Genomic DNA, 55,420 nt, shown 5'->3' with positions numbered 1-55,420 from the left:
GTAGGCCAGCGCCAGCCACGAGCCCCTGCCCCGGCCCTTCCCGGCGGCAGTGGTGGGGACGGTCATGGCGCGACCCTATAGTCCGAGTTGGGGCTTTGTTGCCCACCAGTCCCGTGTCGTGTGGTTTTGCTCCCGGTGCTCGGTTTGCCCGGCTGTCCGGGTCAGACGACGAGGCGGTCCAGCAGTGCCTGCAGGGTCCCGGCCGGGTCGGTCGTGAGGCCGCCGTGGACGGGGCCGGGCTGCACGACGGTGCTGCGCGGTGCGCTCAGCCAGCCGAACCGGCGCCCCAGGCCGCCGAGCGACGGCAGGCCGCCGCCGGTCTCGCCGCGGCAGACCCGGCACACGGTGTCGAGGGACGCCCCGACGGCGCCGAGGTCGAGGCCCGGAGCGAAGGCCCGGAGGCGGTCCTCGTCCAGGCGCCACGCGGCCTCGAGGTAGTCGGCGGACTGGCTGTAGACGACGACGCCGACGTTGACGAACTCCTCGCGCTGGACCTCGGGGACGCAGCGCAGGACGACGTACTGGTAGCCGACGGGGGTCATGCCACACCTCCCGGGAGCCAGGCCGCGGGGTTCGCCACGCGGGCGAGCAGGTGCTCGCGGTATGCCGTGCGGACGGCGTGGGCGTCGTCCAGCCCGGGCGCCGGTTCCAGCCACTCGTCGGGGACGGCCGCCGTCACGTCGCGCAGCAGCGCGTCGGTGACCTGCGGGGCGAGCCGCTCGTGGGCCGCCCCCACGTCGGACGCGACGTCCCGCAGGACGTGCTGGTCGGCGTCGTAGGCCTGGGTGGCGAAGCGGGCGGGGTCGGCGCCGCGACTCGGCCAGCCGTGGTGGAAGTACAGGGCGGCACCGTGGTCGATCAGCCACGGCTCGCGGTGCCACACCAGCAGGTTCGGGTTGCTCCAGGTGCGGTCGACGTTCGCCGTGAGGGCGTCGAGCCACAGGATGTCCGCGGCGGTGTCCGCTGCCGGCGGCCGCGACCCGTCGTAGCCGAAGGAGCCGGGGAGGAAGTCGACCCCGAGGTTGTGCCCGAGGCTCGCCGTGAGAAGGTCCTGGACCTCCTCGTCGGCCTCGTACTTGGCGATCGGGGCCTGCAGGTCCACGACGGCCAAGCGCGGCACCCGCATACCGAGCGCCCGCGCCAGCTCACCGACGAGGACCTCGGCGACGAGGACCTTGAGCCCCTGACCCGCGCCGCGGAACTTCAGGACGTAGGTGCCGAGGTCGTCCGCCTCGACGATCCCGGGCAGCGAGCCACCCTCCCGCAGGGGGGTGACGTACCGCGTCGCGGTGATGAGCTCGAGCACGGCGCCAGCCTAGGGTGCGTGGCGCCGTGCCCGATGTGGCAGGTCGGCTCAGCTGTCGCCGACGGTGACGGCCTCCGCCTCGAGCGGGCTGTCTACAGGCTCGGCACCGTGGCCGGGCTGCGCGTCGACGACCCTGAGGTAGGGCAGGGCGGTCAGCAGCACGAGGACCGCGAGGACCACGGCCCCGGCGCCGATCCAGAACGGGACGTTGGCCGCCCGCTCGCCGATCTTTCCGGCGAGCCAGGGGGCGACGGCGCCGCCGCCGAACCGCACGAAGCTGTAGGCCGCGGACGCGACGCCGCGCTCGACCGGCGACACCTTCATGACCGTCTCGGTGATGAGCGTGTTGTTCACGCCGAGGAACGCGCCGGCGAGGATGACGCCGACGACCAGCACGGGCTTGTGCTCGGTCCCGAGGGCCATGCCGGCCAGCACGAGGGCGAAGCCGAGCAGCGCGCCGACCACGCCGGGCACGGTGCCGAAGCGGCGCTGCAGCCGGGGGGCGACGAAGACCGAGGTGAAGGCGAGCAGCACGCCCCAGCCGAAGAAGATGAGGCCGACCTGGTGGGCGCCCATCGCCAGCGGGAACGGCGTCCACGCCAGCAGGGTGAAGAAGCCGAAGTTGTAGAGCAGTGCGGTGATGCCGACGGTCAGGAGGCCACGGTGGCCGAGGGCGCGCAGCGGGGCGCTGATGCTGCTGCGCTTCGCCGGGGCCGGCGTCGGCGGGAGCGTCGCGAGGATGGCGACCAGGGCGATGAGCATGAGGCCGGAGACGCCCCAGAAGGGCCAGCGCCACGAGTGGCCGCCCAGCCAGCCGCCGAGGAGGGGTCCGGTCGCGATGCCGACGCCGAGCGCGGCCTCGTAGAGGATGATCGCCTGGCCCACGGAGCCGCGAGCCGCGTTGACGATGGTGGCGAGGGCCGTCGCGATGAACAGGGCGTTGCCCAGGCCCCAGACGGCGCGGAAGGCCACGATGCCGTTGACGCTGTCCTGCGCCCCGGCGAGGCCGGCGCCGACGATGATGATGAGCAGCCCGATGAGGAGCGTGCGCTTGGCACCCGCGCGGCTGGAGACCCAGCCGGTGCCGAGCATGGCGACGCCCATGACGGCCATGTAGCTCGTGAAGAGCAGCGAGACCTGGGACGCGCTCGCGCCGAGGTCGTCGGCGATGGGCTTGAGGATGGGGTCGACGAGGCCGATGCCCATGAACGCGATGACGCAGGCGAAGGCCACGGACCAGACTGTCTTGGGTTGACGCCACATGACGGGGTCAGGCTTCCTCTCGGGTGGGGGCGGGGGAGTGGTGCGGGGTGGCCGCGCGGGCCAGCAGGTCCTCGAGCACGACGACGGCGTCGCGCAGGCGGGCGAGCTCGACCTCGTCGAGCGCGCCGAGGGTCGGGGCGAGGACTGCGGCCCGGGCCCGGCGCACCTCGGCCAGTGCCTCGTGGCCGGCCGGCGTGATCGAGACCAGCGTGGCGCGCGCGTCGGAGGGGTCCGGGTCGCGCCGCGCCCAGCCCTGCGCCTCGAGGCGGTGGACCCCGGCGGTGGTGGTGGGCTGGCTGCTGTGGTCGATCTCGGCCAGCTCGCTGACCCGGCACGGACCCCACTCGTCGAGCAGGGACAGCAGCCGGGCCTGGGCGACCGGGATCTCGAACGAGGCGTACCGCGACGCCCACCGCGTCAACCGCGCTGCGGCACGCAGCACGTCGTTGCCGGGGTCGTCTTGGTTGCTCACGCCAACCACTTTACATAGGGAACCTATGCAATGTCGAATCACCTGTGGGAGTGGCCGTCGGGCACGGCGGGTCCAGCCGTGGGTACGGGAGGGCTCAGCCGCGCAGGGCACGGACCGTGTCGACGGTGTCGGCCTCCTCGGCCGTCTTGTCGTCGCGGTACCGCAGGACCCGGGCGAACCGCAGCGCCATGCCGCCGGGGTAGCGCGAGGAGGTCTGGATGCCGTCGAACGCGATCTCGACGACCTGCTCGGGCCGCACCGGCACGACCCAGCCGTCGGTGCCGTCGGTGGCCAGCTCGGTGAAGCGCTCCGTCTGCCACTGCAGCATCTCGTCGGTCATGCCCTTGAACGTCTTGCCGAGCATGACGAAGCCGCCGGTCTCCGGGTCGCGGGCGCCGAGGTGGATGTTGGAGAGCCAGCCCTTGCGCCGGCCGCTGCCCCACTCGACCGCCAGCACGACGAGGTCGAGCGTGTGCCGCGGCTTGACCTTGACCCAGCCGGCGCCGCGCCGGCCGGCGGCGTAGGGGGCGTCGGGCGACTTGAGCACGACACCCTCGTGGCCCTCGGAGACGAGGCGGGTGAAGAACTCCCGAGCCTCCTCGTCGGACGCCGCCAGCACCCGCGGCACCAGCGTCCCGGGCGGCACGAGGCCGGCCAGCCGTTCGAGCCGCTGGGTGGCCGGAAGGTCGAGCAGGTCCTCCCCGTCGACGTGGAGCAGGTCGAAGAAGTACGACGACACCGGGACCTGCGCCCTCAGCGTCTCCACGCTCGTGCTGCTCATCGTGCGCGACGCCGTCTCCTGGAACGGTCGCGGACGGCCCCGCTCGTCCAGGGCGATGGCCTCACCGTCGACGACGACGCGCGCGGCGGGCAGGGCCCGCACCACCTCGACCACCTCGGGCAGCCGGTCGGTGATGTCGTCGAGCGAGCGGGTGAACAGCCGCACGTCGTCGCCGTCCTTGTGCGCCTGCAGCCGTATGCCGTCGAGCTTGCCGTCGACGAACGCGCACCCGTCCGCACCGGCGACCTGCTCCCACCCCGCGTCGACGTCGGGGGCCGACGCCGCCAGCATCGGCCGCACCGGGCGCCCGACTTCCAGGCCGATCTCCTCGAGCGCCGGCACGCCGCCGGACAGCGCCGCGACGGCGACCGGCGCGGCATACCCGGCGAGCATGGTGGCGCGGCGCACGGCGGCCTCGGGCACCTCGGCGGCCGAGGCGATGGCCTGGAGCATGACGCCGTCGAGGGCGCCCTGACGGACCTGACCGGTGATGAGCGCGCGGAGGTACTCCTGCTCGGCGGCGGTGAGGCGGCCGAACAGCTCGGCCACGGCAGCTCGGCGCCGGGCCGCGGAGCCGCTGCCCGACACGGACGCCAGGCTGCTGAGGGCGGCGTCGACCTCGCCGACCGTCGCCGTCGCCTCGGCCGCGGGCTCGGGCAGGTCGGTCAGGCCGCGCCAGCTGACGCCCACCCGTCGCTGCGGCAGGACACCGGAGAGGTAGGCGGCGACGGTGCCGGCCTCCTGCGGGCCGGCCGCGCGCAGCGCGTCCGCGACCGCAGCGGTCTTGGCCAGCCGCGACCGGGTGGCGGCAGCGGCGGCGGAGGCGGCGACGACGTCGGCGAGCAGCACGGACCGAGGCTAACCGCGGTCACCGACACCCGCCGGGCAGCGCGGGTGGGTGCTGCTCAGGGCAGTCAGGCCTTGCCGAGGATCGTCTCCAGCTCGACGGACTCGAGGCCGTGGGCGTCCCCGACCGGGCCGTTCGTGACCGCGCCGTCGTGGGTGTTCAGGCCGAGCGCCAGCGGGTGGTTGTCGCGCAGGGCGTCGCGCCAGCCCCGGTTCGCCAGCTCCACGGCATACGGGAGGGTCACGTTGGTGAGGGCGTAGGTGCTGGTGTGCGGCACGGCGCCGGGCATGTTGGCCACGCAGTAGAAGACCGAGCTGTGCACCTCGTACGTCGGGTCGTCGTGCGTCGTGGGGCGCGAGTCCTCGAAGCAGCCGCCCTGGTCGATCGAGATGTCGACGAGGACCGAGCCCGGCTTCATCCGGGAGACCTGCTCGTTGGTGACGAGCTTCGGTGCCTTGGCGCCCGGCACGAGCACGGCGCCGATGACCAGGTCGGCGTCGCTGATGGCGCGCTCGATCTCGTACGTGTTGGAGGCGACCGTCTGGCAGTGGCCCTGGTAGACGAAGTCGGCGTGGCGCAGCTTGGCGATGTCGCGGTCGAGCAGCAGCACCTCGGCCTGCATGCCGAGCGCGATGGCGGCGGCGTTCATGCCGGAGACGCCGGCGCCGATGACGACGACCTTGGCGGCGTAGACGCCGCTGACGCCGCCCATGAGGACGCCACGGCCGCCCTGGGCCCGCATGAGGGTGTGCGCGCCGACCTGCGGTGCGAGGCGGCCCGCGACCTCGGACATCGGCGCCAGCAGGGGGAGGGTGCGGTCGGGCAGCTCGACGGTCTCGTAGGCGATGCCGGTGACCTTGCGGCGCAGCAGCTCCTCGGTGAGCGGCTTGTCGGCGGCGAGGTGGAGGTAGGTGAAGAGCGTCTGCCCCTCGCGCATCCGCGCGTACTCCTGCTCGATCGGCTCCTTCACCTTGAGGACGAGGTCGCCGGTCTCCCAGACCTTGTCCGCGGTGTCGAGGATCGTGGCGCCGGCGGCGACGTAGTCCTCGTCGAGGATCGAGGAGCCGACCCCGGCCTCCTGCTCGACGTACACCTCGTGCCCGTGCCGCACGAGCTCATGGACCCCCGAGGGCGTGATGGCCACGCGGAACTCGTTGTTCTTGACCTCGCGGGGAATGCCGACCTTCATCGAGCTGCCTCCTGGATCGCGGTGGACCTCGAACAATGCAGGACGCGGGACGATCTGCCAACCACCGAAGGGAGGACGGGAGGACGACCGGGGCCGGGGGCCGGCCGGTCGGGAGTGCCCGCCGTCAGGAGGTGATGGTGCCCGAGTGCAGCAGGGCGCCCACGAGGGCGGTCCGCCACGGCAGCGGGGGACGGTCAGGGGTGCGGCACGACGCGCTGCCACAGTCGCAGACCCAGATCCATCCCCGAGCGCCGCGCAGGACCCGAGGGTGGTGGCCCTGGCCGCGGTGCAGAGTTCGTGTGCTCACGGACATCGACGCTAGGACGGTGGAGCACCGACGTTCCGCGGACGCGCCGCAGGTCGGCCGACCTCGGGCCGGAAATGGTCCGAACGGGTGACCATGGGGTGAAGTCGGGCGGTGTCAGGGTGCCGTCGGGCGCCTCAGCTGCGGCCCGACCCCGTCGACCTCGTATGCCGCGTCGCGGCTGCCGACCTTGCGCGCGGTCGCGAGGTGGCCGCCGAGGTAGGCACCGACGGTCGCGACCGACGTGGCCGCGAGGCCGGTGGCCACACCCGCCTTCTGGCGCCCACTGCGGCGCAGTCCCCACGACACGGCATACAGGGCGGTCGCGGCGGCGTTGGCGGTCGCGTGGACGGCGCCCACCCGCCGCTCCGGGTCGCTCGTCTCGCGCCACTCGGCCAGGCCGGTCACGGCCGTCGGCAGGGCGCTGAGCACGCCCCAGCCCACGAGGGCGCGACTCGCGTCGTCGGAACGGCCACGGCGCAGCAGGTCGAGGCTGGCGGAGGAGGTCCAGAACCCGATCGCCAGGTCGGTGAGCACGGGGTGGACGGCGTGCCCCGAGCCCCGGCCGAGCAGCAGGCCGCGCTGCGGCTCGCGGCCCAGCGGACCGGAGAGCGAGCCGAGGAGGCCCGCGATGGGGTCGGCACCGTCCCACGACTCGAGCCGCTGCAGGGCGCGAACGAGGGGAGGGGCGGTGCCGACGGTCGTGGGGGTGGCGTCCGGCAGGGGTGCTCGCATCGTCATGCCGGGGCCGTACCCACCGCAGCGGTGGGCGACACCCCGCTCAGCCCACAGGCCTGCCCAGACCGGGTCCGACGACGGTGCTGAGCGACCGGCCCCAGGTCCGTGCCCGGTCGAGCTCGCTGTCGACCAGAGGGCCCTGGGTACCCGTCACCCAGAACGAGACGGGGCGCGTCGCCACGCTGCCGTGCTGGCGCCGGACCAGGGCCGCCGCACGCCGTGCTGCCGAGCCGGGGACCCGCGGACGGTTGACCCGCGTGTCGAAGAAGGCGAAGGGCGGGGTGTGCCGCTCGTCCGCGAGCGACTCCAGCCACTCGCGTATGCCGCGGTTGCTGACGAGCTCCCCGTCGCCGAGCTGGCGCTGGGCGTCGGCCCGGGTCGAGGGCCGGCTCAGCCCGAACGCGTGCGTCGGGCCACCCACCACGAGCAGGTCCACGCCGATGAGGTCGGGCGGCACGGCGTCGACGGGGTACTGCTCGACCCAGGCCCAGTCCCGCAGCCCCTCGGCCACCGCGCCGGCCACCGCCCTGGTGTTGCCGAACATCGACTCGTACACGACCCACACCGTGACCATCACTGCCTCCCGAGAGCTGTGCCTGCCCTGACCATGCTGGGCGGCACGGCGGCACCGGCCGAGGGCACAAGGTCCCCCGGGACGCCGACGCCGGCAGGGACCAACGACCCGGGCGCCGGTGGCGCGCCGCAGGGATCGTGGGGGCATGCGCAGCGGGAGCACCGTCGACGAGGCTGTTCCGGCGCCGGTCGTCGTGGGCTACGACGGCTCGGCCGCCAGCCGACGGGCCGTGCGGTGGGCGGCGCACGAGGCGGCGGCTCGGGGGACCGGGCTGCGCGTGGTCGTCGCCGCCGACGACCCGGGTGTGCCCGGCGTGCGCCGGACCGCCACCCGGCTGGCACCCCTGCGGCTCGGGGACGGCCACGAGGCGATGTCCGAGGCCGTGGCGCTCGCGGAGTCCTGCCAGCCCGGCGTGACCCGCGGTGGCGTGGTCCGCCGTGGCCAGCCCGGCGGCGTGCTCGTGGACCAGTCGCACACGGCCCAGCTCGTCGTGGTCGGGTGCCGCGGACGCATCGCGCTGCCCGCCTCGGAGTCCTCCACGTCCCTCATCACGGCCTCGCGGGCCGCGTGTCCGGTCGTGGTCGTGCGGGGCCGTGTCGACACGCCGCGGCTGGACCCCGTCGTGGTGGGGGTCAGGGTAGGCGACCCCGTGCCGTCCACCGTGTCCTGCGCGGTGGACGTGGCCCGTCGCGCGGGTTCCCCGCTGGTGCTCGCCTGCGGCTGGTCGGCCGACGCGGGCAGCCTGAGCCGGGTGCCCCGACCCGTCCCGGACCGCTCGGGCGCCCTGGCCACGGTCGTCCGCGACGTCCAGGACCACGCCGGCCGGTCGGTCGAGCGCGCGGCCGAGCTGGCCCACAGACTCGCACCGGGGCTGTCGGTGCGGACCGAGGTCCTCGACACCCGGGCCGAGCGCGCGCTCGAGGGCCTGTCGTGGGGAGCGAGCGTGCTCGTGGTCGGCCGCGGTGGCACGGGCCCGTTCCCGGGCCTGCCCCTCGGGCGGGTGACCCGGTCGGCGCTGGAGCACGCGGGCTGCCCGGTGGTGGTCGTGCCCCCGGACGTTCCAGTGGAGGACGTCCGCGCCTGATCTGCTGCGCGCTGGGCCGTGGGGTGCTGCGCTCGGCGCCAGCCGCGCTCGGGAATCAGCTCCCGGGCTGCCCGTCGTCGGACCCGTGCTCGTCGTCCCTGCCGGTGGAGGGGACCACGAGCAGCGGGCAGGGTGCCAGGTGGAGCAGCCGCGTGCCCACCGAGCCCAGCAGCAGGCCGGTGAAGCCGCCGCGTCCGCGGCTCCCGACCACGAGCAGCTGGGCCTCGCGGGCCTCGTCGCACAGGACCGGTACGGCCTGGCCGCGTACGAGCCGCGGGCGCACCTCGACATCGGGGTAGCGCTCGCGCCACCCGCCGAGCATCTCCGACAGGACGACGTGCTGGGCATCGGCCAGCTCGCCCCAGTCACCGGCCCACTCCGGCTCCGTGGCCAGGGGGTCCGGAGGCTCCCACCACCAGGCGTGGACCGCGACGAGGGGGACCCCCCGCTCCGACGCCTCGGTGAACGCCGCCTCCAGGGCCGGCTCCGCGTGCGGGTCGGGGTCGACCCCGACGACCACGAGCCCCCGCGAGGGCGGTGGAGTGTCCCGCGGGACGACGAGCACCGGGCAGCGTGCGTGGGCGGCCACCTGGTGGGTCGTCGCCCCCAGCACGGCCGCCGTGAGGGGGCGGAGCCGACCGGCACCCAGGACCACGCGATAGGCGTCGAGGCTCGCAGCGACGAGGGCGGATGCCGCGCCGTCGACGACCGTCTCCGCGGTGACCTCCCGGGGGACCTGCTCCTGGAGGCCCGCGCGGACCTCCTCGAGACGACGGGCCTGGGGCTCGAGCCGGTCCGGCGACCACGGCACGACACCGGGGCCGGTCGCGTTGACCAGGTGGAGCCGCCTGCCGGTGCGCCGGGCCAGCTCCGCCGCCGCGTCCAGGACCTCAGCCGGCGGGTGGTCGGCGTCGACCCCGACGACGACGCTTCCCGGTGGCACCGTGGGGGTGCTCGACATGGGCGGCCTCCTTCGTCGGGTCCAGCGTGGCCGAGCCGGTACGGGGACCCGCAGGGGCCAAGGTCCCGGCGGATGGGCACCCGCGCGCGAGGGGGTGGCACCCGGCATACCCGAGCGCGTGCCCACCCCGGTGGGCGGGACGGAACTCGTGTGCGCCCCATCGGAGGTGACCGGTCGGAAACACACGGGACCAAGGTCCCTACGGGCGACCGGGAGGATTCCGGCGCAATGGTCGTGCGCTCCCGGTCACGAGGGCGTTACCGACGGAGGATCCGGTGCCGGACCGCGGGGAGCCGCGGTCACCGCCCTGGCCGGGGCGGGGCACCGGGGGTGCCGTCGGTGTCGGGAGTCGCGATTCCCGGCAGACGGGGTCCCGGTCGGCCAGCCAGCCGGCCGGGGTCCCGCCCCACCACGGGCTGCAGGGCTCACCGTGCGGAACCCCCCGTCCGGTCTTCGTGTCACCGGTCCTCCTGGAGGCGTAGTGCTCCCCACCCGGCAACCCCTTCCGACCCTTCCCGTCCCCGCCGCAGCGGGGGGCGTGGGCCTCGAGCTCAGGTCCCCGCAAGGGGTGGTGATCCACCTGCTGCGGCACGTCATGGAGCCGTCCTGGGCACCCGGCCCCGCTGCGGCGGTGCTGCTCCGGGACGTCGACGACGACCGCGTCCTTCGGCGCGCTCGTGCCCTGCTGCGGATCGCCACGCGCGAGCGCATCGTCCCGTCCCACGCACGGGCGTTCGCCACGGTCACCATGGCCCTGCACCAGCTGGAGGACCGGGCATGAACCCCACGCGCACCACCCCGCCCCACGCCTCGGCCGTCACGACGAAAGGGTCGCGCCGGCCGGGGCACCCGGCGCCCGTCCCGCCTCCCGGCCCGGGCACTGCCACGGCCGCGGGGCAGGGGACCGGCAGGGGAGCGGACCCGGTCGACCGCCTGGAGGGGATCCGGGTCCGCCTCGCCGCACTGGCGCCGCTGCTGCAGGACGAGCCCGCTCGCCGCCTCGCAGCGGTCCTCCGCGAGGTGGAGTCCCTGGTCGAGCAGCTGCGCCGTCCCCCGACGGGGGAGTCGCAGGCCGCTGGGTCCCCGAGCCGCGCTGTCGCGGACCGGGGTGCCGCGGACCGGGGTGCCGCGGGCCAGGCGGCCCCGGCACCGGGTCGCCCGCACCAGGCGCCGACCGCCCCGACGACCCGGCACCGGCCGCCGGCTCTGCCGTGCGGGCCGGACTACGTGCTCCTACCGGTCCACAAGGCTTCCTGAGCCCAAAGGCTTCTTCCTGAGCCCAGAGGCTTCCTGAGCCCGGTGGACCAGGCTCCCCCTGAGGGGAGCCGCCCGCGACAACAGCCCGGACCTCGACGCGCCCTAGACCTCGGCGTGCGGTCCGGCCCCGGGCGACGCCCCCTGGGCGCCCGCCTCCTGCCCGCCCGGTGCCTCGTCCGCGGCGCGCACGTCCCGACCTCCGTGACGGGCGGCGCGGAGGACTGCCAGCACCTCGTCGTCGCTGACCTGGGGGAACTGCTCGTACCACTCGCCCACCGAGCGCAGGTGCCTCGGTCGCAGCACGCAGCGCACCGAGTCGCACACCTGGCGCAGGGCGGCCGCGGAGTCAGCCGCGCAGACCGGCACGGCCAGGACCACTCGGCCGGCCCCACGGGCGCGGGCGGCCAGGCACGCCGCGCGCGCCGTCGCTCCCGTCGCGACCCCGTCGTCGACGACCACGGCGGTCCGGCCGGCGAGGGGGACCGGCTCCCGCCCCGCCCGGAAGCGGGTCGCGCGACGCGCCACCTCCTGCTCCTCGGCCGCCTCGGCAGCCGCCAGCTCGTCCGGCGTCACCCGGCAGGCGCGGACCGTGCGCTCGTCGACCACCACGACACCGCCCTCCCCGACGGCGCCCATCGCGAGCTCCGGCTGGAGGGGCGCCCCGAGCTTGTGGGCGACCACCACGTCGAGCGGGGCCCCGAGCGTCCTCGCGACCTCGAGCGCCACCGGGACGCCGCCACGCGGCAGGCCGAGGACCACGACGTCGGCACGGCGCAGGTCCGTCACGAGTGCCGCGAGTCGCCGGCCCGCGTCGGCGCGGTCGCGGAAGAGGTCGACCGACGTGTGGAACGGGTTCATGCGGTCAGGCTCCGTCCGGCCCCCTGTTCGTGGCAGGGACGTTCGACCCTGCGCGTCCGGACCCACGAGGCGTACGAACGGGGATGACTCCATCCACGATCCCAGAGGTGACACCGTGCAGGTGACCCAGTCCCTGACCCCGCAGGACGTGCGCGTGACGATCAGCGGCGTCGACGAGCCGGACCTCGCCGAGCTGCTGCGGACCAAGGTCGCGCGCATCTGCAGGCACACCCACGTCCCGGTCACCTCCGCCTGGGTGCGGTTGTCCCGTCACGGGGACCCGGCTGTGAGCCGGCCGATCGTTGCCCAGGCCAACCTCGACCTCGACGGCCGGATGGTGCGGGCCCAGGTCGAGGCGGTGAGCGCGCACGAGGCGGTCGACCTGCTCGACGCACGCCTGCGCGGCCTGGTCCAGCGCGCGGCCAGGCACTGGGAGGCGCGACGGGGTCACGAGCCCTCCTACGCGGCCCACGAGTGGCAGCACGACTCCGAGCCGACGCGCCGCCACACCTGGTACCCGCGCGCCGAGGCCGAGCGCGAGGTCGTGCGGCACAAGACGTTCAGCATCGCCCGGCGGACCGTGGACGAGGCCGTGGCCGAGCTGGAGCTGCTCGACTACGACTTCCACCTCTTCGAGGAGGCCTGCACCGGCATCGACTGCGTGGTCTACCGCGGCGGTCCGACGGGGCTGCGCCTCGCCTATGCCCGCCGGCCTCCACACGGAGTCGCCGTCGCCGCGCACCTCGGGGTCACGGTGAGCCCCAACCCGGCTCCACGCCTGACCACCGCCCAGGCGGTGGAGCGGCTGAACCTCAGCGGTATGCCGTTCTGCTTCTTCCGTGACGCGACCACCGGTCGGCGCGGTTGCGTCCTCTACCACCGTTACGACGGCCACTACGGCCTCATCACGCCGGCGGCCCAGTCCGTCAGCCCGGCCTGAGCGGGGGTGGGCCGGGTGACCTTCGACGACGGGACGGGCGGACGGCCGGCCTCCTCGGCGGAGCCGCCTTCTGCGTCCCACCGGCAGGGCACGTCACGGGGCGCGGACGACGGTTGCCGCCCGGCCAGGCACGTGGTGGCGCAGTGGCACACGCTGTGGTCGCCGTCCGGCGGCCTCGTGCGCCGCAGTGACCGGCTCGAGGCAGGAGCCCTCCTCGGGTCGCTCCTGCTCGTGGTCCTGCTGGTCCCGCTCCTCGTCGGGCTCGGGCTCGCCGTCGGGCGAAACCTCGCCGCCGACGCCGCCCGCCAGCGCGCCACCGGCCACTCGGTGACCGCCGTCCTCCTGCAGGACTCGCCGCCGGTCGCCGTCGACGCCTCCGGGGAGCTCGTGGCGGCGTCGGCGCGCACACCCGCCAGGTGGCACCTGGCCAGTGGGGTGACGCGTGACGGCCTCGTGCCGGCGGACCACGGCCTGCGTGCCGGTGCCCGGGTCCGGATCTGGCTCGACGCGGCCGGCTGGCCGGCGCCGCTGCCGTTGTCACCCTTGCGGGCCGCAGCGACCGGGACCCTCGTGGGCGTGAGCAGCTGGCTGGCGGCACTCGCGGTCCTGACCCTGGGGCTCGCGACACTCCACCAGGGCCTGGAGCACCTCCGCGGCCGCGCCTGGGCACGCGAGTGGGCCGCCGTCGACGCAGGCTCCGACAGGCGGTGACAGCCGCCTCGTGCAGCCACCACGCGGCCCTGGGCCACGGCATACGCGAAGAAGGACCAGACGAAAAGCGTGTCTGGTCCTTCTTCGCGTGGTGTCCGGAGGGGGAGCCGTCGCCCGCTCGTCCCTCACGGGCTCCTCCCAAGTCCGCGGCGGTGCATACGCGAAGAAGGACCAGACGAGAAGCGTGTCTGGTCCTTCTTCGCGTGGTGTCCGGAGGGGGACTTGAACCCCCACGCCCGATAAAGGGCACTAGCACCTCAAGCTAGCGCGTCTGCCATTCCGCCACCCGGACAGGGTGTGAACAGGCCCTCTGGGGGAGCGCCTGCCGCGGTCCGGAACGATAGCACCCAGCCCGACCCGTCTCCCAATCCGCCCCTAGGGTGGGGACATGAGCGACTCGACCCCGCAGGACGTCCGCCCGCAGGACGAGGTCGTCCGGATCTGCCAGGAGCTGATCCGGATCGACTCCACCAACTACGGGGACGGCAGCGGGCCGGGGGAGCGGGAGGCGGCCGACTACGTCGTCGGCCTGCTCCGCGAGGTCGGCCTCGAGCCCGAGGTCGTCGAGTCCGACCCCGGACGCACCAGCGTGGTCGTCCGCCTCGAGGGCGAGGACCGCGAGCGCCCGGGCCTGTGCATCCACGGCCACCTCGACGTCGTCCCGGCCAACGCAGCCGACTGGCAGGTGGACCCGTTCTCGGGCGAGCTGCGCGACGGCTGCGTCTGGGGACGCGGCGCCGTCGACATGAAGGACATGGACGCCATGATCCTGGCCGTGGTCCGCGACCTCGCCCGCCGTGGCGCCAAGCCGCCGCGGGACCTCGTCGTCGCCTTCTTCGCCGACGAGGAGGCCGGTGGGGTCAAGGGCAGCCACCACGTCGTCGACACCCGCCCGGATCTGTTCGAAGGTGTGTCCGAGGCCGTCAGCGAGGTCGGCGGCTACAGCGTCACGGTCCCCGCCAAGGACGGCGGCGACACCCGCGCATACCTCGTCCAGACCGCCGAGAAGGGGATCCTCTGGCTGCGGCTGGTGGCCACCGGCCGGGCCGGGCACGGCTCCGTCCCCAACCCGGAGAACGCCGTGGTCCGGCTCGCCGAGGCCATCGCCCGGATCGCCGCCCACAAGTGGCCCCGCGAGTACGTCGCGTCCGTGCGCGAGCTGCTCGACGGCCTCAGCGCCATCACCGGGACCGCGTGGTCGGACGAGGACCTCGACGAGCTGCTCGAGCACCTCGGCGGCGCGCAGGGCTTCGTGCGGGGGACGTTGCAGGACACCGCGAACTTCACGATGACCGAGGCCGGGTACAAGCACAACGTGATCCCGCAGAGCGCCAGCGCCTCGCTCGACTGCCGCTTCCTCCCCGGCCACGACGACGACCTGCTCGAGACGGTGCGGCAGCTCGCGGGCCAGCACGTCGAGGTCCAGGTCGTCCATCGCGACATCGCCCTGGACTCCCCGTTCGAGGGGCCCCTGGTCGACGCCATGAAGGCCGCGCTGCTGGCAGAGGACCCGGGCGCGGAGATCCTGCCGTACTGCCTCTCGGGCGGCACCGACAACAAGGCCCTGAGCACGCTGGGCATCACCGGCTACGGCTTCGCCCCGCTCCAGCTGCCCGCGGACCTCGACTTCGCGCCGATGTTCCACGGCATCGACGAGCGGGTCCCGGTGTCGGCGCTGGAGTTCGGCACGCGGGTGCTTCAGCGGTTCGTCGCCACCTGCTGAGGCGCTGCACCCGCTCGACGGGGGGGGGGCGTGTGCCGGGAGAGCTGCACCCGGCGAAAGTCGCGGTTACCGGCACGTAGCCAAACGCGGGGTGCCCTCGTTGTCACGGCGTCACCACCTGCGCCGAAAGCGAGCCCCGACGATGCGACTCCACCGCACCACCCTCCTGCGCACCTGCGCCGCGCTCCTCGTCGCAGGCGGCGGGCTGGCCGCGGTCGCGGCTCCCAGCCAGGCCGCCACCGGGACCGACCCGCTCACACCCGTGACGCAGCCGCTGACCGGTGCCGTCGCGCCGCTGCCGACGCTCCCCGTCCCGCTGCCCTCCGCCCCGTCCCTGCCGGCGCTCCCGCTCCCGACCGGGACGAGCACCACCGCATCCGGCAGCAGCACCCCGGCCGCCACGCAGACTGGTGCTGGATCCTCCGGGAACACCGCGTCCTCGGGTGGCGGAACGACCACGACCCGCTCGGGCACCGCCTCGAACCAGTCGCGCTCGGCCTCCGCCTCGACCCAGCCGGGCGCCTCCGCCGCAGCGGACACCCCGGCCGCCTCCCTGTGCGTCTTCGCCTCCAGCGGGTCCACGCCCGCCTTCGAGGTCTCGGCCAAGGCCGTCGGCGCCGACCTGTCCTCCCCCCTCGTGGAGCGCTTTCCGCAGGCGTTCGCGCCCTGCCCCGCAGGCGCGGTGCCGGCCGGTGACCACGTCGCCGCCGTGGATGCGACGGTGAACGGGCTCCTGGGCGCCTGCGTGCGCGTGACCCGTCAGGTCGTCCCCGTCCAGACCACCCTCGTGGTCCTCGACCACGACGTCATCCGCGAGCTCACCGCCGCCGGCCTGCCGCTGCAGCAGCTCGTGGTTCCGTGCCCGGCCGGCGCTGCCTCGCACGCCCCCGGCGCCCACTCCGGCGGGTCGCACGGGTCCTCCTCGCTCACGCAGGCGGACCAGGTGTCGGCGCTGTCGGCGCTCGGCCGGCTCGCCTTCACCGGCAGCGACGTCCTGCCCACGCTGGCCACCGGCATGGGGCTGCTCGTGCTCGGCGCACTGCTGGTGCGGGCCAGCAGGCTCGTCCCGGTGCGCGGCCGCCACTGACCGCGTCAGAGGGGCCGCGGGACCCGGATGATCTTGCGCCGCAGCCACGTCCGCTGGGTGCCACCGAGGTAGATCCGGGTGCGGTGCAGCTCCCAGTGGCCGTACTCCGCGTGCTCCGCGAGGGTGCGGCGGATCTCGGACCGGGAATCCTTGCGCGTGAAGCTCAGCACGCGGTACTCGTACTCGACCATCGCCCTCCATTCTGACCCAGAACCCGATACGGTCGACACATGACCGCTGACCCGCGTGGCGCGCTGACCGCCCTCGTCACCGCGTTCGAGCGGCACCTCGAGGCCTCCGCCGCCAAGCGCGGCGAGGAGGACCCGACGGTCATCGCGGCGTACGACGACCTCGCCGACGCGTTCGCGGCCTACGACGACGCCCTCCTGCAGGCGTACGGCGAGATGACGCCCCTCGACATCTACGACGGTGACGAGGACGACGAGGACGACGAGGAGCTCGACGACCACTCGGACGAGGACGGCGACGGCGTCTACTCCGGCTTCGACGACGAGGACTACGAGGACGTCGACGAGGACGAGGACGACGCCCGCCCCTGACCGACTCGGGTCAGGCGGACACCTCGTCCAGCGCCGCCACGAGCTCCTCGGGCAGCACGAGGTCCTCGGAGGCCAGCGATGTCCGGAGCTGTGCCGTGGTCCGCGCGCCGACGACCGGCGCGACGACTCCCGGACGGTCGCGCACCCAGGCCAGCGCGACCTCGGCGGGGGAGACGTCGAGACCCTTCGCGGCGATCGCCAGGGCCTCGACGACCTGCACGCTGTGGTCGTCGAGGTAGCGGGCCGTGAACCGCGGGAAGTCCCGCGACGCCGCCCGGGAGTCGGCCGGTATGCCGTTGCGGTACTTGCCGGTGAGGACGCCTCGACCGAGCGGTGACCACGGGAGCAGGCCGAAGCCGAGCGCCTGCGCCGCGGCCAGCAGGTCCGGCTCGGCCGACCGGTTGACGAGCGAGTACTCGACCTCGTTGGCCACCAGCGGCACCCGGGCCTGCTCGAGCAGCGAGAGTGCTCGCGTGGTCTGCCAGCCGCTGTAGTTGGACACCCCGACATAACGGGCGCGCCCCGTGCCCACCGCCCACTCCAGGGCCGACAGCGTCTCGGTCAGCGGCACCTCGTCCGACCAGGTGTGCACCAGCCAGAGGTCGACGTGGTCGGTGCCGAGCCGCTCCAGCGAGGTGTCGAGCTGGCTGAGCAGGCTGTGGCGCGAGGTGTCCACGACCCGGTGGCCGGAGCGGCGGGAGATGCCCGACTTGGTGCAGATCAGCAGGTCCTCACGGGACACCTCGTCCTCGAGCAGCCGGCCGATGATCTCCTCCGACGCCCCGTCGGCATACCCGTGCGCGGTGTCGACGAGGTCGCCGCCGGCGTCGAGGAAGGTGCGCAGCTGCTCGCGCGCGCCCTCCTCGTCGGTGGTCCGCCCCCACGTCATCGTCCCGAGGGCGAGGCGGGAGACCGACAGCCCGGAGCTGCCCATTCGTCTGTGGCGCATGTCTCGGTACCGTACTTGGCCGCGGCGGCGGAGCCGGGACGGCCCGCCGCTAGCCTCGCCCCATGGAACTCGGCGTGAACCTCGGCTACTTCGGCATGGGCGTCGACGGCGACAACGTCGCGGTCGCCAAGGAGGCGGACCGGCTCGGGTACTCGGTCGCGTGGGCGGCCGAGGCGTACGGCTCCGACGTCCCCACCGTCCTGGCGTGGATCGGCGCGCAGACCGAGCGCATCGGGCTCGGCGCAGCGGTGATGCAGATCCCCGGCCGGACCCCCGCGATGACCGCGATGACGGCCGCGACCCTCGACACCCTGTCCGGCGGCCGCTTCCGCCTCGGCCTCGGCGTCAGCGGCCCGCAGGTCAGCGAGGGCTGGCACGGCGTGCGCTTCGACGCGCCGCTGGGCCGCACCCGGGAGTACGTCGACATCGTCCGGATGGCGCTGCGCCGGGAGACCGTGGCGTACCAGGGGAAGCACTTCACGCTGCCGCTGCCCGACGGGCCCGGCAAGGCGCTCAAGCTCACGGTCCACCCGCCGCGCCCGCACATCCCGCTCTACCTCGCCGCCGTCGGGCCGAAGAACCTCGAGCTGGCCGGTGAGGTCGCGGACGGCTGGCACGCGATCTTCTTCAGCCCCGAGCACTCCGGCGACCTCGTCGAGTCCGTGCGCACCGGGCGCCGCAGGGCCGGGCACGGCGCCGACGGCACCGACCCGCTGGCCGGCTTCGACATCGCCCCGTCGGTGCCGGTCGTGATCGCCGACGACGTCGAGGCCGCGGCCGACGCGATCCGCCCGTATGCCGCGCTGTACGTGGGCGGCATGGGCTCGCGCGAGCAGAACTTCTACAACCGGCTGGCCTGCCGCATGGGGTTCGAGGAGGCCGCCGCGACGGTGCAGGACCTCTACCTGGCCAAGCAGCACCGCGACGCCGCGGCCGCCGTGCCCTTCGAGTTCATCGACGACACGACCCTGATCGGGCCGCCGGACCGCATCCGCGACCGGCTCCAGCGGTATGCCGACGCCGGCGTGGGGACGCTGTCGGTGGCGCCGTTCGCCGGCGCGCTGGAGGACCGCCTGCGGGTCGTGCGCACCATGGCCGAGCTCATGGGGGACACTGGCTCCGCCGTTCCCGCCCCCACGAAAGCAGACCAGTGACGCTGAGCTTCCTCCAGGCCATCATCCTCGGCATCGTCGAGGGCCTCACCGAGTTCCTGCCGGTGTCCTCCACCGGGCACCTCACCATCACCGAGAAGCTGCTGGGGCTGCAGGTCGACGCGCCCGCGATCACGGCATACACCGCGATCATCCAGCTCGGCGCGATCCTGGCCACTCTGCTCTTCTTCTGGCGCGACATCGTGCGGCTCCTGGTCGCCTGGGTGCGCGGCCTCGGCAGCGCCGAGGCGCGCACCCACCACGACTACCAGCTCGCATGGGCCGTCATCGTCGGCTCGATCCCCGTGGGGATCGTGGGCTTCCTCGCCAAGGACCTCATCAGCGGGCCGCTGCGCAGCCTCTGGGTCGTCGCAGCAGCCCTCATCCTGTGGAGCGTCGTGATGTGGCTTGCCGAGTCGCGGCACGGCAAGCTCGAGCGCGAGGGCGTGGAGCGCACCGAGGGTGGCGTCACCCTCATGGACGGCCTCGTCATCGGCCTGGTGCAGTGCTTCGCGCTGATCCCCGGGGTGTCGCGCTCCGGCGCCACGATCTCGGCCGGCCTGTTCCGCGGGATCGACCGCGTGTCGGCGACGCGCCTGTCCTTCTTCATGGCCATCCCGGCCCTCACCGCGGCCGGCCTGTTCGAGGCCGTGCAGGAGAAGGACCACCTCAAGCTGCTCGGCGGCGCCCAGATGGCCGTCGGCATCGTGGTGGCGTTCGTCGTCGCCTACGCCTCGATCGCGTGGCTGCTGCGGTTCGTCTCCAGCAACAAGATCACCGCCTTCGTCTGGTACCGCGTGGCCCTCGGCCTCGTGCTCGCCGTGGTCCTCGCCACGGGGGCCATGTCGGCCACCTGACCGGTTCTTGCCTTCCCCGGGCCCGGCGGTCCGGGGAAGGCGGTTGCGGGAGCAGGCGGGTGCGCTAGAGCCAGCCGGACTTCTTGAACATCCGGTAGAGCACGAGGCACGCGGCTCCCATGAGGCCCAGCGCCTCGAAGTAGCCGTAGTACCAGTGCAGCTCGGGCATGTGGTCGAAGTTCATGCCGTAGATGCCGGCGATCATGGTCGGCACCGCGGCCATCGCGACCCACGCCGAGATCTTGCGCATGTCGTTGTTCTGCTGCACCGAGATCTGCGCCAGGTGCGCGCTGAGGATGTCGGTGAGCAGGCGGTCGTAGGACTCCATGTGGTCGATGACCCGCAACAGGTGGTCCGCGACGTCCCGCAGCAGCAGCCGGACCTCCTTGTCGGGCAGCGGGGACCGTGACCCGTCGTGCAGCATGCGCAGGGGAGCGGCGAGCGGCGTCGCGGCCCGCCGGAACTCGAGCACCTCGCGCTTGAGCCGGTAGATCGTCTCCGACGTCACCGTCTCCGACCCGGCGAAGACCGACTGCTCGATCTCCTCGAGGTCGTCCTGCAGCTCGGCGTCGATGGCCAGGTAGTTGTCGACGACCGCGTCGGTGACGGCGTGCAGCACCGCGATGGCCCCGTGCGAGAGCATCTCGGGGTTGGCCTCCAGCCGCGCCCGCACCGCCTTCAGCGGGCCGGCCTCGCCGTACCGGACCGTGACGACGAACCGGTCCCCGACGAACATCATCACCTCGCCGGTCTCGATGTCCGAGGTCTCCTCGATGTACCGCAGCGGCTTGAGGACCACGAACATCGTGTTGTCGTACAGCTCGACCTTGGCCCGCTGGTGGCCGTTGACGGCGTCCTCGACGGCGAGCGGGTGCAGCTGCAGCTCCTCGTTGACGAGGTCGAACTCCGCCGAGGTCGGGTCCTTGAGCCCGATCCACAGGAAGTCGGTGCTCTCGTCGTCGGCGCGCAGGGCGTCAAGCGCGTCGCTGAGGTCGCCGCACGGCTCACGGCGCCCTCGCCGGTAGATGGCCTGGTCCACGATCACGGGAACACTCCACCACGCCGGGGGCTGCCGGGCACGGAGCCACACGTATGGTTCGTGCGTGCCCACCGTCATCATCGTCCGCCACGGCCACTCCACGTCGAACGGCGACGGCACCCTCGCCGGGCGCACGCCCGGCATACACCTCAGCGACAAGGGGCGCGAGCAGGCGGCGCGGCTGGCCGAGCGGTTCGCCGGCGCCACGCTCGCGCGGGTCGTGAGCAGCCCGCTGGAGCGGTGCCGGGAGACGGCCGAGGTGATCGCCGCGGCCGTGGGCGCCGACGTCGCGGTCGACGACGACCTGCAGGAGTGCGCCTACGGCGCGTGGACCGGGCGCAAGCTCAGCGAGCTCGCCAAGGAGCCGCTCTGGTCCACCGTGCAGGACGACCCCGCCTCCGCGCGCTTCCCCGACGACGACGTGTATGCCGCCGAGAGCCTCGCCGAGATGTCCGACCGGGTCGTGCGCGCGGTGCAGCGGCACGACAGCGAGGTGCGCGAGGCCCACGGCGAGAACGCCGTGTGGGCGGCGGTGACGCACGGCGACCTGGTCAAGGCGCTGCTCGCCGACGCCACCGGGGCAGGCCTGGAACGGTTCCAGCGGTACACCGCCGACCCCGCGTCGGTCTCGGTGGTGCGCTACGGCGGCCGGCACACCTTCCTGCTCGCGGCCAACGACATCGCCCCCGACCTCTCCCGCTTCCACACCGAGGAGCCGCCACCGGCCGACGCCGCCGTGGGCGGGGGCGCCGGTTAGGCTCGCTCCATGGCGCTCGTCGAGTTCGACCCACCGGACCGATTCGTGGCCGGCACCGTCGGCCCCCCGGGCCAGCGCACCTTCTTCCTCCAGGCCAGCTCGGGGCGTCGGCTCACGAGCGTCTCGCTGGAGAAGGAGCAGGTGTCGGTCCTGGCCGACCGGATCAACGACCTTCTGGACAGCTACGCCGGGGGAGCGGGCGGTGACCACGCCGCTGCCGCCCTGACCGACAACGCTCCGCTGGACACCCCCATCGAGGACGAGTTCCGCGTCAACACGCTCAGCCTCGCCTGGGACGAGGCCCGTGGGGTCGTCGTCATCGAGGCCCTCGACCGCGACCCCGACGACCCCGAGGCAAGCCTCGACCCGTCGGTCCTGACCGAGGAGCCCCGCCAGATCCGCGTGGTCCTCCCGCCCGCGACGGCACGGGCCTTCGCCCGCCGGGCCCAGTCGGTGGTCTCCGCCGGCCGGCCGCCGTGCCCGTTCTGCGGTGGTCCCCTCGAGCCCGAGGGCCACATCTGTCCGCGCGCGAACGGCTACAAGCGCTGAGCGTCTGGCCGACCGACCCGCAGGCCGTCGAGGAGCTGCTCACGACGGCGGACCTGTTCGTGCTGGGCGCCCTCGCGGACGCGTCCAACCTCGCGCTGCTCGTGCGCCTCGGCTCCGACGAGGGACCGCTCGCGGTCTACAAGCCCATCTCCGGTGAGCGGCCGCTGTGGGACTTCCCGGACGGCTCCCTCGCCGCGCGCGAGGTGGCGGCACGGCTCATCAGCGACCTCGGCGGGTGGGGCGTCGTCCCGACGACGGTGCTCCGCGAGGGGCCGCACGGTCCCGGCTCGGTGCAGCGCTGGGTCGGCGACCCCGAAGAGGTTCCTGAGCACCCGGTCGACGTCGTCCCGGCCGGCCGCGTGCCGCAGGGATGGCTGCCGGTGCTGCAGGGCGAGGACGAGCGGGGTCGTGCCGTCGTCGTGGTGCACGAGGACACCCCTGCCGCCCGGTCGGTCGCGGTGTTCGACGCGGTGATCAACAACGCCGACCGCAAGGGCTCGCACCTCGTCCGGGTCGAGGACGGCCTGCGCGGCTTCGACCACGGGGTCAGCCTGCACGAGGAGCGCAAGCTGCGGACCGTGCTCTGGGGGTTCGCCGGCCAGCCGGTGTCCGACGAGGAGCTGGCGCGCGTGGACCGCGTGCTCACGGCCGTCTCGGACGGGACGTCGGACCTGCGGACCGACCTCGACGTGCTCCTGACGTCCGCCGAGGTGGCCGCCCTGGAGGCGCGCTGCCGCGCCCTGCTGGCGGCCGCGGCATACCCCAGGCCGTCGGGGCAGTGGCCGGCCATCCCGTGGCCGCCGCTCTGAGCGGCCCACGTAGGCTTCGCTCGTGATCTCCTGGCCCACGCCCTCCATCCCCTCCGTGCCGGGCACCGGTCGCCCCGTCCAGTTCTTCGACACCTCGACCGGTGTCGTCCGCGCCCTCACGCCCGGCCCCACCGCACGCCTGTACGTCTGCGGGATCACGCCCTACGACGCGACGCACATGGGCCACGCCGCCACCTACGTCACCTTCGACGTGCTCGGCCGGGCGCTGCGCGACGCCGGGCACCGGGTGCAGTACGTCCAGAACATCACCGACGTCGACGACCCGCTGCTCGAGCGCGCGGAGCGCGACGGCATCAGCTGGGAGCAGCTGGCCGCCGACGAGATCGCGCTGTTCCGCGAGGACATGACGGCCCTGGCGGTGATCCCCCCGGACCAGTACGTCGGCGTCGTGGAGAGCATCGTGCCGGTGGCCGGGGCGGTGCAGGCCCTCCTGGAGTCCGGCGCGGCGTACACCGTCGACACCCCGGACTCGCCGGCCGGTGACGACGTCTACCTCGACCTCACCCGCGACCCCGGCTTCGGCTCGGTCTCCAACTGGTCCCGCGAGCAGATGCTGGCCGTCTTCGCCGAGCGGGGCGGCGACCCCGACCGCGCCGGCAAGCGCGACCGGCTCGACCCGCTCCTGTGGCGCGCGGCCCGGCCGGGGGAGCCGTCCTGGGCCGCCAAGGGGCTGCCCGACGGGCGACCGGGCTGGCACATCGAGTGCACGTCGATCGCGCTGGACCACCTCGGCATGGCGTTCGACGTCCAGGGTGGCGGCACCGACCTCGTCTTCCCGCACCACGAGATGAGCGCGACGCAGGCCACCGTCCTGACCGGCGAGCGGCCGTTCGCGCGGACGTACGCGCACCAGGCGATGGTGGGCCTCGACGGCGAGAAGATGAGCAAGTCCCGCGGCAACCTCGTGCTGGTCTCGAAGCTGCGCGCCGACGGCGTCGACCCGATGGCCATCCGCCTGGCGCTGCTCGCGCACCACTACCGCACCGAGTGGTCCTGGACCGACGCCGGGCTGGCCGAGGCCCGGGAGCGGCTGGACCGGTGGCGCGCGGCGTTCTCGGTCGCCACGGCTCCGTCTTCCGACGGCGTGGTGCAGGAGCTCCGGGCCCGCGTCGCGGACGACCTCGACACTCCCGGCGCCCTCGCCGTGGTGGACCGCTGGGCTCACCGCACGCTCACCGTCGGCGGCGACGACGAGGCGGCACCGGGTGTGCTGGCCCGGGCCGTCGACGCCATCCTCGGCGTCCGCGTCTAGGAGTACCGGCCGCCGGCAGCGGTCGGCTCGGCCCCGTCGGGCCAGGCGGCGACGCACACCCTGTTGCCGCCGTCGTCGGAGAGGATCCACGCGGCAGGCGCGGCACTGTGGTCGATGACGTGGCCACCTGCCGCCAACGCCGCCGCCACCCGCGCCTCCGCGTGCTCCCGGGCGAGCGAGACGTCGATGTGCATGGCGTGCCGCAGCGGCTTGTCCGGGTCGAGCTCCTGCATCCAGACCGTCGAGCTGTGACCGAGGGGGTCGACGGCGTTGTCGTCGGCCAGTGGTGCGTAGCCCAGCACAGCGCGCCAGAAGCCGACGTCCCCTTTGCCCGGATGGGCCGCGACCGCGACCTGGACCTTCTGGACGGCGGCACGGTCGGCGACCGCTCCGTGCGCCCGGGGGGGTGGTGGTGTCAACCACCGGTCCCTAGGCGGGCCCCCCGGGGCCGGGTTGCGGTCCGCCGTTCTGACCGCGCCGGCGCAGGTAGCGCTCGAACTCGCGGGCGATCGCGTCGCCGCTGGCCTCGGGCAGGTCGGCCGTGTCCTGGGCCTGCTCGAGCGACTGGACGTACTCGGCGACCTCGTCGTCGGTCTCCGCGAGCTCGTTGACGCCGCGCTCCCACGCGCGGGCGCCCTCGGGGAGGTCGCCGTGGGGGATGGGCGCGTCGAGCAGCTCCTCGAGCCGCGAGATGAGGGCGAGCGTGGCCTTCGGGGACGGCGTGTGGCCCGCGTAGTGAGGCACTGCTGCCCAGCACGAGACCGACTGCAGCCCGCTCTGCGTCGCCGCGTCGGCGAGCACGCCCACGATCCCGGTCGGGCCCTCGTAGCGGCTCGGCTCGAGGTCGAAGCGGTGGATGACGTCCTCGTCCTCGGAGGTGGCCGTCACGGGGATGGGCCGGGTGTGCGCCACGTCCGCCATGAGCGCGCCGAGCGTGATGACCGTGCTGGCGCCGACCTCCTGGGCGAACTCCATCAGCTCGATCGTGAAGGCCCTCCAGCGGAACGACGGCTCGATGCCCTGCACGAGGACCACGTCGCGGTCCAGGCCCGAGCTCGAGGCCACGAGGATCCGGGTCGTGCGCCAGTGGATCCGTCGCCGGCCGTCGTCCAGCACGACGCGGGGACGGTTGACCTGGAAGTCGTAGTACTCCTCGGGGTCCAGGGCGGCGATCGGCTCGGCGTCCCAGACGTCGACCAGGTGGTCGATGGCCGCGGTGGCTGCCTCGCCCGCGTCGTTCCACCCCTCGAAGGCGGCGATCACGACCGGGTTGTCCAGCTCCGGCACGTCCTCGAGTTCGATCACCGTTCCTCCTTCGCGCACCGGCGGGGTGCCGGTCTTCCCAGCCTACGGTCCCGTGGTCGGGAGGGTGCGCAGGCCCACGTAGACTCGGCCGACGTGACCGACCTGCCCGCCGCCGTCTTCTGGGACATGGACGGCACCCTCGTCGACACCGAGCCGTACTGGATCGCAGCCGAGCACGCGATCGTCGAGGAGGCCGGTGGCGTCTGGAGCGACGAGTACGCCCACGAGCTCGTCGGCAACGACCTCATGGTGTCCGCGCAGTTCATCCGGGACAACAGCCCCGTCGACCTCGACCCGCTCGAGATCATCGACCGGCTGCTCGAGCGGGTCATCGTCCAGGTCCGCGAGCACGTGCCGTGGCGCCCCGGTGCCCTCGAGCTGCTCGAGGCCCTCGCCGCCGAGTCGGTGCCGAGCGCGCTGGTGACCATGTCGTGGCGGTCGCTCGCCGACGCCGTCGTGGGGGCCCTGCCCGAGGGCACGTTCGCCGCCGTCATCACCGGCGACGAGGTCGAGCACGGCAAGCCCCACCCGGAGCCGTACCTCGCCGCCGCCCGCGCCCTCGGCGTGGAGGCGAGAGAGTGCGTCGCCATCGAGGACTCGCCGACCGGGGTCCGGTCGGCCGTGGGGGCGGGCGTGCCGACGCTCGCCGTCCCGCACGTCGTGCCCGTGCCCGTCATCGCCGGGGCGGTGCAGGCGCCGAGCCTGCGGGGGCTCACCCCGCGCGACCTGCGCACCCTGTTCGACGGGGCCCGCCGGGGCTAGCGCCCGGCGGCCCGGCGGCCCGGTGGGCAGCCGGAGCCGGCCGGAGCCGGCCGGAGCCGGCTGTCCGTCAGGCCTAGTCGTCCGCCGGGACGACCTGGCCCGAGACGCCCGGGTCCAGGGCGATCCGCGCCGCGTTCTCCGGCAGCGGCGGCGGCGTGCCGCCCCAGGCGGGGCAGAACTGGCGGAAGTCGCACCAGTCGCACAGCCGTGAGGTCTTGGGTCGCCAGTCCCCGGTGGTGGCGGCGCGCTCGATGGCGCCCCACACCGCCTTGAGGTTGCGCTCGAGGCTGAGCAGGTCGTGCTCGTCGGGGGAGTACCGCACCACCTCGCCGTTGCCGAGGTAGACCAGCTGGAGCAGCCGCGGGATCTCACCGCGCAACCGCCAGAGCACGAGCGCGTAGAACTTCATCTGGAACAGCGCCTTGCCCTCGAACAGCTCGCTGGGGGAGCGGCCGGTCTTGTAGTCGACGACCCGCATGGCGCCGTCGGGGGCCACGTCGAGCCGGTCGACGTACCCGCGCAGGACCAGGCCGTCCACGTCGGTCTCGACGTAGAGCTCGCGCTCGGCGGGCTCGAGCCGGGTCGGGTCCTCGAGGGTGAACCAGGTCTCGATCAGCGCGTTGGCCTCACCGAACCACGAGTCGAGGGTGCGCTGTTCGTCCCCGGCGATCATCTCGGCGAGCTCGGGCTCCTGCTCGACCAGCTGCTGCCACTGCGGTCCGACCAGCTCGGCCGCGGCCGAGGGGGTCCGCTGCTCGGGCGGCAGGTCGAAGAGCCGCTCCAGCACGGCGTGGACGAGCGTGCCACGGGCCGCCGCGGGCGAGGGCGGGGCGGGCAGCTTGTCGACGGCGCGGAAGCGGTAGAGCAGGGGGCACTGCTTGAAGTCCGACGCTCGGCTCGGGGACAGGGCGGGAACCATGGGTCACACGCTATGCGGCGTCACCGACAGGCTCGTCGAGGCACACCGCGACCGCGTCAGTCCTCCGGGATGTAGCCGAGGTTGGGGGACAGCCAGCGCTCGGCCTCGGCCAGGCTCCAGCCCTTGCGCTCCGCGTAGTCCTCGACCTGGTCCCGCCCGAGCCGTCCCACGACGAAGTACTGCGACTGCGGGTGCGAGAAGTACCAGCCCGACACCGAGGCCCCCGGCCACATGGCCATCGACTCGGTGAGCTCGATCCCGGTCTTCTCCTGGACCCCCAGCAGGTCCCAGAGGAGCTCCTTCTCGGTGTGGTCGGGGCAGGCGGGGTAGCCGGGCGCAGGGCGGATCCCGGTGTACTTCTCGGCGATGAGGTCGTCGCCCGTCAGGTGCTCGTCGGGCGCGTAGCCCCAGAAGTCGTGGCGGACGCGCTCGTGCATGCGCTCGGCGAACGCCTCGGCCAGCCGGTCGGCGAGGGCCTCGAGCATGATCGCGCTGTAGTCGTCGCCCTCGGCCTTGAGCTGCATGACCCGTTCCTGCGACCCGAGCCCGGCCGTGACCGCGAAGGCCCCGACGTGGTCGGACAGGCCCGACTCCCGCGGCGCGACGAAGTCGGACATGGCCCGGTTGGGCACGCCCTCGCGGTGGCTCCCCTGCTGGCGCAGCGTGTGCAGCGTCGTCGCGACGTGCTCGCGGCTCTCGTCGGTGTACACCTCGATGTCGTCGCCAACGGCGTTGGCGGGGAACAGCCCGATGACGCCCTCGGCGCGCAGCCAGCGCTCCTCGACGACCCGGTCGAGCATCTCCTGCGCGTCCTGCCACAGCCGGGTCGCCGCCTCGCCGGTGGCGGGGTTGTTGAGGATGTCGGGGAAGCGCCCCTTCATCTCCCAGGCGAGGAAGAACGGCCCCCAGTCGATGTACTCGCGCAGCTCGGCGAGCGGGTACTCGTGGAAGGTCTTCACGAACTGGGTCGGGATCTTCCCGCGCGTACCGGACTGGCGCCGGAGCAGCTCCTTCTCCTGCGCGGCCACCAGGTGCGGCACGGGCGGGTGGTATGCCGTCCAGTCGATCGGCGTGGCGTGCGCCCGTGCCTGCTCGATGGGGACCAGCGGGCGCTCGGTGGCCTTGGCGGCGTGGCGGGCGCGCAGCGAGTCGTAGTCGGCCTCGACCTGGGCCATGAGCCTCGGGCGCTGCTCGTCCGACAGCAGCTGCGACACCACGGGGACGGACCGCGACGCGTCCTTCACCCACACGACGGGACCGTGGTAGCGCTGGTCGACCTTGACGGCCGTGTGCGCGCGCGAGGTGGTCGCCCCGCCGATGAGCAACGGAAGGTCGAAGCCCTGTCGCTCCATCTCGGCGGCGAAGTTGACCATCTCGTCCAGGCTGGGCGTGATGAGCCCGGAGAGGCCGATGACGTCGGCGTTCTCGGCCTTGGCCGCGTCGAGGATCTTCTGCGCGGGCACCATGACGCCGAGGTCGACGACGTCGTAGTTGTTGCACTGCAGCACCACGCCGACGATGTTCTTGCCGATGTCGTGGACGTCGCCCTTGACCGTGGCCATGACGACCTTGCCCTTGGCGCGCTTGGGGGCGTCGGTCTTCTCGGCCTCGATGTACGGGATGAGGTAGGCGACGGCCTTCTTCATGACGCGCGCCGACTTCACCACCTGCGGCAGGAACATCTTGCCGCTGCCGAACAGGTCGCCGACGACGTTCATGCCGTCCATGAGCGGGCCCTCGATGACCTCGATCGGGCGGCCGCCGCGCTCCTCGATGAGGGCGCGCAGCTCCTCGGTGTCGGCCTCGACGTGGTCGTCGATGCCCTTGACGAGGGCGTGCGTGATCCGCTCCTCGACGGGCAGCGACCGCCACTCCTCGGTCTTCTCCTCGGCCGCCTCGCCGCTGCTGTTGAAGCGGTCGGCGATCTCGAGCAGCCGCTCGGTCGAGTCGGGGCGGCGGTTGAGGACGACGTCCTCGATCCGCTCGCGCAGCTCGGCGTCGATCTCGTCGTAGACGACGAGGGCGCCGGCGTTGACGATGCCCATGTCCATGCCGGCCCGGATGGCGTGGAAGAGGAAGACCGCGTGGATCGCCTCACGCACCGGGTTGTTGCCGCGGAACGAGAACGAGACGTTGGAGACGCCGCCGGAGACGAGTGCGCCGGGGAGGTTCTCCTTGATCCAGCGCGTGGCCTCGATGAAGTCGGTGCCGTATGCCGCGTGCTCCTCGATGCCCGTGGCCACCGCGAAGATGTTGGGGTCGAAGATGATGTCCTCTGCGGGCAGGCCGACCTCCTGGGTGAGGATGTCGTAGGCCCTCTTGCAGATCACCTTGCGCCGCTCGAGGCTGTCAGCCTGGCCCTCCTCGTCGAACGCCATCACCACGACGGCCGCGCCGTACTTGCGGCACAGGCGGGCCTGCTCGACGAACTTCTCGACGCCCTCCTTCATGGAGATGGAGTTGACGATCGGCTTGCCCTGCACGCACTTGAGGCCGGCCTCGATGACCTCCCACTTCGAGGAGTCGATCATCAGCGGCACACGGGAGATGTCCGGCTCGGAGGCGACCAGCTTGAGGAACCGGTCCATCGCCGCGACGCCGTCGATCATCCCCTCGTCCATGTTGACGTCGATGACCTGCGCGCCGGCCTCGACCTGCTGCCGGGCGACGTTGAGCGCGGTGGGGTAGTCCTCCGCCTGGATGAGCTTGCGGAACCGCGCGGAGCCGGTGATGTTGGTCCGCTCGCCGACGTTGACGAAGAGCGACTCCTCGGTGACGGTCAGCGGCTCCAGGCCGGAGAGGCGCAGGGCCGGCGAGGCCTCCCCGGGCACCCGCGGCTGCTCCCCCGCGGCTGCCTCGGCGATCGCCTTGATGTGGTCGGGGGTGGTGCCGCAGCACCCGCCGAGCAGGTTGACCAGCCCGGCCTGCGCGAACTCGCCGACCACCGCGGCCATGGCGTCCGGCGTCTCGTCGTACTCGCCGAAGTGGTTGGGCAGCCCGGCGTTCGGGTAGCACGACACGAAGGTGTCGGCCACGCGCGCCAGCTCCGCGGCATACGGGCGCATCTCGGCGGCACCGAGCGCGCAGTTGAGGCCCACCGCCAGCGGCCGGGCGTGGCGGACGCTGTGCCAGAAGGCCTCGGTGACCTGCCCCGACAGGGTGCGGCCGGAGGCGTCGGTGATGGTGCCGGAGATGATGACCGGCCAGCGGCGGTCGTGCTCCTCGAAGAGGGTCTCGAGCGCGTAGATCGCGGCCTTGGCGTTGAGGGTGTCGAAGATCGTCTCGACGATGAGGACGTCCGCGCCGCCGTCGACGAGGCCGCGCGCCTGCTCGAGGTACGCCTCGACCAGCTCGTCGTAGCTGACGTTGCGCTTGCCCGGGTCGTTGACGTCGGGGGAGATGGAGGCCGTGCGGTTCGTGGGACCGAGCGCGCCGAGCACCCACCGCGGGCGGTCGGGCGTGCGCGCGGTCATGGCGTCGCACGCCTCGCGGGCCAGGCGGGCGGCCGCGACGTTCATCTCGTAGGCGAGGTCGGACATGCCGTAGTCGGCCAGCGAGATGCGCTGGGCGTTGAAGGTGTTCGTCTCGACCAGGTCGGCGCCCGCCTCGAGGTAGGCGTCGTGGATGCCGCGGATGACGCCCGGCTGGGTGAGCGACAGGAGGTCGTTGTTGCCCTTGAGGTCGTCGGCCCAGTCGGCGAACCGCTCGCCGCGGTAGTCCTCCTCGGCCAGCCCCTCCCGCTGGATCATGGTGCCCATGGCGCCGTCCATCACGAGGATCCGCTCGCGCAGGGCAGCCCCCAGCTCGTCGGTCACGTCAGGGCGATGTGTCACGGTTCCAGGCACCCGCCAAGTATCGCCCATGCCCGGGCCGGGGCGTCGGCGGTGTTCACGTAGGGTTCCCGCATGAGCGCCCCCGCCGCCCGTGAGGCCGAGGAGTCCGGGCACGGCGTGCGGATCGCCCGCGTCGCCGGGATCCCCGTCTACCTCGCGCCGAGCTGGTTCCTCATCGCGGTGGTGATCATCGCCGTCGTGGCCGGCCCGGTGCTGACGACCCGCCCGCTGTTCGGCATCGGGGTCGGGGTCCTGCAGGCGCTGCTGCTTCTCGTCTGCGTCCTCGCCCACGAGGCCGCCCACGCCGTGACGGCCCGCGCCTTCGGCATGCCGGTGCTGCGGATCGTGGCGAACGTGTGGGGCGGCCACACCTCCATGGAGGCCGTGCGCTCGACCCCGGGGCGGATGGCCGCCGTGGCGGCGGCCGGCCCGCTGGCCAACGCCGCCCTGGCACTCCTGGCGTATGCCGTGGCGCCGGTCGTGACCGGCGACCTCACCCACCGCCTCGTCGAGGGCATGGTCATCATCAACGGCAGCCTCGCCGTGCTCAACCTCCTCCCGGGCATGCCGCTGGACGGTGGCCAGGTCGTGGAGTGCCTGGTCTGGAAGGCGACGGGGGACCGCAACAAGGGCGCCGTCGTCGCGGGCTGGTGCGGCCGCGTCGTGACCGTCCTCGTCGTCCTGTGGTTCTTCGTCCGGCCGGTCGCGCTGGGTCAGGGCATCGGGTTCGGCTCGATCTGGGTGCTGGTGATCGCCTCGGTGCTGTGGGCCGGCGCGAGCGAGTCGGTCCGCCGCGGCACCGCCCTGGGCAAGCTCGGCCGGCTCCGGGTGCAGGACGTCGCCGAGCGTGCCGTCGTCGTCGCCCCCGACAGCACCGTCGGCATGGCCCTCGACCACCCCGACATCGTGCTCACGACGGACGAGCGGGGCGTGCCCTGCCTGGTGTTCGGCGCGATGGACCTCGCCCTGCACCACGACCTCGACCGTCAGGCGCCGGTCAGCGCCGCCGTCTTCCGGGTGCCGGACGCCAACGTCGTCGACGCCGGACCCCAGGACGGCGTCGAGGTGGTCGTCGCCGCGATGCAGCAGACCGGGTCCGGGACGGTCGTCCTCACCAGCGGCGGCCGGGCGTGGGGCGTCACGAGCGTCGACCGGATCAACGCGGCCGCGGAGCGCAACTAGACTCCCGGCCCATGACCACCGGGCCGCAGGACACCACCACCTCCACCTCAGCGGCCGTCGGTGCCGACCTGCGCCGCGGGCCGTTCGGCGTGGGGGAGCGGGTCCAGCTGACCGACCCGAAGGGCCGGCTGCACACGATCACCCTCGAGCCCGGCCGCGAGTTCCACACGCACCGGGGGCGGCTGGCCCACGACGACCTCATCGGCGCTCCCGACGGCTCGGTCGTGCGCAACACCGCGGGTGTCGAGTACCTCGCCCTGCGCCCGCTGCTCTCCGACTACGTGATGTCGATGCCGCGCGGGGCCGCGGTCGTCTACCCCAAGGACGCCGGCCAGATCGTGACGATGGCCGACGTCTTCCCCGGTGCCCACGTCGTCGAGGCCGGAGTGGGGTCCGGAGCTCTGTCGATGTCGCTGCTGCGCGCCGTCGGCGAGCACGGCACGCTGCACTCCTTCGAGCGTCGCGAGGACTTCGCGGACATCGCGAAGGGCAACGCCCGGGCGTTCTTCGGGGTGGACCACCCCGCGTGGACGGTCACCGTGGGCGACCTCGTGGAGGAGCTGCCCCGCACCGTCGAGCCGGGGACCGTGGACCGCGTCGTCCTCGACATGCTCGCACCGTGGGAGTGCCTCGACGTCGTGTCGCAGGCGCTGCTGCCCGGTGGCGTGCTCATCTGCTACGTCGCGACCGCCACCCAGCTGTCCCGGGTCGCCGAGGCGATCCGGGACCACGGCGGCTACACCGAGCCGGAGGCGTGGGAGTCCCTCGTCCGGGGCTGGCACCTCGAGGGTCTCGCCGTGCGCCCGCAGCACCGCATGCACGGCCACACCGGCTTCCTCATCACGACCCGCCGGCTCGCCCCGGGGGTCACCCCGCCGCTGCGCAAGCGGCGGCCCGCGAAGGGCGCCTACGGCGAGGACGGCGACGCCGGCGCCACGCCCGGTGACACCACGGCATTCGGCCAGGAGGCGGAGTTCTCGGCCGAACAGCTGGGCGAACGCGTCCCATCAGACAAGAAGATCCGGCGCCTTCGCCGTTCTGTGACGCAAACCTCCACGACGACCGAGGAGTAGCGCGTTAGGTTGGGTCATCGGTCGCACTATTGCGGCCGGTGGGTACGTCGATCGCCACCGAGGGAGCCGACATGACCGACCAGCACCGCCACGACCCGTCCGACGAGCGCCGCCAGGCCGAGCTCCTCGCCGAGGAGGTCGCCGCCCTGCGCCAGCGACTCGCCGACGCGCCGGCTCGATCCCGCGAGCTCGAGACCAAGGTCCTGCAGCTGCAGTCGAACCTCGCGACCATCTCCTCCCAGAACGAGCGGCTCGTCCGCACGCTCAAGGAGGCGCGCGAGCAGATCGTGACCCTGAAGTCCGAGGTGGACCGGCTCGCGCAGCCGCCCGCGGCCTACGGCGTCGTCCTGGAGTCCTACGACGACGCCACGGTGGACATCCTCACCGGCGGCCGCAAGATGCACGTGGCCGTGAGCCCGGCCGTCGACCCCGCAGAGCTGTCCGCCGGGCGCGAGGTGCGGCTCAACGAGGCCATGAACGTCGTCGCCACGTGCGGGTACGAGCGCACCGGCGAGGTCGTGATGATCAAGGAGATGCTCGGCGACGGGCGCGTGCTGGTCGTCGCCCACGCCGACGAGGAGCGCGTCTGCCGGATCGCCGACTCCCTCGAGGGGGAGCCGATCCGCGTCGGTGACGCCCTCATGCTGGAGTCCCGCTCCGGGTTCGTCTACGAGCGCATCCCCAAGGCCGAGGTGGCCGAGCTGGTGCTCGAGGAGGTGCCCGACATCGACTACGAGGACATCGGGGGCCTGGCCGGGCAGATCGAGGCCATCCGCGACGCCGTCGAGCTCCCGTACCTGCACCCGGACCTGTTCACCGAGCACCAGCTCAAGCCGCCGAAGGGCGTCCTGCTCTACGGGCCGCCCGGCTGCGGCAAGACGCTGATCGCCAAGGCGGTGGCCGCGAGCCTGGCGAAGAAGGTCGCCGAGCGGGAGGGCAAGCCGGTCGGCAAGTCCTTCTTCCTCAACATCAAGGGCCCCGAGCTGCTCAACAAGTACGTGGGCGAGACCGAGCGGCACATCCGGCTGATCTTCCAGCGGGCCCGGGAGAAGGCGTCCGGTGGCACGCCGGTCGTCGTGTTCTTCGACGAGATGGACAGCCTGTTCCGCACGCGCGGCTCGGGCGTCTCCTCCGACGTGGAGACGACGATCGTCCCGCAGCTGCTGTCGGAGATCGACGGCGTCGAGCGGCTCGAGAACGTCATCGTCATCGGCGCCTCGAACCGCGAGGACATGATCGACCCGGCGATCCTGCGACCCGGCCGCCTCGACGTGAAGATCAAGATCGAGCGCCCGGACGCCGAGAGCGCCCGCGACATCTTCACGAAGTACCTGACCGCGGACCTGCCGCTGCACGAGCACGACCTGGCCGAGCACGGCGGGTCACCGCAGGCAACGGTCGACGCCATGATCACCGCAACGGTCGAGCGGATGTACTCCGAGATCGAGGACAACCGGTTCCTCGAGGTGACCTACGCCAACGGCGACAAGGAGGTCCTGTACTTCAAGGACTTCAACAGCGGCGCGATGATCCAGAACATCGTCGACCGGGCGAAGAAGATGGCCATCAAGGACTTCCTCACCGTCGGCGCCAAGGGCATCCGGGTCGACCACCTGCTCGCCAGCTGCGTGGACGAGTTCAAGGAGAACGAGGACCTCCCGAACACGACCAACCCCGACGACTGGGCCCGCATCTCCGGCAAGAAGGGCGAGCGGATCGTCTACATCCGCACGCTCGTCACCGGCAAGAGCGGCACGGAGCCGGGCCGGTCCATCGACAACGTCGCCAACACCGGCCAGTACCTGTAGCGGAGCGGCACGGAGGCGCAACGTCTCGCTCGATCGACAACGTCGCCAACACCGGCCAGTACCTCTAGCCGCTGACGCCCGCCCGGGTCCGCACGCCGCGGGCCCGGGCGACGCGCGTCCGGACCCGGGGCAGCAGGCCGCGAGCGCGAGCCTCCAGCCAGGTCCAGCCGCGGTGGTAGGCGATGCCGACGGCGATCGAGGCGGCCATGGCCAGCACCGAGCTGTACGCCATGAGGTGCGGGTAGACCACGAAGTGGGTCAGGTAGACGAACAGCGAGGCAGCCGCGACCGCCGAGCCGCAGCGCGCCAGCCACCCGGGCAGCCGCACGGCCGGCAGCCAGACCAGCGCGAGCACCCCGAGCGCGACGGTCGGGCCGCGCATCGGCATGCTCGGCCAGAAGCCGGGCAGCGTGAGCAGCGGCACCGCCGACACGAGCAGCCGCTGCGGCACCGTGCAGGCCCGCGCCGCAGCCCAGCCGGTGGCGAACAGCCAGATCAGCACGTACGCGTTCGCGCCGCGGTACGGCCCGGCGTCCGGCACCACCACGTCGTAGCGCGTGAGCAGGCCGACGCCGACGAGCGCCATGGGGAAGGCGAAGGGGAACCGCCGCTCCCACCGGTCGAGGGCGGGCACCGACAGCAGGAGCGTCGCTCCCAGCAGCAGGGCGACCAGTGCCTCGACGAACCAGTAGTGCCAGTGCGGCGACCAGCGGGCCCAGTCCCCGAGCACCTGGTTGAGGAGCAGCACGTTGCGCCAGTCGTACGTCCCGAGGGTGACGGCCACCGCCGCGATCCACAGCGCGCTCGGCGCCCAGATCCGCAGGGCGCTCCGCACGATCCCCTTGGCGCGCTCGGCACGCGGGCGTGCGGTCAGCTGGAACCGCGCAAGGTTGAAGCCCGCCAGCGCCAGCAGGGTGTGCGCCCCGCCGGGCACGAAGGACAGGTGGGTGTGGTTGGCCAGGATGAGCAGGACCGCCGCGGCCCGCACGACGACGCTCGTCTCCACAGCGTGCCAACCGCGTCGCCAGCGCGGGACCGCGCGGTCACCCGCGGCCGCCGCCCCCGCACCGGGACGCGAGCGCCGGGCTGCCGTGACCAGCTCGGTGGGGGAGAGCAGGTGCCAGCCGGCCGGCAACGCGCCGAGCAGCCGTTCGAGCCGCAGGGACACCTCCACGTACGACAGCGAGTCGCCGCCGAGGTCGACGAAGCTCGCCCGCTCGTCGGCTGCGGGGGCGTCGAGCAGGTCGCGGTAGAGCTCCGCCACGGCTCGTGGCGAGGGCCCGTCCGGGGCCCTGGTCTCGGCCGCCTCCTCGAGCGCGGCGCGGGAGCGGTGCGCCTCGACGAGCGCGGCCATGCCCGGGTAGTCGGGCTTGCCCGTGGGCAGCACGAGCACGTCCGTCCCGTCGAGCACGACGACGCCGCTGGCGGGTATGCCGTGCCGGCCGGTGAGCGTGGCCGTCACCGTCTCACCGGAGCCCGGCTCGGCGGTCAGGACGCCCAGGGCGTCGCCGAGGTCGACGCAGTGGGCGCGGACCCCGGCGTCGGCCAGGTCGCGCTCGGCCCGGTCGAGGTCGATCCGCAGGCCGACGACCTTGGCGAAGCGGCTGCGGCGTCCGACCACCTCCACCGTCCCGTCGGGACGCAGGTGCCCGAGGTCGCCCGTGCGCAGCTCGGTGACGTCCCGGCCGCGCGCGAGGTCGCCGGGGTGCTCGGCATACCCGAGCATGACGTTGGGGCCCGAGTAGACGAGCTCGCCGAGGCCGCACTCGAGCTCGGACAGCGGGTCGAGCCGGAACCGCCCACCCGGGACCGGGCGCCCGACCGTGCCGGCGTGGGAGTCCAGCAGCTCCGGCGGCAGGACCGCCATCCGCGCGGTCGCCTCGGTCTGGCCGTACATGACGAACAGGTCCCAGCCGCGCGAACGGCCCAGCGCGGCATACCGGCGCACGGCCTCGGGCGCGAGCCGGCCGCCGGCCTGGGTCACCACCCGCAGGCTGGGGTGCTCGCGCTCGGCGAACCCGCTGCGGTCGAGCAGCTCGAACGTGTGGGGGACCCCGGCGATGGTGGTGACACCGGCGTCGTCGACGAGCCGCCAGAAGCACGGCGCGACGACGGAGAGGTCGGTGAGGACGAGCGAGGCCCCGACCGCGAGGTGGCTGTGGGCCACGGACAGGCCGTAGCAGTAGTGCAGCGGCAGGGTGGTGGCCGCCCGGTCATCGGCGCGGATGCGCAGGGCCTCGGCGATGGCCAGGGCGTTGCTGTCGAGGTTCTCGTGGGACAGCCGGACGAGCTTGGGCGACCCCGTGGAGCCGGAGGTCGGCAGGAGCAGCGCGAGGTCGGGGTGCAGCTCGTGGCCCGGCTCGGCGGTCAGGGGGGACACCCGCCAGCTGGCACCGTCGCGCGAGGCCACGACGTCGGGGGAGTACCGGTCGACGAGGGACGCGTGGTGCTGGGGACGGTCGCCCGGCACGACCAGCGGGACGTGGCCTGCTGCCAGGGCACCGAGGTAGGTGACGAGGAAGTCGAGCGAGTTCTCCGCTGCCAGCAGTACCAGGCGTCGTCCGGTCCCGAGCGCGCAGCCGGCGTCCTCGACGCGCGCCGCCAGGTCGGCATACGTCACCGGGCCCTCGGGCGTCCACACGGCGCAGCGGTCGCCGTGCTCGGCGAGCGAGGCGGCGAACCGGGTCACGGCCCGGGGGCGCGTCGCCTCGTGTGACGGGGTGGGGTGCAGGCTCACGCAGGGCACGTTATTAGGTAAGCCTTACCAAACTCAAACCCGCCCGTGTCGCGCCACCTCTGGGCGTTGCGGCCCGCTGGACCGCGCCCTCAGCGGCGGTCCGTCGCCCTGGCCGACCACCGGGCGAGGCCCTCGCCGCCGAACCGCAGGACCGCCACGGCGCACCGCCAGCCCACGAGGAACAGGCCGAGCACGAGCAGGGTGACGACCCCGAACGACCAGGCGAAGCCGCCACCGGACAGCACCCTCAGCCCGAGGCCCAGCACGACCGTGACCAGCCAGACCACCTCCGCGCCGGGGACGCCGACCGGCCAGCCACGCAGCCGCGTGGCCGCGACCCAGCCCACGGCGAGCGCGACGAGGAACGGCCACGCGACCTCGAGCACGCCCGACACGGTGAGACCCTCGCGGTGGCTGGCCCGGCCGACGGTGGCGAACAGCAGCACGAAGGCGGAGTCGACGAGGAACGCGGCGGCCCTGGCCTTCAGGCGGACCACCCCTCGACGAGCCGGCGCGCAGCCGGGAACGCGCCGGCCATCAGTGCACCCGGTCGAAGAGGGTGGCCTGCGGGGGCGCGTGCGTGGGGTCGACGCCGTCGAACAGGCTGCTGACGGACTCACCCGCGTGGATCCGGCTGATGGCCTCGGCGAACAGCTGGGCGACGGTCCGCACGCGCAGCTCCGGCCACCCCGTGGGGGCGGGCACGGTGTCGGTGGTGACGACCTCGCCCACCATCGGGTGCTCCCGCAGCCGCTCGACCGCGTGCCCGGCGAACAGCCCGTGCGTGCAGGCGACGTCCGCCCGAGTGCACCCGAGGTCCTTGAGCCGCTCGAGCAGCTCCACGATCGAGCCGCCGGTCGCGATCTCGTCGTCGAGGACGATCGCCCGGCGGCCGGCCACGTCGCCCACGATCGAGTCGATGACGACCCGGTCGTCCGCCAGTCGCTGCTTGCTCCCGGCCGCGACCGGCAGCCCGAGGAGCCGGGCGAACTGGGTGGCGGTCTTGGCGTTGCCGAGGTCGGGGGAGACGACGACGGAGTCGGTGAGGTCGGTCCCTCGGAAGTGGTCGGCCAGCACGCCGATCGCCGTGAGGTGGTCGACCGGCACCGAGAAGAACCCGTGGACCTGGGGCGCGTGCAGCGTCATGGTGAGCACCCGGTGGACGCCTGCCGCGACGAGCATGTCGGCCACCAGGCGGCCGCCGAGGGAGATGCGCGACGCGTCCTTCTTGTCCGAGCGGGCGTACGCGTAGTGCGGGATCACCGCGGTGATCTGCGCCGCGGACGCGCCCCGCGCCGCGTCGACCATGAGCAGCAGCTCCATGAGGTGCTCCTGCGTCGGCGGCACCAGCGGCTGGACGATGTAGACGTCGCGCTGGCGGCAGTTGGCCAGCAGCTGCGCCTGGAGGCAGTCGTTGCTGAACCGCTTGATCTCCACCGGGGAGAGGTCGACGCCGAGCGCCCCGCAGATGCGGTGGGCCAGGGCGCGGTGGGCGCTTCCGCTGAAGATCACGATGTCGCGCAATGCGTCTCCCGGTGGGTCCGTGGGGGGCTCGGTCCGTGGCGGATCGGGTCGAGCCTAGCCCGGGTCGCCCTGATCCGGGACGGTCGCCGGGTACAGGTGGGCGCGCAGCTCGGCGACGAGCTCGGCCCGGTGGCGGCGCCCGGCCGGGGTCGCACCGGGCATCGAGGCGAAGCCGTGCGGCACCCGCTCGTAGTTGGTGTGCCGGACAGGGACCCCCGCAGCCCGCAGCGCCGCGGCATACCGCACGCCGTCGTCCCGGATCGGGTCGAGGTCTGCCGTCTGCACCAGGGCCGGCGGAAGCCCGTCGAGCCGCCCGAAGAGCGGCGACACCAGCGGCTCGCGCCAGTCGGCCTCGCGGGGCGCGTAGTGCGCGCGGAACGCCAGGATGCTCTCGAGGGTGAGCATCGGGGCGTGCGCGTGCTCGGAGATCGACGGCGAGCCGAGGGTCATGTCGGTCGAGGGGTAGATGAGGGCCTGGTGGCGCAGGGGCGAGCCGCCGAGGTCGCGCATCAGCTGCGCGGTCACCGCTGCCAGCGCCCCGCCGGCGCTGTCCCCGACCACCGCCATCCGCGAGGTGTCGGCGCGCAGGACCGAGCCCTGGAGGGAGACCCACGAGGTGGCGTCGTACGCGTCGAGGGCCGCGGTGGGTGCCCGGTGCTCCGGGGCGAGGCGGTAGTCGACGCTGACGACGACGGCCCGCACCCGCGCGGCGAGGTGGGTGCACAGCGGGTCGTAGGCGACCACGTTGCCCTCGACGAACCCGCCGCCGTGGAGGAAGACGACCACCGGGACGTCGGTGTCGGTGTCCCGCACCGCGCGGGGACGGTAGATGCGCAGCGGGACGTCGTACCCGTCGCGCGCCGGTGCGGTGCCGTACGTGATGCCGACGGACCGCTCGACCGGACCGGTCACCCACGTGAAGGGTGGCCGCGCGGGGTAGGTCCGGCCGCGCCGCGCTGCGATCTCGTCGGGGGTCAGCCGCTCGACCGGCCTCTCGAGGACGAGGTCGAGCAGGGCCGTCAGCGCTGCGAGCCGCACGGGCATCGCAGCAGGGGAGTGGCGCATGGAGCGGAAGTCTCTCACCTAGGGTGGGACCGTGACCGTGCGCCGTGTGATGGGGATCGAGACCGAGTACGGCATCTCCGTGCCGGGCGACCCGGCCGCCAACCCCATGATCCTGTCCGGCCAGGTGGTCAACGCCTACGCGTCGATGCAGGGCATCCGCGCAGCCCACGCCTCCTGGGACTACGCCGACGAGGCGCCACTGCGGGACGCGCGCGGCTTCGACATGGCGCGTGCGCTGGCCGACGCCAGCCAGCTCACCGACGAGGAGGACCCCACGCTGGCGAACGTCGTCCTCACCAACGGCGCCCGCCTCTACGTCGACCACGCCCACCCCGAGTACTCCTCGCCCGAGGTCACCTCTCCGCGGGCGGCGGTGGCCTTCGACCGCGCCGGCGAGCTCATCATGGCCGAGGCCGTGCGCCGGCTGTCGGCCGTCCCGCCCGGCGTCAACCTCTACAAGAACAACACCGACGGCAAGGGCCAGTCCTACGGCACGCACGAGAACTACCTCATGCGGCGCGAGACGCCCTTCACCGACATCGTCCGCCACCTGGTGCCGTTCTTCGTCGCCCGCCAGGTCTTCACCGGCTCCGGCCGGGTCGGTATCGGCGTCGACTCGCGCAACCCCGGGTTCCAGCTCAGCCAGCGCAGCGACTTCTTCGAGGTCGAGGTCGGGCTGGAGACGACGCTCAAGCGGCCGATCATCAACACCCGCGACGAGCCGCACGCCGTGGCCGATCTCTACCGGCGGCTGCACGTGATCATCGGCGACGCCAACCACTGCGACGTCGCGAACCTGCTCAAGCTCGGCACCACCTCGCTGGTGCTGGCGATGATCGAGGACCGCGCGATCGACGTCGACCTCACCGTCGCACGGCCGGTCTCGACGCTCCAGCGCGTCAGCCACGACCCCACGTGCCGCGAGCTCATCGAGCTGCGCGACGGCACGAAGCTGACCGCGGTGCAGCTCCTGTGGCGCTACCACGGGCTCGCGGAGCGCTACCTCGAGCGCCGGTATGCCGGGGAGCTCGACGAGGACACCGCGGAGGTCATGCGCTGGTGGGCGCTCGTGCTGGACAAGCTCGAGCGCGACCCGCGTGAGGCCGCCCGCGAGGTCGACTGGGTCGGCAAGCTTCAGGTGCTGCAGGGGTACATCGACCGCGACGGCCTCGAGTGGTCCGACTCCCGGCTGCGCGCCGTCGACATCCAGTGGTCCGACGTGCGGCCCGACAAGGGCATCTTCCACAAGCTGCGGGCCGCCGGCCGGTTCGAGGAGCTGGTCAAGGACGACGAGGTGCTGGACGCGGTGCACGAGCCGCCGACCGACACCCGCGCCTACTTCCGCGGCAAGTGCCTGGAGAAGTACTCCGACCAGATCGCCGCCGCGTCGTGGGACTCGGTCATCTTCGACATCCCCGGCCAGAGCTCGCTGCAGCGGGTGCCGATGCTCGAGCCGCTGCGCGGCACCAAGGCCGGTGTCGGCGCGCTGCTCGACCGCAGTCCGGACGCCGCCACCCTCCTGCGCGAGTTGGCCTCGGCATCGGGTTAGGGTCGCACTAGGTTGGAGGCACGCGGCGCAGCAGCGTCGACGGAGCAGCAGCACGAGCGGGAGGTCACGCCAGATGCCGAGCCAGGAGCAGAGCCGACCACAGCGCCGGGACGACGCGCCGGACGAGGCGCCGGAGCCCACCCCGGCCTCGCCCGAGGCGAGCGCCCGCAAGGAGAACCTCGACTCCGACATCGACAGCGTCCTCGACGAGATCGACGGCGTGCTCGAGTCCAACGCCGAGGAGTTCGTCCGCGGGTTCGTCCAGAAGGGCGGCCAGTGACCACGGACGCCGGCGCGGGGCGCCTGCCCGCGGCATACCTGTCCACGGGCTCGTCCTCGTTCACCGAGTTCGTCGGGGCGCACGCCCCCCACCTGCTCCCGTCGCGCCGGGCGCTGCCCCCGGGCAGCTCGCTCGAGGCGCCGCACGGCACGACGATCGTCACCGCCACCTTCGACGGCGGCGTCGTGATGGCGGGCGACCGCCGCGCCACCATGGGCAACCTCATCGCCAACCGCGACATGGAGAAGGTCTTCGCGGCCGACGAGTACTCCGCGGTCGGCATCGCCGGCACCGCGGGCCTGGCCATCGAGCTGGTCAAGCTCTTCCAGGTCGAGCTGGAGCACTACGAGAAGATCGAGGGCACGCTGCTCTCGCTCGAGGGCAAGGCCAACCGGCTCGCCTCGATGATCCGCGCCAACCTCGGCATGGCCATGCAGGGCCTCGCGGTGGTCCCGATGTTCGCCGGGTACGACCTCGACCGGAACCTCGGCCGGATCTTCTCCTACGACGTGACCGGCGGCTGCTACGAGGAGCACGACCACCACAGCGTGGGCTCGGGCTCGCTGTTCGCCCGCGGGTCGCTGAAGAAGCTGTGGCGCCCGGGCCTGTCCGCCGACGACGCCGTGCGGGTGGTCGTCGAGGCGCTCTACGACGCCGCCGACGACGACTCGGCGACCGGTGGCCCCGACGTGGGCCGGCGGATCTGGCCGACCGTGGCCGTCGTCGACCTCGAGGGCGTGCGGTTCGCCGCCGACGAGGCGCTGCGCGGGGTGGTCGAGTCCGTGATCGCCGGACGCCAGGGCAACCCGGGAGGTGCGCGATGAGCAGCATGCCGTTCTACGTCTCGCCCGAGCAGCTGATGAAGGACCGGGCTGACTACGCGCGCAAGGGCATCGCCCGTGGCCGGTCGGTCGTCGTCCTCGGCTACGACAAGGGGATCGCGTTCGTCGCTGAGAACCCGTCCCGGGCGCTGCACAAGGTCTCTGAGATCTACGACCGGATCGCGTTCGCGGCGGTCGGCAAGTACAACGAGTTCGAGAACCTGCGGGTGGCCGGCGTGCGGTACGCCGACCTGCGGGGCTACTCCTACGACCGCACCGACGTCACCGCCCGCGGCCTGGCCAACGCCTACGCGCAGACCCTGGGCACGGTCTTCACCCAGGAGTCCAAGCCCTACGAGGTCGAGATCGTCGTGGCCGAGGTCGGCGAGAGCGACGCCGACGACCAGATCTACCGGCTGACGTACGACGGCTCCGTCGCCGACGAGCACGGGTTCGTCGCGATGGGTGGGGCGGCCGACTCGATCGAGACCGGCCTGAAGGACCGCTGGCGCCCGGGGATGAGCCTGGGCGAGGCGCTCACCCTGGCCGTCGGCGAGCTCGGCAAGGACCCGGCCGGCGGCGCCGACCGGAACCTCACGGCGGCCCAGCTCGAGGTGGCCGTGCTCGACCGCGAGCGTCCGCGCCGGACCTTCCGGCGGATCGGCGGCGCGCTGCTCGAGGCGCTGCTCAGCACCGAGGACCCGACCCACGACGCGCCGTCCGAGGACGACCGCACGCCGGGGCGGCACGACACCCTGACGGGTGAGGGCACCGTGCGCGACGAGTCCACCAACCCGCAGACCCAGCGGCCGGCGGACGACGCCTGACGCCTGACGTCACGAGCCGTCCGGGACCCGTCACAGGCGCCCGGACGGCTCGAGGCCTGCGACGGTCGGGCCTCAGACGGGCAGGTGCTCGGCCAGCCACTGCTCCGTGGCGACCCACGCCTGCGTGGACGCCTCCTCGTGGTGGAACAGCGGCGAGGGGTTGTCGAAAGCGTGACCCGCACCGGCATACGTCAGGAACGTCGTGTCCCGCCCACCTCCGGTGACGGCGTCCTCGATCTCGCGGACCGTCTCCTGCGGGATGTAGTCGTCGGCCAGGCCGAAGTGGTGCAGGCTCGGGAGCGTCACCTTGGACGCCTGGCCGAGCAGGTCGGGCAGCGCCGAGCCGTAGTAGCTGACCAGGGCGTCGGGCCGTGCACCGTCCCCGTCGTCCGCGGTGGCGGCCGCGACCGCGAACGCGAGCCCGCCGCCGAAGCAGAAGCCGAGCACCCCGACCGGGCCCTGCACCTCGTCCCGCTCGCGCAGGGCGGCGACCGCCGCCGACGCGTCATCGACGGCCGCGTCCCAGTCCAGCCGCTGCAGCAGCCCCATGGCCTCGGGCAGGCCGTCCTGCGCCTCGGAGACGACCTGGTCGCCGAGCCGCCAGTAGATGTGGGGCACGAGCACGACGTACCCCTGCGAGGCGAGGTCGCGGGCGCGCCCGCTGATGTACTCGGTGACGCCGAAGATCTCCTGCAGCAGCACGATGCCGGGTCCCTGCCCGCTCGCTGGCAGGTGGAGGTCGGCCGGCAGGTCCCCACCCGTGACGGGGACGGTCAACGTGGTGACGTCGTTCTGGCTCATGCCGGACAACGTATGCCGCGCCGGGCCGCTCCGCCGGGCGAACCGCCTCAGGCGGTGGGCGCCGCGGCGTAGCGCAGGTAGGGCTTGACCTCCTCGACGTCCTCGAACCGCGCCCGGGCGTCCTCGGTCGTCACGGTGGGAGCCACGATGACCCGCTCGCCCTGGCGCCAGTCGACCGGCGTGGAGAACGGGCCGGCGTCGTTGACCTGGAGGGCGTCGAGGGCGCGCAGGATCTCGTCGAAGTTGCGACCGGCGCTCTTGGGATAGGTCAGCGAGAGGCGCACCTTGCCGGCCGGGTCGATGAGGAAGACCGAGCGGACGGGGGAGGTGTCGCCCGCGCCGGGGTGGATCATGTCGTACAGCTCGGCGACCTTGCGGTCGGCGTCCGCGACGATGGGGTAGTCGACCGGCGTCCCGGCGACGTCCTCGATGTCGCCCTTCCACGCCTCGTGGTCCTCCAGCGCGTCGACGGAGACGGCGAGCACCTTGGTGTTGCGGCGGGCCCACTCGTCCTTGAGCTGGGCCACGCGGCCGAGCTCGGTCGTGCACACCGGCGTGAAGTCGGCCGGGTGGCTGAACAGGACGGCCCAGCCGTCGCCCTTCCAGTCGTGGAAGCTCAGCTCGCCCTCGGTCGTCTGGGCGGTGAAGTCGGGGGCGTCGTCGCCCAGTCGCAGCGTGGCCATGTCAGGGTCCTCCCAGAGGTAACGCGGTGTTTGCCGAGACCAAACATGCCGTTACCTGACCGGGATGTGGATGGGCCGTCCGGATCGTGGACCAGAGACGAGGGTGAGGAGGGCGTCGGCCAGCGCGTCGAGGCTCGCCGGGTCGAGCAGGGTGCCGTAGTGGTCGGAGTCCAGCCTCAGGGTGCGGACGTCCGCCGGCAGGTGCGCCTCGGCCAGGCGGGCGGGGGAGTACAGGCCGGGCTCCAGCCCGAGCGGGCCACGCGCGGCCCAGGCGAGCACGGCCGGGCACTGGAGGGTGTGCACCGCCGCGAGGGTGGCCGGGTCGCTCATCATGTCGGTCCAGTCGGCGCGGACGCACTCCAGCGAGCTGGAGGAGCGCAGGGCGCCCGGTGCGCCGGCCAGGTCGTGCTGCAGGTATGCCGCGAGCGCGTCGCCGTTCGTGCCGGCCAGGGCGGGGCCCAGGGTCGGGTGCGCCCGCCAGTGACCGAGGTGCGCCTCGGGGTCCTCGAAGGTCATGGTCAGCCGGTCCATGGCCGGGCCGATGATGCCGTGGATCACCTCGTCCACGTCGAAGGTGCCCGGGCTCGGGTAGGAGAGGCCGCCGTCGACGAGCAGCACGCCGCCCACGACGTCGGGACGGCTCGCCGCGGCCAGGGCGGCCACGAACGCGCCCATCGAGTGGCCGGCGAGCACGGGACGCTCGAGGCCGAGGTGGTCGACGACGGCAAGCACGTCGCGGACGTGGTCGGCGAGCCCGGTGGAGCGCAGCCCTGAGCTCTCCGCCCGACCGCGCATGTCCGGCGCCACCACCGACACCCGGCCGGCCAGGGTCGCGGCGAGCGGCCGCCAGGCCAGCCCGTTCGAGGAGATGCTGTGCAGCGCGAGGACCGTCCCAGCCTCGGCCGGCGCCTGCGCGAGCACGTGCACCGTCAGCGGACCACCGGCCACCGGCACCTCGCGGGTCCCAGCGTCCACGTCGTTCCCCCTGCCGGTCGTCCTGTCGGACCGACGACGCTACGGGCCCCCGGTGGCCCCGGACATGGTGCGCAGACCCACTTCACGGGAGCACGCGTGTGCGCCGCTCACGGGGCGAGGTCGTGCCGCGCGGTGGCCAGCAGCTCGCGCTCGTCACCGGGGGACAGCCCGGCCCGGCGCGGCCTCCCCGGCCCCTGCCGGAGCTCCCACTCCAGCACGTCCCGCAGGGTGTCCTCCAGCGGCCGGGTCAGCAGGCCGAGCGCCTCCGCGGCGGAGGTGTCGCGCGCCATGAACCCGGCATACTCCGGCAGCGGGAGCCACAACGGCAGGGACCGCTCGCCGCTCCACGGCGCCACGCCGTGGTCCTCGAGCCACTGCGGCGGGACCGCGACCACGTCACCGTCGTGCCCGGCCACCCGCCGCGCGGTGGCGAGGTGCTCGGCGAGGGGGAGCGTCGGACCGGAGGCGTTCACCACACCGGTCGCGCCCTGCGCACCGGCCCCGACGAGCCAGGCCGCGAGGTCCCGGGCGTCGACCAGCTGGGTCGTCAGCGGGATGTCGGGGACGAGGACCGAGCCGTCGGTCGTGGCCGGGTGGGCAAAGCGCAGGGGCCAGTAGCCGGTGCGGTCCGAGACGTCCCCGGGGCCGCCGATGAGGCCTGCCCGGGCGACCAGGGCGCGGTCGGGCAGGGCCGCGAGCACGTGCTGCTCGCAGGCGACCTTGCGTGCGCCGTAGGTCTCGAAGCCGTCCTCGTCGACCTCGCAGGGTTCGAGGAGCGGTGCCGACTCGTCGGCTCCCGGCTGGTCGTGGCCGGCGTAGACCGAGCAGGAGGAGACGAGGACCCACGTCCCGGTGCGGGGCCCGAGGGCGGCGACCGCGCCACGCACGTGGGTGGGCTGGCGTGCGACGTCGACGACGACATCCCACTCGCCGCCGGCCTGGTCGTACGCTTCCGGGTGGCTGCGGTCGGCGGTCACGACGTGCGCGCCCGCCGGGGGTGGACCGGACTCCCCGCGCGCCAGGACGGTGACGTCGTGCCCCGCACGCAGCGCCTGCTCGGCGACCTCCCGGCCGAGCCACGCCGTCCCACCCAGTACCAGGAACCTCGCCATGGCGTCACGCAACCACGGTCCCGGATGGGCTGTCGACCGCTTGCGCTGAGGGCTGACGCGCGACGGGAGCGCCCCCGGGTGGGGACGCTCCCGTCGTCGGTGCGGGGTCAGGCGCGGCTGGCCGCCCGGCGGTCCACCTCGGCCTCGTCGTCCGCGTCGGACTCCTCGTCGTCGGCTTCGTCGGCGTCGGCATCGTCGTCGTCGGCCTGCGCGTCGGGGCCCGGCTCGTCGGCCTCGGCGTCCTGCGTCGCCGGCTCCTCGTCCGCGACGTCCTGCTCGGCGACGTCCTCCTCGGGCGCCGCGTCGCCGGCGGCGGCCGATTCGTCCCGACCGGCCTCGGCGGCTGCGGCCGGCTGGTCCGCGACGGGCGCGACGGCCTCGTCGAGCTCGCCGACCATGGCGGCGCCGCCGAGCGTCGCCAGCATCTGCCGCACGTTGCTGAGCTGGGCGGTGATGCTGTCGCGGCGTGCGGTTGCGGCAGCGAGCTCGCGCTCGGAGTCGCGACGGATGCGCTCGGCCTGCTCGCGGGCCGAGGTGACGACCTGCTCGGCCTCGGCCCGGGCGCTCTCGAGCAGGCGGGTGCTCTCGGCCTGGGCGTCGGCGTGGGCCCGCTCGCTCTCGGCGCCGAGCTGCTCCGCACGCTGCTGCGCCTGGGTCAGCGCCTGCTCGTGCTGGGCCATCTGGGCGGCGAACTCGGCGGCGGCCTTGTCCCTGCGCTGCCCCAGGGTGGCCTCGAAGTCCGCGGCCGACGCGGCGGCCCGCGCACGCTGGTGCTCGTAGAAGGCCTCGGCCTCCTCGCGACGGGCGGAGGCCTCGCGGTCGGCGTCGTCGAGGATCGCGTCGGCCTGCTGCCTGGCCTGCTCGACCACGCGGGTCGCCTCGGCGTCCGCCTTGGCCCGCACCGACTCGGCGTAGCGGTCGGCGTCCGTGCGCGCCTGGTCGGCGGCCAGCCGCGAGGTGCCGGCGAGCGTCTCGGCGTCGGCCCTGGCGTTGGCCCGGATCTCGGCGGCCTCCTCGTCGGCCATCGTCAGGATCGCGCCGATGCGCTCACCGAGGTCGGTGTAGGTCGGTGCAGCGGCCTTGCGCTGCTCGGCCTGCACTTCCTGCAGGGAGCGGCGGATCTGGGCCTGCTCCTCCTGCGCCGCGGCGAGCGAGGCACGCAGCTCGCTCACCTCGACGGTGCGCTCGGCGGCCTCGCGCCGGGCCTGCTCCAACGCGCTGGCGTTCTCCGCGCGCCACTGGTCGACCTGGGCCGGGTCGTAGCCGCGCAGCACGCTGCGGAAGGAGGTGGTGTCACTCATGGTCGGTCCGTTCGTTCTCGGTGGTGGGGGAGTCGGTGGTGGGGGAGTCGTGGCTGGCGTCGTCGGTCGAGGTCGCTGCCGGATCGGCGGCGGCCGGGCGCTCGGGCACGGCGAGGGCGTCGATGACGCCGGAGAGGTGGCCGAGCTGCTTGGTGATGTCCTCGCGCCGGGCGGCCAGCACGGCGACCTCCGCCCGTGCGCGGTCCAGCATCGCCCGGGCCTCGGCACGGACGCGGTCGGCCTCGGCGCGTGCCTGCGTGGTCGTGCTCACGAGCTGGTCACGGGCCTGGCGGTGGTTCTCGTGCGTCTCGCGCTGGAGGCGCTCGATCTCGACCGCGGTGCGCTCACGCACCAGGCGGGCTGCCTTCTCGGCCTCCTCGACCCTGCGACGAGCCCGCTCGTCGGCGGCGCGCTCGGTCTCCGCCGCGGACAGCTGCACGCGCTCCGCGTGCTCCTCCGCCGCGGTCGTGGTCCGCTGGGCGTGCGCCTGGGCGGCGGTCATGACGGCCTCGGCCTGGGCGCGCAGCCGCTCCGCCTCGGCCCGCGCGGCCTCCCGCTCGGACCGGGCCCGGTGCGCGGCACGGGCAAGCGCGCTCTGGATGAGCTGGCGGCGCGAGCGCATGCGCGAGGCCAGCTCGCGGTGGGTCTCCCGGCGCTGCCGGGCCACCTCGGCCTCGCCCTCGTCGAGGATCCGGCGGACCGTGTCCTGGCCCCACTTGAGGTGCTCCTCGGCCTGGCTCATGATCTCGCCGGCCTCGGCGTGGGCCCGCTCGAGGCGCTCCCGCGCGTCGGTGCGGCTCTGCTCGAGCAGGGCCGCGGCCTCGCGCTCGGCCTCCTGGCGCAGCAGCACGGCCTCACCCGTGAGCCGCTCGGACTCCGCCTCGGCCCGCGCGCGGACTTCGGCGACGTCGCGCTCGGCGGCCTCGCGCAGGGCGGCGAGCTCGGCCTGCTGCTCCTCGTCACGCTGGGCGAAGTGGGCGTCCATCCGCTCCACCCCGGCGGCGAAGGCCGCGTCACGCTCCTGCTCGTGCGCGGCATACCGCGCCATGGCCGCGTCGTAGTCGGACTGGGCAGCGGCGCGCAGCTGCTCCGCGCGCGCGGTCGCCTCCTCCAGCAGGGACTGGGCCTCGGCGCGTGCCGAGGTGACGGCCTCGTCGCTGGTGCGGGTGGCCGACTCGGTGAGCATGGAGGCCTGCTCGGCGGCGTCGGCGACGAGGGACTGCGCCTCCTGCTGGGCCTCCTCGAGCGCCCGGCCGGCCTGGTCGCGGTCCCGGGCGGCGTCGGCGTGCCGTCGCTCGGCGTCCTCGAGCAGCTCGCGGGCACGCTCGCGCAGCGCCTCGGCCTCCGACCGGGCCGTGGCGAGGACCTCGTCGGTCTCCGCTCGCATGGCGTCGGCGTAGGCCTGCGCGCGCTCGAGGATGGACTGGGTGTGCCGGGTCAGGTCACCGACCTGGACGGTCGTCTGGCCCTGGGTCCGGCTCGCCGCGTCCGTGGGGGCGTCGGGCATGGCGTCAGTCTCTCGCATGCCGGACCCCAGATGCAGCCAGGGCAGGACCTTTCGGACCATCCCTTTACCAAGTGGGCGTTGACCAGCGCCGATGCGTGGACGGCCGCCCCCGGCGGGCGGGTGCGGCCTAGAGTGTCGTCATGGAGCGCCGGATCTTCGGGATCGAGAACGAGTACGGCATCACCTGCACCTTCCAGGGTCAGCGGCGGCTCACGCCTGACGAGGTCGCGCGCTACCTCTTCCGCAAGGTCGTCTCGTGGGGCCGGTCCTCGAACGTGTTCCTGTCCAACGGGTCGCGGCTGTACCTCGACGTCGGCTCGCACCCGGAGTACGCCACGCCCGAGTGCGACCACGTCCGCCAGCTCGTCGTGCACGACAAGGCGGGGGAGCGGATCGTCGAAGGGCTCGTCGCCGACGCCCAGGAGCGGCTCGTCGAGGAGGGCATCGAGGGCGAGATCTACGTCTTCAAGAACAACACCGACTCCGCCGGCAACTCCTACGGCTGCCACGAGAACTACCTCGTCGGCCGCGCAGGGGAGTTCCAGCAGCTGTCCGACGTGCTCATCCCGTTCCTGGTCAGCCGCCAGATCACGTGCGGCGCGGGCAAGGTCGTCACGACGAGCAAGGGCGCGACCTACTGCGTCAGCCAGCGCGCCGACCACATCTGGGAGGGCGTCTCCTCCGCCACCACCCGCAGCCGGCCGATCATCAACACCCGCGACGAGCCGCACGCGGACGCCGAGCGCTACCGCCGGCTGCACGTCATCGTCGGCGACTCGAACATGAGCGAGACGACGACGATGCTCAAGGTCGGCTCGGCCGACCTCGTCCTGCGGATGATCGAGGCCGGCGTGGTCGTGCGCGACCTCACCCTGGAGAACCCGATCCGGGCCATCCGCGAGATGAGCCACGACATGACCGGGCGGAAGACGGTGCGGCTGTCCAACGGCCGGGAGCTGTCGGCGCTGCAGATCCAGGGCGAGTACCTCGAGCGGGCCACCGCCTTCGCGGACCGCGAGGGGCTCCAGGACCCGATCCACAAGCAGGTCCTCGACCTGTGGGAGCGCACCCTGCGGGCCGTGGAGACCCAGGACCTGTCGCTGGTCGACACCGAGATCGACTGGGTGATCAAGCACAAGCTCATCACCGGGTACATGGCCAAGCACGACCTGCCGATGGAGCACCCGCGCATCGCCCAGCTCGACCTCGCGTACCACGACGTCAACCGGCAGCGCGGGCTGTTCTACCTGCTGCAGAAGCACGGCCGTGCCACCCGCGTCTGCACCGACCCCGAGGTGTTCGAGGCCAAGACCACGCCGCCGCAGACGACCCGCGCCAAGCTGCGCGGCGACTTCATCAAGGCGGCCCAGGAGCACCGGCGCGACTTCACCGTCGACTGGGTGCACCTCAAGCTCAACGACCAGGCCCAGCGGACCGTGCTCTGCAAGGACCCGTTCGCCGCGGTCGACGCCCGGGTCGAGCGGCTCATCGAGGGCATGCGCGGCTGAGCCCGTTTCGGGAACACACAGCCCCCGTGGTTATGGTGGGCGCTGGTCCGACCCCGATCGAAAGCCCCCACCGTGCACCCACGACGTATCCATGCCCTCGGCGCTGCCGTCCTCGCGGCGGCCCTGACCCTCACCGCCTGCGGCAGCGGCAGCGACGGCAAGGGCTCGCCCCTCGACAAGATCACCGTCACGGGTGGCAGTGACACCACCGCCCCCACCGTCAAGGTCCAGCCGCAGCCGCTCAGCGTCACGGACACGACCACCCGCGTCCTCAAGCCCGGCTCCGGCCCCGTGGTGGGCAACGACGAGATCGTGAGCATCAAGTACGTCCTGCTCAACGGCAAGGACTCCTCGGTGCTCGACTCCAACTACGGCAAGCAGAACCTGGGCCTGAACCTCGGCGCCACCGACCTGCTGCCCGGGCTCAAGAAGGGCCTGGCCAACCAGAAGGTCGGCTCGCGCATCCTCGTCGCCATGCCGCCGAAGGACGCCTTCGGCACCCAGGGCAACACCGAGCTCAAGGTCGGGGCCAAGGACACCGTCGTGTTCCTCATGGACGTGCAGTCGGCCACCAAGCCGCTCGCGTCCGCCGAGGGCAAGGAGGTCAAGCCCGCCGCCGGCCTGCCGACCGTGAAGGTCGAGCCCGGCCAGCAGGCGACCATCACCATGCCCAAGAACGCCAAGGCCCCGGCCAAGACCATCCGCCAGCCGCTCATCGAGGGCACGGGCCCGAAGGTCGAGTCCGGCCAGACGGTCCGCGTCGCGTACACCGGTGCGGTCCTGTCGACCGGCAAGGTCTTCGACTCCTCGGCCAAGACGCCGCAGAAGTACTTCGAGACGGTCATCGGCAAGCAGCAGGTCATCAAGGGCTGGGACTCCACCATCGTGGGCTCCACGGTCGGCAGCCGGCTGCTCCTGCTCGTGCCGCCGGCGGACGGGTACGGCGCCGCCGGCCAGCCGCAGGCCGGCATCAAGGGCACCGACACGCTCGTCTTCGTCGTCGACATCCTCGCGGCCTACTGACCCGCACGACATCGGCCGCACCCCGACCCGCGAACGAACAGGAGAGCCACATGGGCTTCGACCCGAACACGACCAAGCCGGAGATCGACTTCCCCGGTGACGAGGCGCCCAGCGACCTCGTGATCGAGGACCTCAAGGAGGGTGACGGCCGCGAGGCCAAGGCCGGCGACACCGTGCTGGCGCACTACGTCGGCGTCGCGCACTCCACCGGCGAGGAGTTCGACGCGTCGTGGAACCGCGGCGCGCCGCTGGACTTCCCGCTCGGCGCGGGCCGCGTCATCCAGGGCTGGGACCAGGGCATCGTCGGCATGAAGGTCGGCGGCCGGCGCAAGCTGGTCATCCCGCCGCACCTCGGCTACGGCGACCGCGGCGCCGGTGCGGTCATCAAGCCGGGCGAGACCCTGATCTTCGTCGTCGACCTCGTCGACGTGCGCTGAGCACGCACCTCCCGCGCGGTCGCTGAACCGCGCAGCAGCTACTCCGACAGCAGCCGGGCGGCCCACCGCCCGGCTGCTGCGCTGTGCAGGAAGGCCGCGTGGTCCTCGTCGAGGCCGCGACCCATGGTCGACAGGCGCACCGGCGCCCCGCGCAGGGCCGCGTCGAGCCCGTCGACCGGGACCTCCCGGACCGTCAGGGCCCCGGCCGCGCCTGCGGCCAGCTCACGCGCCTGGCCCAGGACCAGGGCGCCGAACTCGTCGCCGCTGCTCGCCACCGGCACGTCCGCGGGCACGAGGGCGACCCGGCCGTATGCCGTGGTGCTGTGGTGGGAGATGCCGCGGTGCCGGGGGCGGGGGTCGGCGTCGGAGACGCGCAGGGCCGCGACGCCGCGCCCGTGCAGGGTGTGGGCCGCGTTGAGGGCCTCGCCGGCGGCCACACCGGTGTAGCCCCACCGGGTGCCGGTGCCCACGTTGCCGGGACCCTGGGTCACGACGACGACGTCGGCCTCGAGAACGTGCCGGGCCGCGAGCAGCCCGCTGTGCAGGGTCACCGCCTCGTGGTCGCCGCCGTAGGCCTGGCCCACGGTGACGGTCCCCGCCAGCCAGCCGGCCTCGCGCAGCGCGGCGACGGTGCGCGAGAACGCGATCGGCAGCGCCCCGCCGTCGGTCATGACGTAGGCGACCACGGCACCCGGGCGCTCGGCGCGGACCCCGGCCAGCACCGCCGGCAGGGCCGAGTGCAGGTCCGCGACGACGACCGGCATGCCGGCGAGCTCGACCTCGACCGCCGGGCCGGACGTGAGGGTCGCGTGGTGGGGGCTGTCCTGCTCGTCGACCGCGAGGAACATCTGCTGCTGTGGCGTGTACCGGGCCTTGACGATGTGGCCGTCCTGCGGGGGCGGGTCGGCCGGGAGGCGGTCGGGCGTGGCCACCACGAAGGCGAGGCCGCCGGTGCCGAGCCCCCGCAGCAGGGCGGAGGCGTTGAGCAACACGCGGTCGCCGACCTCCGGCTCACCGACCAGCGCGGTGTACGCCAGCGCCCGGACCGTGCCACCGTTGCCGGCGAGGCGCACGGCATACTCCACCGCCCCCGGCCAGCGGTCGCGGACCTGCTCGACGACACCCTCGCGCCACTGCATCACGACACGCAGAGTAGCCACCGGCCGCGGGCGGCCACTCCGGTAGCGTCGGGCCGGTGAGCTCACCCACCGGCCCTGCGGCGAAGACCGAGCGGCTGCTCAACCTCGTCCTCTGCCTGCTGTACACCCGGCGCCCGCTGCCCAAGTCGCGGATCCGCGACGTCGTGCCGCAGTACGGCGACGCCAAGACCGACGAGGCCTTCGACCGGATGTTCGAGCGCGACAAGGACGAGCTGCGCGAGCTCGGCATCCCGCTCGTGACCGAGGACATCGGCGGCCTCTGGGACGACGAGGTGGGGTACCGGATCGACCAGCGCGAGTACGCCCTTCCGGACGTGGCGTTCGAGCCCGACGAGCTCGCCGTGCTCGGCCTCGCCAGCCGCACCTGGGCGCACGCCTCCCTGGCCGGCCCGGCGGCGCAGGCGCTGCGCAAGCTCAAGGCGTCCGGGATCGAGCGCGACGGCGACTCCCTCGTCGGCATCGAGCCGCGCCTCGGCACCCGCGAGCCCGCCTTCGAGGCCGTGAAGAACGCCGTCGTCGCCCAGCGCACCATCCGGTTCGGCTACCAGACCGGCGGGGCCGGAGAGGTGCAGGAGCGGCGCGTGCAGCCGTGGGGCCTGGCCTCGTGGCACGGCCGGTGGTACCTCACCGGCTTCGACCTCGACCGGGAGGCGCCGCGGGTGTTCCGGCTGTCGCGGATCGACGGCGCCGTCGCCGAGGTGCGCCGGGCCGAGCCCTACACCGTGCCGGCCGACCACCGCGCCCAGGAGATGATCCGCACCACGGTGGGGGAGCAGCGGCCGCGGACCGCCCGGGTCCGGGTGCGCGCAGGACGCGGCCACACCCTGCGCCGGCGGGCCACGACCAGCACCGACATGGGGGACTGGACCCACCTGGAGGTGCCGTTCACCGACGACGACGCCCTGGCCGACGAGGTCAGCGGCTACGGCGCCGACGTCGTGGTGGAGGAGCCGGCAGAGGTGCGCGACCTCGTCGTCGCCCGGCTGCGCGGCGCCCTCGCGGCCCACGGGGGTGCCGCATGAGCGCCCGTACCCCCCGTCCACCGCAGGAGACCGCCACCGACCGGCTCGGCCGCCTGCTCACGATGGTGCCGTGGCTGGTCAACCGCCAGGGCATCGACGTCGAGCAGGCCGCTGCCGACCTGGGCATCAGCCCCGAGCAGCTCGAGACCGACCTGCGGCTGCTCTAC

At 73.4% G+C, this 55,420-nt stretch carries 57 protein-coding genes and 1 tRNA gene (2 of these 58 running past the window's edge); 27 read left to right on the top strand and 31 right to left on the bottom strand.

Features of this window, described 5'->3' with window-relative positions; translation table 11 throughout:
• The 10 genes from J2X64_RS17110 to J2X64_RS17065 all read right to left on the bottom strand — a co-directional run.
• Positions 1–66: the beginning of a sugar ABC transporter permease gene (locus tag J2X64_RS17110; RefSeq protein ID WP_310157069.1), read on the bottom strand. 843 nt of this gene lie to the left of the window's left edge; the window shows 66 of its 909 coding nt (coding positions 1–66); its start codon is at positions 64–66; its stop codon lies beyond the left edge, outside the window.
• 95 nt (positions 67–161) lie between these two features.
• Positions 162–542, bottom strand: coding sequence for a DUF3037 domain-containing protein (locus J2X64_RS17105; protein WP_310157067.1), 381 nt, complete (start codon positions 540–542; stop codon positions 162–164).
• Positions 539–1,306: a HipA family kinase gene (locus J2X64_RS17100; RefSeq protein ID WP_310157065.1), complete on the bottom strand. Its 768-nt coding sequence runs from the start codon at positions 1,304–1,306 to the stop codon at positions 539–541. The genes J2X64_RS17105 and J2X64_RS17100 overlap by 4 nt, the downstream gene beginning before the upstream one ends.
• Before the next feature lie 48 nt (positions 1,307–1,354).
• Positions 1,355–2,569 carry an MFS transporter gene (locus J2X64_RS17095; protein ID WP_397444075.1) on the bottom strand — a complete coding sequence of 405 codons (1,215 nt, stop codon included), beginning with the start codon at positions 2,567–2,569 and terminating at the stop codon, positions 1,355–1,357.
• A gap of 7 nt (positions 2,570–2,576) precedes the next feature.
• Positions 2,577–3,041: a MarR family transcriptional regulator gene (locus J2X64_RS17090; protein WP_310157061.1), complete on the bottom strand. Its 465-nt coding sequence runs from the start codon at positions 3,039–3,041 to the stop codon at positions 2,577–2,579.
• A gap of 94 nt (positions 3,042–3,135) precedes the next feature.
• Positions 3,136–4,671 carry an ATP-dependent DNA ligase gene (locus J2X64_RS17085; RefSeq protein WP_310157057.1) on the bottom strand — a complete coding sequence of 512 codons (1,536 nt, stop codon included), beginning with the start codon at positions 4,669–4,671 and terminating at the stop codon, positions 3,136–3,138.
• Between the two features lie 65 nt (positions 4,672–4,736).
• Positions 4,737–5,858 carry an alanine dehydrogenase gene (gene ald, locus J2X64_RS17080; RefSeq protein ID WP_310157055.1) on the bottom strand — a complete coding sequence of 374 codons (1,122 nt, stop codon included), beginning with the start codon at positions 5,856–5,858 and terminating at the stop codon, positions 4,737–4,739.
• Between the two features lie 124 nt (positions 5,859–5,982).
• Positions 5,983–6,165 carry a hypothetical protein gene (locus tag J2X64_RS17075; RefSeq protein ID WP_310157050.1) on the bottom strand — a complete coding sequence of 61 codons (183 nt, stop codon included), beginning with the start codon at positions 6,163–6,165 and terminating at the stop codon, positions 5,983–5,985.
• Between the two features lie 114 nt (positions 6,166–6,279).
• Positions 6,280–6,903: a DUF2231 domain-containing protein gene (locus J2X64_RS17070; RefSeq protein WP_310157048.1), complete on the bottom strand. Its 624-nt coding sequence runs from the start codon at positions 6,901–6,903 to the stop codon at positions 6,280–6,282.
• A 40-nt stretch (positions 6,904–6,943) separates the two neighbouring features.
• Positions 6,944–7,474 carry a flavodoxin/nitric oxide synthase gene (locus J2X64_RS17065; protein ID WP_310157046.1) on the bottom strand — a complete coding sequence of 177 codons (531 nt, stop codon included), beginning with the start codon at positions 7,472–7,474 and terminating at the stop codon, positions 6,944–6,946.
• A gap of 145 nt (positions 7,475–7,619) precedes the next feature.
• On the opposite strand from J2X64_RS17065, the gene J2X64_RS17060 reads away from it, so the two are divergent.
• Entirely contained in the window at positions 7,620–8,558 is a 939-nt protein-coding gene (locus tag J2X64_RS17060) for a universal stress protein (RefSeq protein WP_310157043.1), read from the top strand.
• Between the two features lie 55 nt (positions 8,559–8,613).
• Here J2X64_RS17060 and J2X64_RS17055 read toward each other — a convergent pair whose 3' ends face one another.
• On the bottom strand, positions 8,614–9,519 hold the full coding sequence (locus tag J2X64_RS17055) for a universal stress protein (RefSeq protein WP_310157041.1): 906 nt from the start codon (positions 9,517–9,519) through the stop codon (positions 8,614–8,616).
• 571 nt (positions 9,520–10,090) lie between these two features.
• Here J2X64_RS17055 and J2X64_RS17050 point away from each other — a divergent pair.
• A complete protein-coding gene (locus J2X64_RS17050) occupies positions 10,091–10,300 on the top strand; it encodes a hypothetical protein (RefSeq protein ID WP_310157039.1) in 210 nt (69 codons plus the stop codon).
• Positions 10,297–10,776, top strand: coding sequence for a hypothetical protein (locus tag J2X64_RS17045; protein ID WP_310157038.1), 480 nt, complete (start codon positions 10,297–10,299; stop codon positions 10,774–10,776). The genes J2X64_RS17050 and J2X64_RS17045 overlap by 4 nt, the downstream gene beginning before the upstream one ends.
• A 102-nt stretch (positions 10,777–10,878) precedes the next feature.
• Here J2X64_RS17045 and J2X64_RS17040 read toward each other — a convergent pair whose 3' ends face one another.
• The gene (locus J2X64_RS17040; protein ID WP_310157037.1) at positions 10,879–11,634 is read right to left on the bottom strand and encodes a phosphoribosyltransferase family protein; all 756 of its coding nucleotides are present in this window, start codon (positions 11,632–11,634) and stop codon (positions 10,879–10,881) included.
• A 115-nt stretch (positions 11,635–11,749) separates the two neighbouring features.
• On the opposite strand from J2X64_RS17040, the gene J2X64_RS17035 reads away from it, so the two are divergent.
• Together J2X64_RS17035 and J2X64_RS17030 are read left to right on the top strand one after the other, a co-directional pair.
• Positions 11,750–12,574 (top strand): sigma 54 modulation/S30EA ribosomal C-terminal domain-containing protein, encoded by an 825-nt coding sequence (locus tag J2X64_RS17035; protein WP_310157035.1) that lies wholly within the window; start codon positions 11,750–11,752, stop codon positions 12,572–12,574.
• A 135-nt stretch (positions 12,575–12,709) separates the two neighbouring features.
• Positions 12,710–13,285 (top strand): hypothetical protein, encoded by a 576-nt coding sequence (locus tag J2X64_RS17030; RefSeq protein WP_310157033.1) that lies wholly within the window; start codon positions 12,710–12,712, stop codon positions 13,283–13,285.
• A 204-nt stretch (positions 13,286–13,489) separates the two neighbouring features.
• On the opposite strand, the gene J2X64_RS17025 is transcribed toward J2X64_RS17030, so the two are convergent.
• A tRNA-Leu gene (locus tag J2X64_RS17025) sits at positions 13,490–13,577 on the bottom strand.
• A gap of 96 nt (positions 13,578–13,673) precedes the next feature.
• Between J2X64_RS17025 and J2X64_RS17020 the strand changes: the two genes are divergently transcribed.
• Entirely contained in the window at positions 13,674–15,008 is a 1,335-nt protein-coding gene (locus J2X64_RS17020; protein ID WP_310157031.1) for a M20/M25/M40 family metallo-hydrolase, read from the top strand.
• Positions 15,009–15,150: 142 nt separating this feature from the next.
• The gene (locus J2X64_RS17015) at positions 15,151–16,095 is read left to right on the top strand and encodes a hypothetical protein (RefSeq protein WP_310157029.1); all 945 of its coding nucleotides are present in this window, start codon (positions 15,151–15,153) and stop codon (positions 16,093–16,095) included.
• A 5-nt stretch (positions 16,096–16,100) separates the two neighbouring features.
• Here the strand turns inward: J2X64_RS17015 and J2X64_RS17010 are convergent, their stop codons facing one another.
• The gene (locus J2X64_RS17010; RefSeq protein WP_310157027.1) at positions 16,101–16,286 is read right to left on the bottom strand and encodes a DUF5703 family protein; all 186 of its coding nucleotides are present in this window, start codon (positions 16,284–16,286) and stop codon (positions 16,101–16,103) included.
• A gap of 39 nt (positions 16,287–16,325) precedes the next feature.
• On the opposite strand from J2X64_RS17010, the gene J2X64_RS17005 reads away from it, so the two are divergent.
• Positions 16,326–16,655, top strand: coding sequence for a primosomal protein (locus J2X64_RS17005; RefSeq protein WP_310157025.1), 330 nt, complete (start codon positions 16,326–16,328; stop codon positions 16,653–16,655).
• A 10-nt stretch (positions 16,656–16,665) separates the two neighbouring features.
• Here the strand turns inward: J2X64_RS17005 and J2X64_RS17000 are convergent, their stop codons facing one another.
• Entirely contained in the window at positions 16,666–17,604 is a 939-nt protein-coding gene (locus tag J2X64_RS17000) for an aldo/keto reductase (protein WP_310157022.1), read from the bottom strand.
• Positions 17,605–17,666: 62 nt separating this feature from the next.
• Here J2X64_RS17000 and J2X64_RS16995 point away from each other — a divergent pair, with 62 nt between their 5' ends.
• Both J2X64_RS16995 and J2X64_RS16990 read left to right on the top strand, forming a co-directional pair.
• Complete coding sequence (locus tag J2X64_RS16995; RefSeq protein WP_310157020.1) at positions 17,667–18,758, top strand: LLM class F420-dependent oxidoreductase; 1,092 nt, start codon at positions 17,667–17,669, stop codon at positions 18,756–18,758.
• Positions 18,755–19,612, top strand: coding sequence for an undecaprenyl-diphosphate phosphatase (locus J2X64_RS16990; RefSeq protein ID WP_310157018.1), 858 nt, complete (start codon positions 18,755–18,757; stop codon positions 19,610–19,612). The genes J2X64_RS16995 and J2X64_RS16990 overlap by 4 nt, the downstream gene beginning before the upstream one ends.
• 64 nt (positions 19,613–19,676) lie before the next feature.
• Here the strand turns inward: J2X64_RS16990 and corA are convergent, their stop codons facing one another.
• On the bottom strand, positions 19,677–20,657 hold the full coding sequence (gene corA, locus J2X64_RS16985; protein WP_310157016.1) for a magnesium/cobalt transporter CorA: 981 nt from the start codon (positions 20,655–20,657) through the stop codon (positions 19,677–19,679).
• A gap of 58 nt (positions 20,658–20,715) precedes the next feature.
• Here corA and J2X64_RS16980 point away from each other — a divergent pair, with 58 nt between their 5' ends.
• From J2X64_RS16980 to mshC, 4 genes are read left to right on the top strand one after another with little or no spacing between them, the layout of a single operon-like run.
• Entirely contained in the window at positions 20,716–21,408 is a 693-nt protein-coding gene (locus tag J2X64_RS16980; protein ID WP_310157014.1) for an MSMEG_4193 family putative phosphomutase, read from the top strand.
• A gap of 9 nt (positions 21,409–21,417) precedes the next feature.
• Positions 21,418–21,957, top strand: coding sequence for a DUF3090 domain-containing protein (locus tag J2X64_RS16975; protein ID WP_310157013.1), 540 nt, complete (start codon positions 21,418–21,420; stop codon positions 21,955–21,957).
• Positions 21,927–22,766, top strand: coding sequence for an SCO1664 family protein (locus J2X64_RS16970; protein ID WP_310157579.1), 840 nt, complete (start codon positions 21,927–21,929; stop codon positions 22,764–22,766). The genes J2X64_RS16975 and J2X64_RS16970 overlap by 31 nt, the downstream gene beginning before the upstream one ends.
• A gap of 22 nt (positions 22,767–22,788) precedes the next feature.
• Complete coding sequence (mshC, locus tag J2X64_RS16965; RefSeq protein WP_310157011.1) at positions 22,789–24,039, top strand: cysteine--1-D-myo-inosityl 2-amino-2-deoxy-alpha-D-glucopyranoside ligase; 1,251 nt, start codon at positions 22,789–22,791, stop codon at positions 24,037–24,039.
• Here mshC and J2X64_RS16960 read toward each other — a convergent pair.
• Positions 24,036–24,458 carry a VOC family protein gene (locus J2X64_RS16960; RefSeq protein ID WP_310157009.1) on the bottom strand — a complete coding sequence of 141 codons (423 nt, stop codon included), beginning with the start codon at positions 24,456–24,458 and terminating at the stop codon, positions 24,036–24,038. The two genes, mshC and J2X64_RS16960, sit on opposite strands and share 4 nt — an antisense overlap.
• A 10-nt stretch (positions 24,459–24,468) precedes the next feature.
• Positions 24,469–25,344, bottom strand: coding sequence for a PAC2 family protein (locus J2X64_RS16955; RefSeq protein ID WP_310157008.1), 876 nt, complete (start codon positions 25,342–25,344; stop codon positions 24,469–24,471).
• Between the two features lie 93 nt (positions 25,345–25,437).
• Between J2X64_RS16955 and J2X64_RS16950 the strand changes: the two genes are divergently transcribed.
• Positions 25,438–26,106: an HAD family phosphatase gene (locus J2X64_RS16950; protein WP_310157006.1), complete on the top strand. Its 669-nt coding sequence runs from the start codon at positions 25,438–25,440 to the stop codon at positions 26,104–26,106.
• Between the two features lie 73 nt (positions 26,107–26,179).
• Here J2X64_RS16950 and J2X64_RS16945 read toward each other — a convergent pair whose 3' ends face one another.
• The gene (locus J2X64_RS16945; protein ID WP_310157003.1) at positions 26,180–27,025 is read right to left on the bottom strand and encodes a PD-(D/E)XK nuclease family protein; all 846 of its coding nucleotides are present in this window, start codon (positions 27,023–27,025) and stop codon (positions 26,180–26,182) included.
• Positions 27,026–27,081: 56 nt separating this feature from the next.
• Positions 27,082–30,795, bottom strand: a complete 3,714-nt coding sequence (gene metH / locus J2X64_RS16940; protein WP_397444088.1) for a methionine synthase — start codon at positions 30,793–30,795, stop codon at positions 27,082–27,084.
• A gap of 135 nt (positions 30,796–30,930) precedes the next feature.
• Between metH and J2X64_RS16935 the strand changes: the two genes are divergently transcribed.
• The 3 genes from J2X64_RS16935 to arc all read left to right on the top strand — a co-directional run bounded on the left by J2X64_RS16935 (position 30,931) and on the right by arc (position 34,921).
• Positions 30,931–32,040, top strand: coding sequence for a site-2 protease family protein (locus J2X64_RS16935; RefSeq protein ID WP_310157000.1), 1,110 nt, complete (start codon positions 30,931–30,933; stop codon positions 32,038–32,040).
• An 11-nt stretch (positions 32,041–32,051) separates the two neighbouring features.
• A complete protein-coding gene (locus J2X64_RS16930; protein WP_310156998.1) occupies positions 32,052–33,113 on the top strand; it encodes a tRNA (adenine-N1)-methyltransferase in 1,062 nt (353 codons plus the stop codon).
• Positions 33,114–33,184: 71 nt separating this feature from the next.
• Complete coding sequence (arc, locus tag J2X64_RS16925) at positions 33,185–34,921, top strand: proteasome ATPase (RefSeq protein ID WP_310156995.1); 1,737 nt, start codon at positions 33,185–33,187, stop codon at positions 34,919–34,921.
• A gap of 64 nt (positions 34,922–34,985) precedes the next feature.
• On the opposite strand, the gene J2X64_RS16920 is transcribed toward arc, so the two are convergent.
• From J2X64_RS16920 to J2X64_RS16905, 4 genes are all read right to left on the bottom strand, one after another.
• Positions 34,986–37,658 (bottom strand): AMP-binding protein, encoded by a 2,673-nt coding sequence (locus J2X64_RS16920; protein WP_310156993.1) that lies wholly within the window; start codon positions 37,656–37,658, stop codon positions 34,986–34,988.
• Positions 37,659–37,747: 89 nt separating this feature from the next.
• Positions 37,748–38,155, bottom strand: a complete 408-nt coding sequence (locus J2X64_RS16915) for a DUF3054 domain-containing protein (protein ID WP_310156991.1) — start codon at positions 38,153–38,155, stop codon at positions 37,748–37,750.
• A gap of 40 nt (positions 38,156–38,195) precedes the next feature.
• A complete protein-coding gene (locus tag J2X64_RS16910) occupies positions 38,196–39,182 on the bottom strand; it encodes a ribose-phosphate pyrophosphokinase (protein WP_310156989.1) in 987 nt (328 codons plus the stop codon).
• Between the two features lie 54 nt (positions 39,183–39,236).
• A complete protein-coding gene (locus J2X64_RS16905; RefSeq protein ID WP_310156987.1) occupies positions 39,237–40,247 on the bottom strand; it encodes an alpha/beta hydrolase in 1,011 nt (336 codons plus the stop codon).
• Positions 40,248–40,284: 37 nt separating this feature from the next.
• Between J2X64_RS16905 and dop the strand changes: the two genes are divergently transcribed.
• The 4 genes from dop to prcA all read left to right on the top strand — a co-directional run bounded on the left by dop (position 40,285) and on the right by prcA (position 43,724).
• Positions 40,285–41,796 carry a depupylase/deamidase Dop gene (dop, locus tag J2X64_RS16900; RefSeq protein ID WP_397444087.1) on the top strand — a complete coding sequence of 504 codons (1,512 nt, stop codon included), beginning with the start codon at positions 40,285–40,287 and terminating at the stop codon, positions 41,794–41,796.
• 73 nt (positions 41,797–41,869) lie between these two features.
• A complete protein-coding gene (locus J2X64_RS16895; RefSeq protein WP_091760181.1) occupies positions 41,870–42,076 on the top strand; it encodes a ubiquitin-like protein Pup in 207 nt (68 codons plus the stop codon).
• A complete protein-coding gene (gene prcB, locus J2X64_RS16890; protein WP_310156982.1) occupies positions 42,073–42,900 on the top strand; it encodes a proteasome subunit beta in 828 nt (275 codons plus the stop codon). Before J2X64_RS16895 ends, prcB begins: the two co-directional genes overlap by 4 nt.
• Positions 42,897–43,724: a proteasome subunit alpha gene (gene prcA / locus J2X64_RS16885; protein WP_310156980.1), complete on the top strand. Its 828-nt coding sequence runs from the start codon at positions 42,897–42,899 to the stop codon at positions 43,722–43,724. The genes prcB and prcA overlap by 4 nt, the downstream gene beginning before the upstream one ends.
• Before the next feature lie 72 nt (positions 43,725–43,796).
• Here the strand turns inward: prcA and J2X64_RS16880 are convergent, their stop codons facing one another.
• The 6 genes from J2X64_RS16880 to J2X64_RS16855 form a co-directional block, all read right to left on the bottom strand.
• Positions 43,797–44,525 carry a dienelactone hydrolase family protein gene (locus tag J2X64_RS16880; RefSeq protein WP_310156978.1) on the bottom strand — a complete coding sequence of 243 codons (729 nt, stop codon included), beginning with the start codon at positions 44,523–44,525 and terminating at the stop codon, positions 43,797–43,799.
• Between the two features lie 47 nt (positions 44,526–44,572).
• The gene (locus J2X64_RS16875; protein WP_310156976.1) at positions 44,573–45,208 is read right to left on the bottom strand and encodes a peroxiredoxin; all 636 of its coding nucleotides are present in this window, start codon (positions 45,206–45,208) and stop codon (positions 44,573–44,575) included.
• A gap of 51 nt (positions 45,209–45,259) precedes the next feature.
• Positions 45,260–46,183 carry an alpha/beta hydrolase gene (locus J2X64_RS16870; RefSeq protein WP_310156974.1) on the bottom strand — a complete coding sequence of 308 codons (924 nt, stop codon included), beginning with the start codon at positions 46,181–46,183 and terminating at the stop codon, positions 45,260–45,262.
• Positions 46,184–46,290: 107 nt separating this feature from the next.
• Positions 46,291–47,295, bottom strand: coding sequence for an NAD-dependent epimerase/dehydratase family protein (locus J2X64_RS16865; protein ID WP_310156972.1), 1,005 nt, complete (start codon positions 47,293–47,295; stop codon positions 46,291–46,293).
• Positions 47,296–47,402: 107 nt separating this feature from the next.
• The gene (locus J2X64_RS16860; protein WP_310156970.1) at positions 47,403–48,596 is read right to left on the bottom strand and encodes a hypothetical protein; all 1,194 of its coding nucleotides are present in this window, start codon (positions 48,594–48,596) and stop codon (positions 47,403–47,405) included.
• Positions 48,589–50,103 (bottom strand): hypothetical protein, encoded by a 1,515-nt coding sequence (locus tag J2X64_RS16855; protein WP_310156968.1) that lies wholly within the window; start codon positions 50,101–50,103, stop codon positions 48,589–48,591. The genes J2X64_RS16860 and J2X64_RS16855 overlap by 8 nt, the downstream gene beginning before the upstream one ends.
• Positions 50,104–50,243: 140 nt before the next feature.
• On the opposite strand from J2X64_RS16855, the gene pafA reads away from it, so the two are divergent.
• From pafA to J2X64_RS16840, 3 genes are all read left to right on the top strand, one after another.
• Positions 50,244–51,611, top strand: a complete 1,368-nt coding sequence (gene pafA / locus J2X64_RS16850; RefSeq protein WP_310156966.1) for a Pup--protein ligase — start codon at positions 50,244–50,246, stop codon at positions 51,609–51,611.
• Between the two features lie 72 nt (positions 51,612–51,683).
• Positions 51,684–52,634, top strand: a complete 951-nt coding sequence (locus tag J2X64_RS16845) for an FKBP-type peptidyl-prolyl cis-trans isomerase (RefSeq protein WP_310156964.1) — start codon at positions 51,684–51,686, stop codon at positions 52,632–52,634.
• A 50-nt stretch (positions 52,635–52,684) separates the two neighbouring features.
• Positions 52,685–53,071 carry an FKBP-type peptidyl-prolyl cis-trans isomerase gene (locus J2X64_RS16840; RefSeq protein ID WP_310156962.1) on the top strand — a complete coding sequence of 129 codons (387 nt, stop codon included), beginning with the start codon at positions 52,685–52,687 and terminating at the stop codon, positions 53,069–53,071.
• A gap of 38 nt (positions 53,072–53,109) precedes the next feature.
• On the opposite strand, the gene J2X64_RS16835 is transcribed toward J2X64_RS16840, so the two are convergent.
• Complete coding sequence (locus tag J2X64_RS16835; RefSeq protein ID WP_310156961.1) at positions 53,110–54,213, bottom strand: DUF3866 family protein; 1,104 nt, start codon at positions 54,211–54,213, stop codon at positions 53,110–53,112.
• A gap of 53 nt (positions 54,214–54,266) precedes the next feature.
• Between J2X64_RS16835 and J2X64_RS16830 the strand changes: the two genes are divergently transcribed.
• Both J2X64_RS16830 and J2X64_RS16825 read left to right on the top strand, forming a co-directional pair.
• Complete coding sequence (locus J2X64_RS16830) at positions 54,267–55,253, top strand: WYL domain-containing protein (RefSeq protein ID WP_310156959.1); 987 nt, start codon at positions 54,267–54,269, stop codon at positions 55,251–55,253.
• Positions 55,250–55,420, top strand: partial view of a WYL domain-containing protein gene (locus J2X64_RS16825; RefSeq protein ID WP_310156956.1) — the 5' portion only. 837 nt of this gene lie beyond the right edge of the window; 171 of the gene's 1,008 nt are visible here — the first part of the coding sequence; the start codon lies at positions 55,250–55,252; its stop codon lies beyond the right edge, outside the window. Before J2X64_RS16830 ends, J2X64_RS16825 begins: the two co-directional genes overlap by 4 nt.

The organism is Phycicoccus sp. 3266, assembly GCF_031456495.1.
Lineage (GTDB): Bacteria > Actinomycetota > Actinomycetes > Actinomycetales > Dermatophilaceae > Pedococcus.
Note: the sequence above shows the minus strand (reverse complement) of the source record. Positions and strands in the feature narration are given on the sequence as shown.

What these genes read in the sequence shown, in the direction of transcription:
- J2X64_RS17105 (WP_310157067.1), bottom strand. Translation starts at nt 542, where the DNA reads ATGACCCCCGTCGGCTACCAGTACGTCGTCCTGCGCTGCGTCCCCGAG.
- J2X64_RS17095 (WP_397444075.1), bottom strand. Translation starts at nt 2,569, where the DNA reads ATGTGGCGTCAACCCAAGACAGTCTGGTCCGTGGCCTTCGCCTGCGTC.
- ald (WP_310157055.1), bottom strand. Translation starts at nt 5,858, where the DNA reads ATGAAGGTCGGCATTCCCCGCGAGGTCAAGAACAACGAGTTCCGCGTG.
- J2X64_RS17070 (WP_310157048.1), bottom strand. Translation starts at nt 6,903, where the DNA reads ATGACGATGCGAGCACCCCTGCCGGACGCCACCCCCACGACCGTCGGC.
- J2X64_RS17065 (WP_310157046.1), bottom strand. Translation starts at nt 7,474, where the DNA reads ATGGTCACGGTGTGGGTCGTGTACGAGTCGATGTTCGGCAACACCAGG.
- J2X64_RS17060 (WP_310157043.1), top strand. Translation starts at nt 7,620, where the DNA reads ATGCGCAGCGGGAGCACCGTCGACGAGGCTGTTCCGGCGCCGGTCGTC.
- J2X64_RS17055 (WP_310157041.1), bottom strand. Translation starts at nt 9,519, where the DNA reads ATGTCGAGCACCCCCACGGTGCCACCGGGAAGCGTCGTCGTCGGGGTC.
- J2X64_RS17045 (WP_310157038.1), top strand. Translation starts at nt 10,297, where the DNA reads ATGAACCCCACGCGCACCACCCCGCCCCACGCCTCGGCCGTCACGACG.
- J2X64_RS17040 (WP_310157037.1), bottom strand. Translation starts at nt 11,634, where the DNA reads ATGAACCCGTTCCACACGTCGGTCGACCTCTTCCGCGACCGCGCCGAC.
- J2X64_RS17020 (WP_310157031.1), top strand. Translation starts at nt 13,674, where the DNA reads ATGAGCGACTCGACCCCGCAGGACGTCCGCCCGCAGGACGAGGTCGTC.
- J2X64_RS17015 (WP_310157029.1), top strand. Translation starts at nt 15,151, where the DNA reads ATGCGACTCCACCGCACCACCCTCCTGCGCACCTGCGCCGCGCTCCTC.
- J2X64_RS17010 (WP_310157027.1), bottom strand. Translation starts at nt 16,286, where the DNA reads ATGGTCGAGTACGAGTACCGCGTGCTGAGCTTCACGCGCAAGGATTCC.
- J2X64_RS17005 (WP_310157025.1), top strand. Translation starts at nt 16,326, where the DNA reads ATGACCGCTGACCCGCGTGGCGCGCTGACCGCCCTCGTCACCGCGTTC.
- J2X64_RS17000 (WP_310157022.1), bottom strand. Translation starts at nt 17,604, where the DNA reads ATGCGCCACAGACGAATGGGCAGCTCCGGGCTGTCGGTCTCCCGCCTC.
- J2X64_RS16995 (WP_310157020.1), top strand. Translation starts at nt 17,667, where the DNA reads ATGGAACTCGGCGTGAACCTCGGCTACTTCGGCATGGGCGTCGACGGC.
- J2X64_RS16975 (WP_310157013.1), top strand. Translation starts at nt 21,418, where the DNA reads ATGGCGCTCGTCGAGTTCGACCCACCGGACCGATTCGTGGCCGGCACC.
- J2X64_RS16945 (WP_310157003.1), bottom strand. Translation starts at nt 27,025, where the DNA reads ATGGTTCCCGCCCTGTCCCCGAGCCGAGCGTCGGACTTCAAGCAGTGC.
- metH (WP_397444088.1), bottom strand. Translation starts at nt 30,795, where the DNA reads ATGGACGGCGCCATGGGCACCATGATCCAGCGGGAGGGGCTGGCCGAG.
- J2X64_RS16935 (WP_310157000.1), top strand. Translation starts at nt 30,931, where the DNA reads ATGAGCGCCCCCGCCGCCCGTGAGGCCGAGGAGTCCGGGCACGGCGTG.
- J2X64_RS16930 (WP_310156998.1), top strand. Translation starts at nt 32,052, where the DNA reads ATGACCACCGGGCCGCAGGACACCACCACCTCCACCTCAGCGGCCGTC.
- arc (WP_310156995.1), top strand. Translation starts at nt 33,185, where the DNA reads ATGACCGACCAGCACCGCCACGACCCGTCCGACGAGCGCCGCCAGGCC.
- J2X64_RS16905 (WP_310156987.1), bottom strand. Translation starts at nt 40,247, where the DNA reads ATGCGCCACTCCCCTGCTGCGATGCCCGTGCGGCTCGCAGCGCTGACG.
- J2X64_RS16895 (WP_091760181.1), top strand. Translation starts at nt 41,870, where the DNA reads ATGCCGAGCCAGGAGCAGAGCCGACCACAGCGCCGGGACGACGCGCCG.
- prcA (WP_310156980.1), top strand. Translation starts at nt 42,897, where the DNA reads ATGAGCAGCATGCCGTTCTACGTCTCGCCCGAGCAGCTGATGAAGGAC.
- J2X64_RS16880 (WP_310156978.1), bottom strand. Translation starts at nt 44,525, where the DNA reads ATGAGCCAGAACGACGTCACCACGTTGACCGTCCCCGTCACGGGTGGG.
- J2X64_RS16875 (WP_310156976.1), bottom strand. Translation starts at nt 45,208, where the DNA reads ATGGCCACGCTGCGACTGGGCGACGACGCCCCCGACTTCACCGCCCAG.
- J2X64_RS16865 (WP_310156972.1), bottom strand. Translation starts at nt 47,295, where the DNA reads ATGGCGAGGTTCCTGGTACTGGGTGGGACGGCGTGGCTCGGCCGGGAG.
- J2X64_RS16860 (WP_310156970.1), bottom strand. Translation starts at nt 48,596, where the DNA reads ATGAGTGACACCACCTCCTTCCGCAGCGTGCTGCGCGGCTACGACCCG.
- J2X64_RS16855 (WP_310156968.1), bottom strand. Translation starts at nt 50,103, where the DNA reads ATGCCCGACGCCCCCACGGACGCGGCGAGCCGGACCCAGGGCCAGACG.
- pafA (WP_310156966.1), top strand. Translation starts at nt 50,244, where the DNA reads ATGGAGCGCCGGATCTTCGGGATCGAGAACGAGTACGGCATCACCTGC.
- J2X64_RS16840 (WP_310156962.1), top strand. Translation starts at nt 52,685, where the DNA reads ATGGGCTTCGACCCGAACACGACCAAGCCGGAGATCGACTTCCCCGGT.